We start from the raw sequence: 55521 nt of genomic DNA, 5'->3' as shown, positions 1-55521 counted from the left end.
CCGTGGGTTCGTCCAGGATCAGGATATCGGCCTGACGGTACAGGGCCTTCAGGATCTCCACCCGCTGCTGGTAGCCGACGGACAGATCCTCGATCCGGGCGTCGGGGTTCACCTCCAGCCCGTAATCGCGGGAAAGGCGCGCCAGCTCCTTGCGGGCCTTGGACAGCGAGGGGCGCAGAAGGCCCCCGTCCTCGGCCCCGAGGATGACGTTTTCCAGAACGGTGAAGTTCTGCACCAGCTTGAAGTGCTGGAACACCATGCCGATGCCCGCGCGGATCGCGGACTGGCTGTCGGGGATGGGCGTCTCGCGCCCGTCCACCAGAATTTCGCCCGAATCGGCACGGTAGAAGCCGTAGAGGATCGACATCAGCGTCGATTTCCCGGCCCCGTTTTCCCCGATGATCCCGTGGATCGACCCCTTGGCGACGCGGATGGAGATGTCCTTGTTCGCCTGGACCGGTCCGAAGGCCTTCGAGATGCCCCGAAGCTCGATCGCGGGGGCCGTGTTCGGGCTTTGAAGCATCAGAAGCCGGCGACCGGGCAGGTGTCGTCGGTCATGTAGTCATGAACCGCGATCTCACCGGCGATGATCTTCTGCGTCGCATCCTCGACCGCGGCCTTCATCTCGGGCGTGACCAGTGCGGCGTTGTTTTCGTCCATGGCGACGACGACGCCCTGTTGGGCAAGCCCCAGCGTGACGGTGCCGCCTTCCATGGCCTCGCCCTGCTTGAACGCGTCCTCCACGGCGACGTCCACGCTCTTGACCATGGAGGTGAGGACCTGCCCCGGATGCAGCATGTTCTGGTTGCTGTCGACGCCGATGGAGAGGATGCCTTCATCCGCGGCGGCCTGAAGAATGCCGATGCCGGTGCCGCCCGCCCCGTGATAGATCACGTCCGCCCCTTGGCCGATCTGGGCACGGGCCAGTTCGCCGCCGCGCACCGGATCGTTCCAAGCGGCCGGGGTCGATCCCGTCCAGCTCACCAGAACCTTGGCCTGCGGGTTCGCCGCCACCGCACCCTGCGCATAGCCGCAGCCGAATTTGCGGATCAGCGGGATGTCCATGCCGCCGATGAAGCCGACGGTGCCGGTCTTCGACGCCATGCCCGCCATGAGCCCTGCCAGATACGACCCTTCCTCCTCGGAGAAGACGACCGAACGGACGTTGGGCGCTTCCACGACCGAGTCGATGATGACGAACTTGGTGTCCGGGTAATCCGCTGCCACCTGCGTCAGCACGTCCGAGAACGAAAAGCCCGTCATGACGATCGGGTTCGACCCCGATTGCGCCAGCCGCCGCAACGCCTGTTCGCGCTGGGCTTCGGACTGCATCTCGATCTCGCGGTATTTGCCGCCCGTTTCCTCGGCCCAGCGTTGGGCGCCGGTATAGGCCGCCTCGTTGAAGGACTTGTCGAACTTGCCGCCAAGGTCAAAGATCAGGGCCGGATCGGCCATGGCTGTGGTGGCGGTCAGCGCAAGCGCGGTTGCGCCAAGAACGGCTTTCAAAGTCACGGGGCGGCCTCCATGTTGATTGTGCCCAGTATAAGCGACTGACTAGAGAGGGCAACGCATCACAAGCGCGTCCACCCCCCCATAATAGCGGGGGCGGCGGGCCACTTCGGCAAAGCCGTGGGCGGTGTAAAGGCGGATCGCGCCGGGATTGTCGGCGGCCACTTCCAGAAAGGCCGTGTCGGCGGTTTCGGCGGCGCGGACAAGGAAGCCCACGACCAGCCGCGCCCCGATTCCCCGGCGGCGGGCGTCGGGATGGGTGGCCAGCGTCAGCAGCTCCGCCTCTCCGGCGATGGCGCGGCCGATCAGGAAGCCCTGATCCTCGCGCAGCAGGAACACGCCAGGGCTTTCGGCCGCCGATTGCAGGTCGTGTGCCGACCAGGGCGCGGGGTGGGTGAAGGAGGCCGCGTGGATCGCGGACAGATCATTCCACATCCAGAATCACCGGCGGCGGGTCCGACGGCGGGGCTGCATCCGCGCCGCGCAGGTAGAAGGGCGCGGGTGGGCCATCCGGCGTTCGGGTGGCGGCCACGCGGGCGATCGCCTCGGCCAGCGGAAACAGCGGGGGATGCTGCGGGCCGTCAGGGACCGTTTCGGTCAGGCGGGCCGGGGTGTCGGGGCCGAAGGTCTGGACATAGAAGGCGCCGCGCCGGGCATCCTCGGCCACCACGAAGGGGCGGGGCAGGCCGTGGGCCCGCGCCTCAAGGGTGGTGACGCCAAGGGCGGGAATGTCCAGCCCCAGCGCCAGACCCCGAGCCGCCGCCACCGCAATGCGCACGCCCGTGAAGTTGCCGGGGCCGGTGCCCACGGCCAGCGCGTCCAGATCGGACCAGCGCTTGCCCGCGTCGGCCAGCACCTCTTCCAGCAGGGGGATCAGGCGTTCGGCCTGGCCCTTGGCCATCGGCTCCTCGGCCTGCGCCAGAACCGTGTCGCCTTGCAGCAAAGCGGCCGCGCAATGCGCGGCCGATGTGTCGAAGGCAAGGATCAGCGCGTCAGGCCGCAACCGGACGCACCTCCAGCACCTCGGGGATGTAGTGGCGCAGCAGGTTCTCGATCCCCATCTTCAGCGTCAGGGTCGAGGACGGGCAGCCCGCGCAGGCGCCCTGCATGTGCAGATAGACGATGCCGCGATCAAAGCCGTGGAAGGTGATGTCGCCGCCATCCTGCGCCACGGCCGGACGAACACGGGTGTCCAGCAGTTCCTTGATCTGCTCGACGATGTCGCCATCCTCGCCATTGTGTTCGGCATGGGCGGAGGCCGCGCGTTCACCGGCGATGACGGGTTCGCCCGACTGAAAATGCTCCATGATGGCGCCCAGCACGGCGGGCTTCACATGGTCCCATTCGCGGCCTTCGGCCTTGGTCACGGTGATGAAGTCGTGCCCGAAGAACACGCCCGCCACGCCGCCCACGGCGAAGATGCGCTTCGCCAGGGGGGAGGCGCCCGCCGCCGCTTCGGACGGGAAGTCCGCGGTGCCGAGGTCCAGCACCTGCCGGCCCGGCAGGAACTTCAAGGTGGTGGGGTTCGGGGTGGGTTCGGTCTGGATGAACATGGGCAGCCTCCAAGGTTGGCACCGATATGCGCCCGAAGGCCGCCCCTGTCAAGTTTTGGAACGATTCTAATCGGCGACGAACTTGTTGAAGCGCGAGGTGCCGCCGTCGGCCACCTTGTCCTGATACAGGAAGGTCAGGCCGCTGTTGTCGAAGATCTCGAAGAACTCCTCCCACTCGATCGGGGTCAGGTTCTCCTCGGGTTCGCCGAAGTCGATGCGCAGGATGCCGCCTTCGCCCTTCGTCTCGATCTTGGCAGGGTGGCCGTCGCGGGACTCGGCCCATTCGCGGATCGTGTCGTGGTCTTGGGTCTTGTGCGATTCGGACATGGTTTCCTCCGGGGGGTTCGGCAGGGGAAACCGCAGGTGCGGCGGGAAGTTCCCGTCAGGTGATCGCTTCCAGCCGCTCCTTGGACAGATCGCCCGGCACCACCGTCACGGGAATGGGCAGGGTGCCCGCGTTGCGGGTCATCTGCGTCACGAGGGGGCCCGGGCCGCCCTTTTCCACGCTGGCGCCCAGTACGAGGATGCCGATGGTGGGGTCCTCCTCCACCAGCTTCAGGATCTCCTGCCCCGTGTCTCCCTCGCGCACCTCCAGCGAGGGGTGGACGCCCTGCCGGTCGCGCATCCATTTCGCGAAGACCTCGTAATGCGCCTCGATCCGCTCGCGCGCCTCGGTCCGCATGACATCGGCCACGCCCATGAAATGCTGCATGTCCTCCTGCTCGATCACGGCCAGGATCACCACGCCGCCCCCCGTATGGGCGGCGCGATAGGCGGCATAGCGCATGGCGTTCAGGCATTCGCGGCTGTCATCCAGCACGACAAGGAATTTCCGCATGATCCGTCCTCCCCGACCGATGTTGGCCGCATGGTCCTGAAATGCAAGCGCCTCAGCGCGAATGGGCGAAGTCCATGTACAACTCGCGCACCCGCTTCGTGACGGGGCCGTGGGCGTATTCGGTGTGGTCGAACCGCGTCACCGCCTGCACCTTGGAGAAGTTGCCCGACAGGAACACCTCGTCCGCCGCATGGAAGTCGTCGAAGGTCAGCACGGTTTCCCGCACCTCCACCCCGTCGGCGCGCAGGTTGGCGATGTGGCGCGCGCGGGTGATGCCCGACAGGAAGGTGCCGTTGGCGATAGGGGTGAAGACGACGCCGTCGCGCACCAGGAACACGTTGGCGGTGGCGGTTTCGGCCACGTTGCCCATCGCGTCCGCCACCAGCGCGTTGCCGAAGCCCTTGCGCTTGGCCTCCACCAGCATGCGCGCGTTGTTGGGATAAAGCGCGCCCGCCTTGGCGTTGCAGACCGCATCCTCCAGCACCGGGCGGCGGAAGCGGGTGCGCGTCAGCGTGGTGGTGCGGTCGGCCGGGGGCAGGGGCACGGCTTCAAGGCTGATGGCGAAGCCCGTCGAATCCTCGGCCGGGGACACGCCCAGGTCCGACCCGTCCACGGCCCAGTACATCGGGCGGATGTAGACGGCCGTGTCATAGCCCTTCAGCCCCTCGCGCACGATCTCCACCATTTCGGCCGGATCGACGGTCGGCGTGATCATCAGCGCTTCGGCAGAGCGGTTGAGCCGGGCGCAGTGCAGGTCCAGATCCGGCGTCACGCCGTCGAACAGGCGCGCGCCGTCGAACACGTTGGAGCCTTGCCACAGCCCGTGATCGGCGGCCTTCATGACCGGGATGTCGCCCTCGTGCCAGCTGCCCTCGAACCAGGTGCGGATCTGCGTGCCGAATGCCATCATGCTCTCCTTTGTCGCGGAGGGTGGTTAGACCATCATGGCGCCGGGTGGGCAAGGGGCGCCTTCGGGGGAGTGTCTGGGGGACGGGAACCCGAAGGCGCGGGCTGGGTCGAAGAACAGGATGCAGCCAAGGACAACATGCGCCGAATCGGTGGCAGTTTCATGATAACGTCAGCGGGCCCAGTGCCGCAATCCGCGCAGGGCCAGCGTCTGACCCAGCTGCGCCATCATCCCGGCCAGTGCCAGCATCAGGCCGAAGAACCCTGCGGCCAGCCCCAGCGCGGCGTTGGACAGCCGGACCGTGGCGCGCAGGAACCGCGCCTTGCCCAGAACCTCCATCCGGCCCACGGTGCGGGCGCCCAGCGCTTCGGAGGCGTTGGCGATGCGCCGCGCCTCGGCCGCGTCGTCCACGTGGCGCAGAAGGTGAAGGGTTTCCAGCGGGGGCAGCGCCCCTTCCATCCGGTTCACGCTGCGGACCACGTCCAGCACCGGGTCCAGTGCGGCGGGGCGCAAAAGGCGGGCCACGTCGTCGGTGCCGCGCACGGCGGGCAGGGCGGCCCAGTCCACCCCCTCGCGCACGGCACGGGTCAGGCGCGTGGTCAGCGGCGGCGACAGAAGGCGCATCCGGCGCGCGGTCTTCACCACCGCCGCGCCCGCCCGCACCCCCACCGTCGTCCCGCCCGAGGCGAGGATCAGCGCCGTCGCCCCCAGCCCCACGGCCGACAGGCCCACATCCAGCACATCCACCGGTTCGTCCGACAGATAAGCCAGCCCGCCCCGCGTCAGGCCGGCAATGTCGCCCAGGCTGGTCAGCGCCACCGGCGCCTGGCACAGCAGCATCGCCGACAACTGGCAGTTCGCCGCGTCATAGGCGCAGGCCGCGCAATCAGACATCTGCGTCCAAAGGCCGCCATCCACCGCCCGCGCCGCCTCAATCGCCGCGGTGTCGACGGGGATGTTCCGCTCGGCGGCCACGGCGAGGACGGCGTCGATGGCGATCCAGTTGCGCGGGTCTTCGGCCAGAAGGGCGGCAAGGCGCTGGGCGATGCGCGCGGGGGTCGCCTCCTCCGCCATGGCGCGGTCCATCGCGGCAGTGATCTCGGCCCCCGCACGGTCGGTGAAGGGGCGCAGGTCGGGGTCCCGCGCGATGCGGATCCCCGACCAGAGAGTGAAGACCAGCGAGCACGCCAGCAGGGCCGTCAGCCCCGCCCGCGCCGCCAGCCGCATCCTCAGACCTGCCGCGAGCGGATCATGCCCACAATGTCGTAGACATCATTCAGGATGGGCGAGGAGATCGCCTCCGCCCGTTCCGCCCCGCGGCCCAGGATGGCGTCGATCTCGTCCGGCTCCTGCATCAGGCGGTTCATCTCGGCCGTAATGGGGCCCAGCTTTTCCACCGCCAGATCGGCCAGCGCCGGCTTGAAAGTGCCGAACTGCGCGCCCGCGAATTCCGTCAGCACGTCGGCCGTGGTCCGGTCCGACAGCGCCGCGTAGATGTTCACGAGGCTGCGGGCGTCGGGACGTCCCTCCAGACCCTCCACATTGTCGGGCAGGGGCTCGGCGTCGGTCTTCGCCTTGCGGATCTTCTTGGCGATGGTGTCGGCGTCGTCGGTCAGGTTGATGCGGCTTTGGTCCGACGGGTCGGATTTCGACATTTTCTTCGTGCCGTCGCGCAGGGACATGACCTTGGTCGCCGGCCCCTCGATCAGCGGTTCGGTGATGGGGAAAAAGTTCACCTTGTAGTCGTGGTTGAACTTCGCCGCGATGTCGCGCGTCAGCTCGATATGCTGCTTCTGATCCTCGCCCACCGGGACATGGGTCGCCTTGAACGCCAGGATGTCGGCCGCCATCAGCGACGGATAGGCCAGCAGCCCCAGAGAGGAGTTTTCAGAGTTCGCGCCCGCCTTGTCCTTGAACTGCGTCATCCGGTACATCCAGCCGATGCGCGCCACGCAGTTGAAGATCCACGCAAGCTCGGCATGCGCCCGCACTTGGGACTGGTTGTACAGGATCGACCGCTTCGGATCGATGCCCGAGGCGATGTAGGCGGCCGCCACCTCACGCGTCTGCTGGCGCAGCTTTTCGGGGTCCTGCCAGACGGTGATCGCGTGCAGGTCGACGACGCAATAGAGCGTCTCGATCCCCTCGTCCTGTTTTTGCGCAAAGCGCTTCAGCGCGCCGAGGTAGTTGCCCAGCGTGAGGCTTCCCGAGGGTTGGATGCCCGAGAAGATGCGCGTGGGGAAAGCCTGAGGCGTTTGGACCGGCTCGGCCATGATGTGAACTCCGTCTGGAATGTGTCAGGGTTTCCGCTTAACGCTGGGGGCCGTGGCAAGGCAAGGAAAAGCGATGCAGACCGAGGCTCCGATCAATCCGCTCCCCTGGGTCGTGTGGCTGCTGGCGCTGCCCATGATCGCGATGGAACTGGCCTTCGCGCTGGGCCAGTCGGGGCTGACCTCCAACCCCGGCGCGCTGGGCTGGCGGCTGGAGGCGGTGGAGCGGTTCGCGTTCTTTCCGCAGATCTTCAAGGCGATGTGGGCGGCGGGCGACTGGCCGCCCCAGCACGTGATGCGGATCGTCCTTTATCCCTTCGTGCAGGGGTCGGTCACGCAGGCGATCTTTGCCGTGGTGATCCTTCTGGCGCTGGGCAAGACCGTGGGCGAGGCGTTCCGCCCGGTGGCCGTTCTGGTCGTGTTCTTCGGCGCGGCCATCGCCGGGGCGCTGGTCTTCATGGCGCTGCCCGGAAACGTGATGCCGCTCTATGGCGCCTATCCCGCCGTCTACGGGCTGATCGGTGGCTTCACCTTCCTGTTGTGGGTGAACCTGGCCGGCACGGGCAGCAACCCCTACCGCGCATTCAGCCTGATCGGCCTTCTGATGGGGGTGCAGCTGATCTTCGCGGCGCTGTTCGGGGGCGGGCTGCAATGGGTGGCGGACCTTGCGGGCTTCGCCGCCGGGTTCCTGCTGTCCTTCCTCGTCAGCCCCGGCGGCTGGTCGCGCGTGATCGCCCGCGTCCGTCAGCGCTGACGGCGCATCGCGGCCTTCATGTCGGACGGGCGGAACGCCCCCAGCAGGAAGGCCGAGCCGAAATAGCTGACGATCCCCAACGCGACCAGCGCCGCAAGTGCCCCGTAACGCAGGGTGGGGGCGGCCAGCGGGCCCGCCAGCGCCTGCGTCGCCGCCCAAAGCACCCCGCCCATCACGACCGAGGCGAGGAGGATTCGCGGCAGCCGCGCCTTCAGCCGGGCGTCGGGACGCACCGCATCCCCCATCCGCCGTGCCCCCCACCACAGCTGCGCGAACATGACCCAGCCGGACACCGTGGTGGCCAGCGCGGCGGCAAGGAACCCCATCACCGGCATCAGCCCCACGGCGAAGACCACGTTCACCCCCATCGCGCACAGGGCGAAGCGGAACGGGCTGCGCGTGTCCTCCCGCGCGTAATACAGGGGCTGGAACAGCTTGTGCAGCACGAAGGCCGGCAGGCCAAGGCCGTAGGCCGCCAGCACCAGTGCCGTGTTGTGCGTGTCCAGCGCCGTGAACGCGCCGCGCTGATACAGGACCTGCACCAAAGGCAGCGCCAGCACCACCAGCGCCACGGCGGCGGGCAGGGTCAGCAGGGCCGCGAACTCCATCCCGCGGTTGAAGCTGGCGCGCCCGCCCTCATGGTCCCCGGCGCGCAGGCGGCGCGACAGTTCCGGCAGCAGCACCGTGCCGATGGCGATGCCCACCACGCCCAAGGGAAGCTGATACAGCCGGTCGGCATAGGACAGCCAGCCCACCGCCCCTTCGGTGAAGGACGCGACCTGCCGGCCCACCAGAAGGTTCACCTGCACCACGCCGCCCGCCAGCACGGCCGGCCCCGCGATGATCAGCAGGCGCTTCAGTTCGGGCGTCAGGCGCGGGCGGCCGGGCAGGAAGGTGTAGCCCGCCCGCCGCGCCGCCCACCAGGTGAAGGCGAACTGCGCGATCCCCGTCACCGGCACCGTCCAGGCCAGCGTCAGGCCCATGTCCCAGTTCATCCGGTCGGCCAGCAGCATCGCCAGGATGAACACGATGTTCATCAGCACGGGCACGACCGTCGCCTCGGTGAAGCGGCCATGGGTGTTCAGCACCCCCGACATCAACGCGACAAGGGAGATGAACAGGATGTAGACGAACCCGATCCGCCCGTATTCCACCGCCAGCCCGAACCGTTCGTCGCCCCCGAAGCCCGAGGCCATGGCCCAGACCAGCAGCGGCATCGCCAGCGTGCCGATCAGCGTGACCGCGACCAGCACCGTGCCCAGACCGTTGAACGCGTCGCGGGCGAAGCCCTTCGGATCCTCGTCTCCTTCGACCTTCTTGGCGAACATCGGCACGAAGGCCATGTTGAACGCCCCTTCGGCAAAGAAGCGGCGGAACATGTTCGGCAGGGAAAAGGCGACAAGGAACGCCTCGGCCGCGGGGCCCGCGCCCAGATAGGCGGCCATCATGATGTCGCGGGTGAACCCGGCCAGCCGCGACCCGAAGGTCCAGCCGCCGACGGTCAGGAAGCCGCGCACAAGGCTGCGACTCAACGCCCCGCCCTCGCCGCGCCTTCGGTGATGGCGCGGCGCAGCTTTGCCTCCAGGCTTTCGCGGCGGGACCTGTTGTGCAATTTCAGTCCGAACATGTCTTTCACATAGAAGGTGTCGACGACCTGTGCCCCATAGGTCGCGATCTGCGCCGACGCAATGTAGATGTTGTCGGTCGCCAGCGTGCGGGTCAGGTCATAAAGCAGGCCCGGACGATCCCGCGTGTCCACCTCGATGATCGTGTAGATCTCGGATCCTTCGTTGTCGAAGACGATGTGGGTGGGAAAGCGGAAGGCGCTTTCGCGCTTCTTCACCTTGTCGCGATCCGCCAGGGCCTCGCGGGTCACGACTTCTCCCTTCAGGATGCGTTCGATCATCTGGCGCAGGCGGGGCAGGCGGGCCACCTCGTAGGGGGCGCCGTCGGCGTCCTGCACCCAGAAGACGGTGGTCACGTAGCCGTCCTTGGTGGTGTAGGTGCGCGCGTCGACCACGTTCGCCCCCGCTAGCGCCAAGGCCCCGGCAAGGCGCGAGAAGATGCCCGGATGATCGGCCAGCGCAAAGCAGGCGCGGGTGGCGGCGCGGTCGGGTTCGGCGTCCAGCTCGATCCGGATCTCGTCATCGCCCAAGCCCCGCAGCATCCCCGCCAGCACGACATGGGCCGAGGTCGGAAGCCCCTGCCAGTAGGGGGGATAGTGGCGGTTCATCTCGGCCCGCAGCTGGCGCGGGTCCCAGTCGGCCAGCGCCTCGCGCAGCGCGCGGCGGGCCTCGCCTTCGCGGGCCTGCCGGTTCAGCGTTTCCATCCCGCCTTCCAGCACGGTTTCGGTGTCGCGGTGCAGCTGGCGCAGCAACTGCGCCTTCCAGTTGTTCCACGTGCCCGGTCCCACGCCGATGATGTCGCACACGGTCAGGATCGTCAGCAGGTCCAGACGGCGGCGCGACCGCACGGCCTTGGCGAAATCCCGCACCGTGCGCGGGTCGGAGATATCGCGCTTCTGCGCCACGTCCGACATCAGGAGGTGATGGCGCACCAGCCATTCCACCGTCTCCGACTCCTCGGCCGTCAGGCCAAGGCGGGGGGCGACGCGGCGGGCGATCTGTGCGCCGATGATGGCGTGATCCTCGGGCCGGCCCTTGCCGATGTCGTGCAGCAGAAGTGCTATGTAGATGACGCGGCGGTTAGCACCCTGCATCACCTCGGGCGTCATGGGCAGCTCGTCCGCCAGCTCCCCCTTCTCGATCCGGGCGAGGGTGGAGATGCACTGGATCGTGTGTTCGTCCACCGTGTAGTGGTGGTAGACGTTGAACTGCATCATCGCGACGATGCGTCCGAATTCGGGCATGAAGGCGCCCAGCACCCCCACCTCGTTCATGCGGCGCAGGGCGCGTTCGGGGTTGCCGTGCTTCAGCAGCAGATCAAGGAAGATCTGGTTCGCCTCGCGGTTCTGGATCATGTCCTCGTCGATCAGGTCCAGATTGGCCGCCACCAGACGCGCTGCGTCCGGGTGCATCATGTAGCCGGTGCGCAGCGTTTCTTCGAAGATGCGCAGAAGGTTCAGCTTGTCGGCCAGGAAGGTCTGGGGATCGCGGATCTCGATCCGGCCGTGGGACAGGCGGAACTGCGGGCGCAGCGCCTTGCGGCGGCGGATCAGGCCCAGAAGGTCCGGCTCGCGCTTGGCGTGGCGGGCTTCGAGTTCGGCCAGGAAGATGGAGGTCAGTTCGCCCACCGTCGTCGCCTGCCGGAAATAGGCCTGCATGAAGCGTTCCACGCCGCGGCGGCCGGGGCGATCCTCGTACCCCATGCGGGCCGCCACCTCCACCTGCATGTCGAAGGTCAGCTGGTCCACGCCGCGGTTGGCCGCGTAGTGCAGATGGCAGCGCACGGTCCAGAGGAAGTCCTCGGCGTCGCGGAAGGTCTCATACTCCTCGCGCGTGAACAGGTCGGCCGCGACCAAGCCTTCGGCGCGGGGCACGCGGTGCAGGTACTTCCCGATCCAGTACAGCGTCTGAAGGTCGCGCAGCCCGCCCTTGCCTTCCTTCACGTTGGGTTCCAGCACATAGCGCTGGCCCCCCTGACGGCGGTGGCGTTCGGCGCGTTCCGCCAGCTTGGCCTCGATGAACTCCGGCCCCGACTTGCGGAACAGGTCGGTCCACAGGCGTTCGGGCAGTTCGGCGGCCAGCGCCGAGTCGCCCGTCAGCACGCGGTGTTCCAGAAGGGCGGTGCGGATGGTGATGTCCTCGCGCGCCATGTGCAGGCAGTCGCGGATGGACCGGGTGGCGTGGCCCACCTTCAGCTTCAGGTCCCACAGGATGTAAAGCGTGGCCTCCACCGCCGCCTCGATCTGCGGGGTGCTGCGGGGCGGAGTCAGGAACAGCAGGTCCACGTCGGAAAACGGCGCCATCTCGGCCCGGCCGTAGCCGCCGACGGCGAGCACCGCCACGGGAGTCTGCCCGTCAAGGTGCAGGTCGCAGGCCAGATGAAAGGCCGCGCCCACCATGGCGTCCACAAGCCGCGCCTGATCGCGGATCAGCGCGCGCGAGGAGAGGGGGTTTTCGGCAAAGCTGGCCTTCAGCCGGGCTTCCGTCGCCACCCGCGCGGCGGTCAGGTGGCGGACGGCCACCTCGCGCGCCGCGCGGGGATCGAAGGGGCGGGCCAGATCGGCGCGGATCGCCGCCAGAAGGCCCGTTTCGGTCGGAAGGCCGGTCAGAAGGCCGTCGCGGGGCCCCGGCTCAGAAGCCGAAGCCACCACGGAAGCTACGGGGGGCAGGGTCAATCACGCTCACCTGGTTGTTGGAGATCTGCGAGACGGCGAGCGCGCGTTCGTTGGTGCCGTCGGGCAGCAGACGGAAGGCGCCGCCCGTTCCGGCAAAGCCCGCGCTTTGCGTCAGCGCCGGACGGCTGAGCGGTTTGCCCGCCTTCACCAGCGCGCCGATGGCCGCCACGCCGTCATAGGCAAGGCCCGACACCGGGTGCGGCGCGCGGCCGTATGCCTGAGTGTAGCGCTGGACGTAGCCGCCCCACAGCGCGGGATCGGGCTGGGCGAACCAGCCGCCCTGCAGGCTGGGCAGGCCCAGCGTTTCGGCCGGAATGTCCCAGCGGGTCAGGCCGATGAACTGCACCATTTCCGGCGCAAGGCCGTTGCTGCGCAGGGCGGCCGTGATGGCGGGCAGGGCGCCTGCCGTGTCGGCCGTCAGGAAGACGGAGTTGGCACCCGCCCCCTGCGCGCGCTGGGCGATGCCCGGCGCCGCCTGCTGGATCCCGTTCTGCGAGAAGCTGTAGCCTTCCTGCCCGACGATCGTGGCGCCCGCCTGCTGCGCGCCGGCGGTGATGGCGGCACGGCCCGCCTCGCCGGCGGCGGTGCTGTCATAGACGATCATCATCCGGCCGGAGTTCCGCCCTTGGGCGTAGCTGGCCAGCCGGCGCGCGGTGTTCTGGAAGGTCTGGCCCAGCACGAAGACGTTCCCGCCCGCGACCGAGGTGTTGTTGGAGAAGGCCAGCACGCTGATGTTCTGCGGCACGGCGGCGCCTACCGCATTCGCCTCGGCCGCGTAAAGCGGGCCGAGGATGATGTCGGCACCCGCACCGACGGCCTTTTGCGCCTGGGCCGCCGCGTTGCCGGCCTGACCGGCGGTCGGATAGACCTGCAGCAGGATCTGACTGGTGCCCAGATCGCGGATCGCCAGACGGGCCGCGTTTTCCAGCGCGCGGGCCAGATCCTCGTCGCTGGCCTTGCCCGATCCCGACGGAACCAGAAGGGCGACCTGCACGGCCCCGCCGCGGCTGGCCGCAGGCGCGGTCCCGGCCGTGTCGATCGGCTGGCACGCGGCAAGCGCAAGCGCCGACAGGGCGACGACGGCGCGGCCCATCTGCTTGCGGGCGCGGCTGAAAACGGACAACATTCGCGTATTCCTCATCCCTGTGGCACTTCGGGGCAGAGCCTAGGGCGGCAGGAGGGGGAAAGCAACTTTTGGAAGGACGGAACATGGCGCTGGCGGCTGGGCTTCACTTCGTGGCCACCCCGATCGGTGCGGCGCGCGACATCACGCTGCGCGCGCTGGACATCCTGCGCGACGCCGACGTTCTGGCGGCCGAGGACACGCGCACCCTGCGCCACCTGATGGAAATCCACGGCATCCCGCTGAACGGCCGCCCAATGGTCGCCTATCACGACCACAACGGCGACAGCGCGGGCCCCCGCCTGATCCGGGCGATGGAAGACGGCAAGACCGTCGCCTACGCGTCCGAGGCAGGAACCCCGCTGGTGTCCGATCCGGGGTTCGAACTGGGCCGCGCGGCCATCGCCGCCGGCCTGCCGGTGCTGACCGCGCCGGGGCCCTCGGCCGTTCTGGCGGCGCTGACGGTGTCGGGCCTGCCGTCGGACCGGTTCCTGTTCGCGGGGTTCCTCCCCTCCGCCTCCGGCGCGCGCAAGAAGGCGCTGGCCGAGGTGGCGGGCGTGCAGGCCACGCTGATCTTCTACGAATCCCCCAAGCGGCTGGCGGCGTCCCTGCGCGACATGGCGGAGGTGCTGGGCGACCGTTCGGCCGTGGTGTGCCGCGAACTGACCAAGAAGTTCGAGGAAACGGTGCGCGACACGCTGCCCGCGCTGGCCGAGGCCTATGCCGACGCTTCGGTGAAGGGGGAGATCGTGGTGCTGATCGACCGCGCGCTGCCGCAAGCCGCGACCGAGGCCGATGTGGAAACCGCCCTGCGCGCCGCCCTTGAACATGCCAGCGTCAAGGACGCCGCGGCCGAGGTCGCGGCCCGCCTGAACCTGCCGAAACGTGACGTCTACCAGCTGGCCCTGAAGCTGTGAGCGCCACGAACCACCATGCCGGGCTTGCGGCAGAGGACATCGTCATCCGCCATTACGACCTTCCCGTGGCCGCCCGCCGCTGGAAGGGCCCGGGAGGAGAGATCGACCTGATCCTGCGCGACGGCGCCCGGGTGATCTTCGTGGAGGTGAAGGCGGGCCGGAACGCCGCCCTCGCCCTGCAGCCACGCCAGATTGCCCGCATCCGCAACTCTGCCCTGGCGTGGCTGGGGGACGAGCCGTTGGGCCAGCGCACCGAGTGCCGTTTCGACGTGGCACTGGTGGTGGACGGGCGGGTGGAGGTCATTGCCAATGTCCAGTAGCTGCGCCAGAACAGGGCGCAAAGAAGGAGATACCGCATGAAGGTCGCATTCCAGATGGACCCGATCGGGTCCGTGAACATCGACGGCGACAGCACCTTCCGCATCGCGCTGGAAGCGCAGGCGCGCGGGCACGAGCTGTTCCACTACCAGCCCGAACACCTTGCGTTCGACGAGGGGCGGATCACGGCGCGCGGGCAGTTCATGACGCTGCGGCGCGAAAAGGGCAATCACGTCACGTTCGGCGACACGCAGGTCGTGGATCTGGCGGGGTTCGACGTGGTCTGGCTGCGGCAGGACCCGCCCTTCGACATGGGCTACATCACGACGACGCATCTCTTGGACATGCTTCCCGACCGCGTGCAGGTCGTGAACAACCCGTTCTGGGTGCGAAACTTCCCGGAAAAGCTGCTGGTCCTGACCTTCCCGGACCTGACGCCGCCCACGATGATCGCCCGCGACCTTGCCACCATCCGCGAGTTCAAGGCGCGTCATGGCGACATCATCCTGAAGCCGCTTTACGGCAACGGCGGCGCGGGCGTGTTCCGGCTGGACCCGAACGACCGCAACCTTGCCTCGCTGCACGAATTGTTCACCGGCATCAACCGCGAGCCGCTGATCGTTCAGAAGTTCCTGCCTGCCGTGTCCAAGGGCGACAAGCGCGTGATCCTGGTGAACGGCGAACCGATCGGCGCGATCAACCGTGTGCCCCAGGCGGGCGAGACGCGGTCGAACATGCATGTGGGCGGCCGCCCCGAAAAGGTGGAACTGACGGAGCGCGACCGCGATATCTGCCGCATCATCGGCCCGACCTTGCGCGAAAAGGGCCAGATCTTCGTCGGCATCGACGTGATCGGCGACTGGCTGACCGAGATCAACGTGACCTCGCCCACCGGCCTTCAGGAGCTGGAGCGGTTCGACGGCACCAACGGCGCGGCCCTGATCTGGGACGCGATCGAAGCGAAGGCCTGAACCAGCCTCCCAGCAGGAGAAGGCCCGCCATCCGGCGGGCCTTTTTCGTTCACTTCGTCAGGATCAGCTTGCCCGCCCGTGTGATCCGCAGGCTGTAGATCTGCCCGTTCAGCACGATCCGCGCCTGATTGCCGCCATCCGTCAGGCGGGTGGCGTCATGCACGGGCATGCTGGTGTCGATCAGGTGGGAAAGGTCGGTCATCGCGTTCATGATCTGCGCTCCAGTCGGTCGATGAGAAGGGAAAACCCGTGGGTCGGGGCAAGGCCGGACAACACCTGCCGCAAGACTTCGGTCAGGTCCGTGTCGGGCTTTTCCGGGGGGCGGTGTGTCATGGCATTCCTGCGGGACAAGTGGCTCTGTGACTCAAATCCTTAGTGATTATCTCGGGCTTGTAAAGCCTGATTTATTTACTCGGGAATAAGTTGGCGCTTGATGCACGTGTGCCGTGATGCCTTCGGCGGGAAGAGGCAACACGGTGGATCGCTCCGCCGCGCCGAAGCTGTGCCCGGGCCAAGCGTAGTAGACGTTCAGCGTGGTCTGGCCATCGCGGGGGGCGGCGGCTGCGGCCATGGTCAGGCCGCAAGGGTCGCGGCAAACGCTTTCACGGTGCTCTCGATGGGACATGTCGATACTTGCGAGTTTCACGCTGAGCTCCGCAGGCGTTCGATGTGTCCTTGTTCCAAGGCTTCAAACCTGCATGTCAGCCAACCCGATGTCGCAGTCGGTCCAGCAAGTTCCCTTCGATGTGATCGCTTCATTTGGAGGGCGGGCGCCCTGACGCTGCCTTCGAACGCGTCCAGAGGAAGAAGCTTGCGCTTGCGTTTGGTTGATCACCCCGTCACATCCTCTGTTGTGATCGGTGGTGTGGAAGCGTTACGACGTTGCAGATGGTCATCGTTGGTATACATCACGCCCCTGCTGCGTTGGCACGGGGCATGATGTAAACGGTCAAGCATGAAATGCATTGGTTGCACGCACGCCGACCGCTAAAGATGTAGGAAGCCGTGGGGCAAGCCCGTGGCTTGTGAGCTGTCCCGTCCTCCTGGACCCACCCTGTCTGTTTAGGTTCGATTGCATGTTGAGTGACCACGCCACGTTTCCGCAGCCGTCCCCCCGGGTCGCAAGGCGGGCGGTTCGCCGGAAGGGGCTGACGATCCCGTGGGCACCCGAAGTTGTTTTTTCGTTCCTGGCGATCCTGGGGCTGACGCTTGTCTCTCTCTTGGGGGCCAAGGGTGTTCTGTTGTTCTTGCTGTCGGGGATGGCGCTGATCGTGACAAATCCCGACGGGACGCTGCGGGGCATGCGTCGGGAATGGTTGCTGATCGTGATGGCGCTTTGGTGCCTCGTCTCGTTGGCCTGGTCGGATTATCCGGCGCTCAGCTTACGCTACGGGATCCAGCTCGGCCTGACCGTGATGATCGCCATCGCCATCTGCCAGAGGATCACGCCACAGGCGCTGATCAAGATCGTCTTGCTGAGCTATGGGATTGCAGGCCTTCTCAGTCTGGCATCGGGCCGGGCGCGCAGCGGGGGGATGGGTTTTCTGGGAATCTATGGCAGCAAGAACTCGCTGGCTTTTGCGATGGGCGTGCTGCTGCTGGTGTCCCTTGCCGTTCTTCTTGATCGCCGGATGCCGCGCCTCTGGCGCGGGCTGGCTCTGCCGGGGGCCGGGTTGGGGGCGATGCTCATGGTGATGGGAAATTCCACGGGGGCCTTGGTGGCCATAGCCGCTTCGATCGCAACCCTGATGCCCATCATGGTGCTGCACCGGATGAAGGCGAATGCGCGGGTGGTCGTGATCGTGCTGGCGGCGGTTCTGGCGGTGTCGATGGCTGTCATGCTCTCGACGATGGCCGATGATCTTGCGCTTGCATTCCTGAACACCACCGGAAAGGACGTGACCCTTACAGGCCGGACCGACCTGTGGCACGTGGCCTTTGGCGAGATCATGCAGCGGCCGTTTCTGGGAACGGGGTTTCAGGCCTTCTGGGTTCAGGGCAATCCTCGGGCCGAAGAGTTGTGGGCCGAGTTCGGCATCTCGACGCGGGGCGGCTTCAACTTCCATAACACCTTGATTTCCAACGCCGTCGAGATTGGGTTGGTCGGGGTGGCCCTGCAGGCCGTGGTGTTCTTTTCCGCGGTGTATTTCAGCCTGGTATGGGCAGTACGGAGTCCCTCGGCAGCCTCGTTGTTCCTAGCCCTGCTGATGGTGCGGGAGGTGATGTTGATGGGGGTCGAAGTCGTGTTCTTCTTCCAGTTCGGCGTAGACACGATCCTGATGGTCGCCGCGCTTTATTACGGGCGAAACTTCCGCCTGATGACCGGCTCCAGGACAATGGCCAGAATATAAGGTTGCGCCGGAAGCAGGGGCGGTTGGCCCGATCCGCAGCCGGGCGTGGGTCAGGCGATCCATCCCGAACCTGTCGGTACGAGGCGCACCTCGTCCTTGTGACGGGCAAAGCGACGAAGTTCCGCATCGATTGCGAGATCATAAGGCCAGCACGTGACTGGCCTTTGCTTGGCGGAAAGTCCATTCTCGGGGGCCGCAGCGTGGTTGAAGCCGCTCAACCGAACGTCTTCAACCGGTGCTGATGTTGGGGAGTCCAGATGGTCAAGCCCTCGAAACGGCGCTTGCTATCCCTCTCAGGCCCCGCTGGGCCACAGCGGAGGCGCCTTTCGGGGGGTGGCGATCCAGTTCTTCACCCTGACCGTCTGATCTTCTGTGAACCATGAGAAGACGATCGCGAATGCAACGGCCACCAGTGGGATGAGCATGACCAGCGCCCAAGGGTAAAGACCGGCCGGGATGCGCTGTTCGGGCGTGATGAAGTTGCAGATGAACACGATGATGGGCATGTGCGTGGCATAGAGGGAGTAGGAGGACCGGCTTCCCAGCCTTGCGAGCAGGCCCAGCCCCTTGGCCTCTCCGAAAGAAGACCTCATGCCGACGGCCATGAAAAGGGCGAAGATGGCGGCCAGCAGCAGATCGCTTGCGATCCAGTGCAGGGAAACGAACTTCAGCAGAACAATGGTTGCGCCGAATGCCGCAAGGCACGCCGCAGGAACGGCCCAATGAAAGCGGCGGTCTGCTCCAAGACGCTCGGCCACCAGATAAACGGCCCCTCCCATCATCCAGCAGAAAAACAGGGAGATGCTGGGGAGGAAGAAAAAGGCGACCACAGCCAGCGTGATCCCCAGGCAATTGCGCGACCTTATGGCAAGATAAGCGAGCGGAAAGTACACGTAATACCAGAATTCGCAGGCAATAGTCCAAAGCGGTCCATTGGAACCCAAAGCCTTCACCGCGATATCCTGAAGAAACAGCGCGTTGCCGAGGAAAGCCATCACCGACAGTCGGTCTTTGACGTCGAAGGAAAGCGTCAAAGATCCTTGTGTTCCTTCATACAGGGCGGAGGCGAACCTCCCGCTTCCCAAGGCGTCAATGCCCATTCCGATCAACAAGGCCGGGATCAGGACAAGCCACAGGCGCGTGCAGCGGGCCAGCATGTAGTCCTTGAACGAAAAGGCTGCTCCGGCTCGATCCACGGATCGGGTGATCCAGAACCCGGAGATCACGAAGAACACCACAACGGCCGTGTGACCCTGCGAGGTGAGCAGGCTGAGCATTTTATGAACCGCCCCGGAAGCGAGAGGGCGATCGATGATGAGTGCCTGTGTGTGGGACACCACAACGGCAAAGGCCGCCAAAGCCCGCGTTACGTCGATGAAATCATACTTCATTCTACTGATCAACCTTTGGCCTGCTGTTCCGCCGCCCGGTCCAGCGATGCTTGTCCCTTCTGCAAGAGCACTCACGCCTCTTTTCCGGCAACATTTTCCTGTAGTTATTTTTAATCAACATTTTTGATTGCGCTAATAGGTGGTCTTTCCGATAAAGCTGCCGGTCGTCCATTGGCGATTTGCATGATTGCTTAATCAGGAAAGCATCCGTGTCACCCCAATTGTCGCCTTTCGGTTGTGGAGCTGAAGTTTTCTGACCGAGCCCCCGGCAAGGTGGCCTTGGCCGGTCCAAAAGGTCAGGGTGTCGCCGTGGTCGAAGCGCATGGAAGCACTGGCAGGCGGACAAGGCCGCCACGAAAAGTGTCGATTCGGCCGCGCACCCTCGCTGGAACGGGTGGCCTCGCGCCGGATCCGGACCCTTGTGCGAGGGCTTCAGCTAGGCTTGGCCACATCGCGGACGATCTGGCCGCGCGTCTGGTGCGGGCGAGGGCCGACGGCCATGCGCCCCCGGATGAACGCCGGCAGATCGTGACGCAACTTCCCCAACCGAGCCTTGGTGCAGAGGCAAGTATGACCATCGAACTGGCAGCACCCTTGGATGTGGCCGCATCGCCACCCTGGCCTGCGCGCCCGAGGAAGGTGCGGAGGTCTCTCCCGCCTTGCTTCTAGTGGTGGATCCGGAAGGGGCGGAAAAGGGGTATCTCGCGATGCCGGCCGCCCGTTCGGGTTTGGAGCCGACCTCGTGAAGCACCTTCACGCCCGCTTGGCCGAACTGGGCTGACCGATTGCGCCCGCTGCGCATCCGTGCTTGGACAAGGGGCGGATGAACGGAGGGCGCAATGCGGATATTCCTCAACGGGTTCGGACGGATCGGGCGGTCCGTCCTGCGGGCGTGGTCGCAGGGCGGCTGGCCGGAGGCGGAGATCGCGGGCATCAACGACATCGCGGCGGCCGAGATGTGCGCCTACCTGTTCCAGTACGACAGCGTCTTCGGCCCGTTCCCCGGAACCGTCGCGCTGGAGGGTGGGGCGCTGGTCGTGAACGGCCGTGCGATCCCGCTGCACCGGACGCCCGACCTGTCGGTGCTGGACCTGTCGGACATCGACGTGGTGATGGAATGCACGGGCCGCGCCGACACGCGCGCAGTGGCCGAACGCGGCCTGACCGCCGGAGCCCGCCGGGTTCTGGTCTCCGGCCCCTCCCGCGCGGCCGACGTGACGCTGGTTCTGGACGCGAACGAGGGCGCGCTGACCGCCCAACACCGCATCATCTCCAACGCCAGCTGCACCACGAACGCGCTGGCCCCGCTGGTGAAGCTTCTGGACGCCGAATGGGGCGTGGTCACCGGCACCATGACCACGATCCACTGCTACACCGGCAGCCAGCCGACGATGGACGCGCCGGCCGCAGACTTCGCCCGGTCCCGCGCGGCGGCGCTGTCGATGGTGCCCACCACGACCTCGGCCCAGCGGCTCTTGGACCTCGTGCTGCCCGATCTGGCGGGGCGGGTGCAGGGGTCCGCGGTGCGGGTGCCCGTGGCCTCCGTCTCGGCGGTGGATCTGGCGGTGATGACGGAACGTCCCGCCGATGTGGACGCGGTGAACCTGGCCTTCCACACGGCGGGCGGCGTCCTCGGCGCGGTGGACGGACCGCTGGTCAGCACCGATCTGCGGGCGCGGTCCGAAAGCATCGTCATGGCCACGCCCGAAACGCGGCGGACCGATCAGGGTCTTCTGCGCGTCTTCGGCTGGTACGACAACGAATGGGGCTTTTCGAATCGCATGCTCGACATGGCGCTGCGGCTGGCCTAGCTGTCCAGCCGCAACCAGCCTTCGGGCGCGCGGCGGAAGGTGTGGGCGGCCGTTTCCTCGAACACCGCGTCCGCGCTGGCCGAGATGGCCCGCACCGACATCTCGGCCCGCGACACGTCCAGCACGTTGAAGCTGTTGTCCTGCAGGCGCAACCGCGTGGACAGGCCCGTGCCCGCCTGAACGAACAGCAGCCCCGGCGCGGTGGTGAAGGGCCCGATATGGGTGGTGTGGATGTGCCCGCACAGCACCACGTCGGCCCCGCATTCGGCCAGCGCCTTCAGCGCCTTGGCCGATCCGCGCATCAGGCGCTTGTCGCTGCCCTCCAGATGCTCCAGCGGGTGGTGCAGGACGACGATGCGGGCCTTGTCGCCGGCATCGGCAAAGGCCGTGCACACGCGTTTCAGCGCACGGGAGGACAGGCGCCCCGTCTGATGCACCCAGCGGTTGACGGTGTTCACGCCGACCACGCGCATGCGGTCGTTCTCGAAGGTTGGCTCCAGGTTCTTGTCGATGAACTCCCGGTACCGGTCCCACGGCCGGGTCAGCCGGATCCACAGGTTGTCCAGCGGCGTGTCGTGGTTGCCGGGCACGGCCAAGATGGGGGCGTTGATGCGGTCGATGAAGGACCGCGCCTCCTCGAACTGCCAGCGGCGGGCGCGCTGGGTGAAATCGCCCGAGATGACGCACAGATCCGGGGCCAGCGCGTTCACCTCGTCCAGCAGCGGTTCCAGCAGGGCGGGGGAGGTGCGGCCGAAGTGAAGATCCGACAGGTGGACGATCCGCCTCATGGGGTTTTCACCCGGTCGGCCTCGTCGGGCAGGATGATCGACAGCGCGTCGCGCAGGATCTCGAACTTCAGGGGCGTGTCCATGCGGGCCTTCTCGCCGTCATAGGCGACGAGGAGGCTGGATTTCTTCGTTTCCACCGTGAACTCGTTCACGTGCAGCAGGTCCACGTCGCGGCCCAGCTGCACCTTGCCCCGGCACAGGTGCAACGTCGTCTTCAGAAGCGAGGTACGGCCTTCGCCCTTGGCGATAAAGGCCACCAGATCGTCGTCGCTGATCTCGGCCGAGCCGGGAAGGCCGAACCGTTCCAGTTGATAGGCGGAGCGGGCCACGAAGATCAGGGGGGTGGACACCTGCCGGCGTTCGCCGTCCACCTCCAGCGTGACGCGCCACGGGCGGCGATAGCGCAGGAAGGTCTTCAGCACCGACCAATGCGCGGCCACCCGGCGGCGGCCGAAGCGTTCATAGACGGATTCGCGCTGCTTCAGGATGGCGGGATAGATCCCGAGGCTGGCGTTGTTCAGGAACACCACACCGTTGACGGCCCCGACCGAGATGCGGTGCGGGCGTCCGTTCAGGATGGCGCGCGCGGCCTCGTCAGGCTCCTGCGAAAGCTCCAGACCGCGGGCGAAGTAGTTGAAGGTGCCCAGGGGCAGCACGGCCAGGTTCACGTCGGTGTTCACCAAGGCGTTCGCCACGCCCATCACCGTGCCATCACCCCCGGCGGCGACGATCGTGGTGAAGCCGTCCTCCACCGCCTTGCGGACGGCGTCCTTCAGATCCTCGCCTTCCTTCCAGCGGCGCAGGGTGGCGCTGCCGAACACGGCCATGGCGGTGTCGATCGCCTGGGCGTCGTGACTGTTGCGCCCCGACTTGGGGTTGGCGATCACGCAGATGGTGGATGGATCGAGGGCCATGGATGTCTCCGGATGCGGGCGCAGGGGCAACGCGGCAGGCGGCCCCTTGGTTTCCGCGAAGGTTCCATGATCCGGTGGGGCGGGCCGTGGGGGCGGCCCGCCCAGACAGTCACTTCAGGCAGGCGGTCAGCGTGTCGGCCAGACCGTGCATCAACTGGCCATAAAGCTGCGGACCCGCCGTCAGCTGCGCGCCCTCCGGATCCAGCGGCTGGCCGAGTGTCACGCCCGCATCGTCGGCCATCTGCTGGGCCAGCTTCGGATCGTGCTGCACTTCAGGGAAGATGCAGGTGGCGGGGCCGGCCTGCTCACGAATCTCGGCCAGACGGCGGGCCGAGGGGGAGGACGCGTCACCCGGAGAGATCGCGCCCGCCGAGGTCAGGTCGTAATGGTCCGTGAAATAGCCATAGGCGTCGTGGAAGGTCACGAAGGGCTTGCCCTTTGCCGGGGCCAGCTGCTCGGTCAGGTCGGCGTCCAAGGCGCGAATGTCGTCCTCGGCGGCCTTGGCGTTGGCGGCGTAGGCTTCGGCGTTGGTGGGATCCATCTCCGAAAGTTTGCCCTCGATCGCGTCCAGCCAGACCAGCACGTTGTCGGGGTTCAGCCAGGCATGGGGGTCTAGGCCTTCGTGATGATGGTGCTCCTCGCCCTCGCCGTGGTCATGCTCATGCTCATGCTCGTGCTCATGGTCGTGGGCGTGATCATGGTCGTCGTGGTCATGCTCCTCATGCGCGCCCTCGGCGTATTGCCGTTGGGTCAGGCCGTCGACATGCAGAAGCTCCAGCTCCTCACCACCCCGCGCCTTCAGGGCGGCGGTCAGCCAGGGCGTCATCTCCGGCCCCAGCCAGATCACGAGGTCGGCGTCCTGGATCGCGCCCGCCTGGCTGGGCTTCAGCTGGAAGTGATGGGGATCGCTGCCCGGCGGCAGGATCAGGTCCGGCGTGCCCGTGTCCCCCATGACCTGCGCCACCAGAGAGTGGATCGGAGAGATGTCGGTCACGACCTGCACATCCGCAAGCGCGGGGGTGGCGGCGACACTCGCCAGCAGCAGCGGTATGGTATAACGCATCTTGATGCCCTTTCATTCCATGCCCATGTGGAATAAATGTGATAACGTAACACGTCAAGAGGTGCCCTCATGGACCCGCTGGCCTTTGCCCGCCACGATCATGCCCATTGCTCCGGCGATGTCCTGAAGCGTGCCGAGGACATAGCGGCCGAAAAGGGCCTGCGCCTGACCCCCGTGCGCCGCCGCGTGCTGGAGATCCTTTTGGAAGAGCATCGCGCGCTGGGCGCCTATGATGTTCTGCAGCGCCTGTCGACCGAGGGCTTCGGCAACCAGCCGCCCGTCGCCTATCGCGCGCTGGAGTTTCTGGTGGAGCAGGGGCTGGCCCATCGCATCCGTCGCCTGAACGCCTTCGCCGCCTGCATGCATCCAGGCGAGGCGCACGCCCCGGCCTTCCTGATCTGCCGCACCTGCAACATCGTGGCCGAGGCCCCGGCCGAGCCGGTGCGCGAGGCGCTGGACGCCGCGGCGGCGGATCTGGGCTTCGTGATCGAACGGTCCAACGTGGAGGCCGTCGGCCTGTGCCCCACCTGCCGCGAGGCCGCATGACCCTGATCGAAGCCGAAGGGGTGAGCGTCACACTGGGCGCGCAGTCCGTGTTGCAGGACGTGTCCCTGAAACTGCATCCGGGGGAGATCGTGACGATCGTCGGCCCCAACGGGTCCGGCAAGTCCACCCTGCTGCGCACGCTGCTGGGCATCGTGCCCGTCATTTCGGGCCGGGTGACGCGGAAGGCGGGGCTTCGGATCGGTTATGTGCCGCAGAAGCTGACCTTGGACCCCACCCTGCCGCTGCCCGTTGCACGCTTCCTGTCGCTGCCCCGCCGCCAGTCGCGCGCCAACATCGCGGCCGTGCTGGCGCGCGTCGGCCTGCCGGGGGTGGAGGCGCGGCCCATGTCCGGCCTGTCGGGCGGGCAGATGCAGCGCGTCCTTCTGGCCCGCGCCCTGCTGGTGAAGCCCGAGGCGATCCTGATGGACGAACCGACGCAAGGCTTGGACCAGCCGGGGGAGGCCGCCTTCTACCGCCTGCTGGAAGAGGTGCGCGCCGAAACCGGCGCTGCCGTCCTGATGGTCAGCCATGATCTGCACGTCGTGATGGCGGCCTCGGACCGGGTGGTGTGTCTGAACGGGCATGTCTGCTGCGAAGGCACGCCGCACGTGGTGTCAAACGCCCCCGAATACCGCGCGCTGTTCGGCGAAGGCACGCGGGGGGCGCTGGCGCTGTATCAGCACCGCCACGATCACGGGCACCACCACGACGGCTGCGAGGGGCACGACCATGCTTGACGATTTCCTGACGCGGGCCGCGTTGGCCGGGGTGGGGGTCGCCTGTTCGACCGGGCCGCTGGGCGTTTTCGTGGTGTGGCGGCGCATGGCCTATTTCGGCGACGCGACGGCGCATGCGGCCATTCTGGGCGTGGCCCTGGCGCTGGCCAGCGACCTGCCGGTGGCCGTGGGGGCCGCGGGCGTGGCCGCCGCCATGGGCCTGACCGTGGCGAACCTGACGGGGCGCGGCTGGGCGGCGGACACGGTGCTGGGCGTTCTGGCCCATGCCGCGCTGGCGCTGGGCCTTGTGGCGATCAGCTTCGTTCAAAACGTGCAGCTGAGCCTTGAGAGCTATCTCTTTGGCGACATCCTGGCCGTGTCGCGCGCCGATCTGGCCGTGATCTGGGGCGGGGCGGCGCTGGTGGTGGCCCTGATCGTCTGGCGCTGGGACCGGCTTCTGCTGACCACCGTGAACGAGGATCTGGCCCATGCGGACGGCCTGTCCCCCACGCGGGAAAGGCTGGTGCTGACCGTGGCGCTGGCGCTGGTGGTCGCGATCTCGCTGAAGATCGTGGGGGCGCTCCTGATCTCGGCCCTGCTGATCGTGCCGGCGGCGGCGGCGCGGGCGCTGGCCCGCGGCCCCGAGGCGATGGCCGTGGGCGCCACGGCGGTCGGGGCGGGGGCGGCGCTTCTGGGCCTTTGGGCCTCGTATCACTTCGACACGCCGGCCGGTCCGTCGATCGTCACCGCCGCTGCGGGGATCTTTGCCGTGGCGGTGGTGCTGGGGCGGTTGCGCCGCGCCTGATCAGCGCTGCGTGCGCTGCGCCAGCCAGACCGCCCATTCCGGCTCGCTGCCGCGGAAGGCGTTGATGTCCACGCGCCCGTCGATGCCCGGGATCAGGCCCGTGCCGGTGTATTGCCAGAAGGTCCAGTCGTGGCCGGGGTGCACCTCGGAGGGGTGACCCGCGACGGAGCGCAGCCAGAACTCCACCCCCGGCACGCGCCACATCTCGTTGTCGCGGAAGAAGTCCACGGTCAGGTACATGATGGGGCGCTGGCCGTAATACTGTGTCAGGATCGACGTGAAGATCGCCGCGTCCTGACGCACCTCCTCGGCCGGGGGGCGGCGGGTGCAGGTGCGCGAGGTGGGGGTCCATTCCATGTCCAGCACAGGGGGCAGATCGCCCGCGCGGCGCGGCACGTTGGCGATGTACCAAGCCGCCTGTTCCTGCGGCGTGCGGCAGAAGTAGTAGTAGTGATAGGCGCTGGACGGGATCCCGGCCGCCCGCGCGGCGGAGCGGTGGTTGTTCAGCATCGGGTCGGTGTAGTCGCCGCCCTCTGTCGCCTTTATGAACGCGAAGCGCACGCCATAGCTGCGCGCGGTGCCCCAGTCGACGTTGGTCTGATAGCGGGCCACGTCGATGCCGTGCACCGGATAGGCGGCCGGCACGTTGCGGCCGCGCCAGGCGTAGGGTGCGGCATCCCCGAACTGGCGGGGCAGGCCGGGAACGGACATGGGTTCCCGCGGCCCGCAGGCGGCCAGCACGGCAAGAATCAAAAGGGCAAGAAGGCGAACGGGGCGCATCGGATCTCCGGACAGAATCGCCCAACCCTTGTGCACCGGATCGCGTGCCCCGTCACGGGGGCGTGACGAGGCGCGGCGGAACACCGCGCCCCACCTCGGTCAGTTCCGGGGCATCAGTTCGGGATCTCGCCCGTGATGCCTTCGACATAGAAGTTCATGCCGGCCAGTTCCGCGTCGTCGGGCGTCTCGCCCTCGGCCAGCCAGTCCGAACCGTCCTGCTTCTTCAGGGGGCCGGTGAACGGGTGCAGGGTGCCGGCGGCGATGGCGTCGCGCACCTCCTGGGCCTTGGTCTTCACCTCGGCGGGAACGGCGTCCGTGATCTCGCCGATCTCGACCTCTCCGCCCGCGATGCCGGCCCAAGTCGCGCCCTGTTCGTAGGTGCCGTCCAGCAGCGCGCCCACGCGTTCGATGTAATAGGGCGCCCAGTTGTCGATGATCGACGCCACGCGCGGGCTCGGCTTGAACTCCGCCATGTCGGACGCCTGGCCGAAGCCGACCACGCCGGGGGTCTTGGCCGCCTCGGCCAGCGGGGCGGTCGAATCCGTGTGCTGCAGGATCACGTCCACGCCCTGTTCGATCAGCGCGCGGGCGGCGTCGGCCTCTTTCGCGGGGTCGAACCAGGTGTAGGCCCAGACGACCGACATCGTGGCGTCGGGGTTCACCTTCTTCGCCGCCAGATAGGCCGCGTTGATGCCCTGGATGTTTTCCGGGATCGGGAAGGAGCCGATGTAGCCGATCTTGTCCGACTTTGTCATCAGGCCGGCCATCGTGCCCGTGACGGCGCGGCCTTCGTAGAAGCGCGCGTCATAGGTGGACACGTTGGCATGGTCGCGGCGGTAGCCGGTGGCGTGTTCGAACTTCACGTTGGGGAACTTTGCCGCGACGTTGTTCACCGCGTCCATGTAGCCGAACGAGGTGGCGAAGATGATGTTGCAGCCCGACAGCGCCATCTGCGTCATCACGCGTTCGCTGTCGGCCCCTTCGGGCACCGATTCCTGATAGGTGGTGGCGTCGACGCGGTCGCCGTATTCCGCCGCCAGTGCCTGACGGCCCAGATCGTGCTGATAGGTCCAGCCGCCGTCGCCCACGGGGCCGACATAGATGAAGCAGGCCTTCACCTTGTCCATCCCTTGGGCGAAGGACGCGGCGGGCAGCGCCATCAGCGCGGCGGCGGTGGCCAGAAGCAGTCTGCGTTTCATGAAAGTCTCCCTGTGTTTCAGTGCGAAGCGTGGAACGTCTTGCCAAGGTCGGCCGGCGCGCCCATCGCGCGCCCGCGCCCTGAGGATATCAGAACAAGAACAAGGATCGTGATGATGTAGGGCGACATCGTCAGATACTCGACCGGGATGCGCGATCCGGCGGCCTGCAGGTTCAGCTGCAGCACGCTGATCCCGCCGAAGAGCCACGCGCCCATCAGGACGCGCCACGGCTTCCACGAGGCGAAGACCACGATGGCCAGCGCGATCCAGCCCGCGCCGGAGGTGATGCCGTCGGTCCATTGCGGCACGCGCACCAGGCTGACATAGGCCCCGCCCATGCCCGCCATGGCCCCGCCGAACAGGATCGCCCCCGTGCGGATACGGCGGACCTTGTAGCCCAGCGCGTGCGCGGCCTCGTGGCTTTCGCCCACGGCGCGCAGGATCAGGCCGGCGCGCGTGGCCCGCAGGAACCACCAGATCGCCACGACCAGTATCAGCGACAGATACACCATCCAGTCGTGGGAAAAGAGGATCGGCCCCAGCACGGGGATGTCGGCCAGCGGCCCCAGGGGCACGTCGCCTGTCAGGGGCGGGCGGATGCCGTTCCAGCCCTGACCCATAAGGCTGGACAATCCCAGCCCGAACAGCGTCAGCGCAAGGCCGGACGCGACCTGGTTGGCCAGAAGCACCTGCGTCAGCAGCGCGAACAGCCCCGCCATCGCGGCCCCGGCCGCCGCACCGCCCAGAAACCCCAGAACGGGGTTCCCGGTCGTCACCGCCACCACGAAGCCCGTGACCGCGCCCATGATCATCATGCCTTCCACCCCAAGGTTCAGGGTGCCGGACTTCTCGACCACCATCTCTCCCAGCGCCGCCATCAGGATGGGGACGGAGGCCACGATCAGCGTGGCGAGAAGCGTGACGAGGTTGATGCCGCCAATGTCCATCACGAAGCCTCCCGTGCCCAGCGGATGCGGTAGTTGGTCAGGATGTCCACCGCCAGAAGGAAGAACAGAAGCATCCCCTGGAACGCCTGAATCGCGGCGGCCGGAACCCCCAGCATGAACTGCGCCAGTTCCCCGCCGATATAGGTCAGCGCCATCAACAGGCCCGCCAGCAGGATGCCGATCGGGTTCAGACGGCCCAGAAACGCCACGATGATCGCGGTGAAGCCGTAGCCCTGCGCGAAATCGAGGCTGATCTGGCCGGCCGGTCCCGTCACCTCAAACAGCCCCGCCAGCCCGGCCAGCGCGCCCGAGATGCCGAAGCACAGGATCACCAGCCGGCGCGGCGACACGCCGGCAAAGCGCGCGGCGCGCGGGGCCTGACCCGTCAGCCGTATGGAAAAGCCCAGCATGTGCCGTTGCAGCAGGATGTAGGCGAAGATCACGGCGATGAAGGCCGCGACGACGCCCCAGTGCATCCCCGTGCCCGCGATCAGCTCGGGGTTGGCCGAGGAGGCCCATTGCGACAGGTTGCGCGATCCGGGAAAGCCGCCGCCCTGCGGGTTGCGCAGCGCGCCCAGCGCCATCGACGACAAGAGCGCCTGCGCCACGTAGACCAGCAGAAGCGAGACGAGGATCTCGTTCGTGCGGAAGACGGTGCGCAGGATGGCCGGGATCATGGCCCAGAGAAGACCGCCCAGCGCCCCCGCGATCACCATCAGCGGAAAGATCAGGCGGCTCTCCATGGGATAGAGCGCGAGGCCCGCCGCGGCCCCGGTCAGGGCGCCCACGACGTATTGCCCCTCGGCCCCGATGTTCCAGACGCCGGCGCGGAAGCCCAGCGACAGGCCGATCGCGATCAGGATCAGCGGGCCTGCCTTCACCAGAAGCTGCGGGCGGGAATAGGCCGCGAATTGCGGGTTGAACAGCGGATCCCAGAAGATCGTGCGGATCGCCGCCACCGGGTCCTTGCCCAGCATCGCGAACAGGATGCCGCCCGCGATCATCGTGAGGAGGACCGCCAGCACCGGCGTCGCCACCGACCACGCGCGCGACGGCGTGGCCCGTTTTTCAAGCCGCATCATGGGCCACCTCCATCCCATGCGCGCCACCCATCATCAGGCCGATCTCCTCCACGGTCAGCCCCGCCACGGGGCGCGGCGGGCTCAGCCGCCCTTCGTTCAGCGCGGCGAAGCTGTCCGCGATCTCCAAGAGCTCGTCCAGGTCCTGGCTGATCACGACCACGGCCGCGCCGCCCGCCGCCCGGTCCAGGATCGCCTGCCGGATGAAGGCCGAGGCGGCGGCGTCCACGCCCCAGGTGGGCTGGTTGATCACGATCACCTCGGACCCCTGCGACAGTTCGCGGCCCACCACGAACTTCTGAAGGTTGCCGCCCGACAGGGCCCGGGCCGCCACCTCGGTCCCCGGGGTGCGGACGTCGAAATCGCGGATGATGGTGTTGGCAAAGGCGCGGACCTTGGTCCAGTCGATGAAGCCGTGCCGCACCAGCTTCTGGCGGATCGCGCCCGACAGCAGCGCGTTTTCCGTCAGCGTCATGTCGGGGGCGGCGGCGTGGCCCAGCCGCTCCTCGGGGGCGGAGACGAGCCCGGCGAGACGTCGCGCCTCGGGCCCCTTGTCGCCCACGGGCTGGCCACCGATGCGCAGGGCGTCGGGCGCGCTGCGGAGTTCGCCGTTCAGCGCCAGCAAAAGCTCGTCCTGGCCGTTGCCCGCCACGCCCGCGATACCCAGCACCTCGCCCTTGCGGACCGACAGGCGGATGTCCTTCAGCGCCGTCCCGAACGGAATGGGGGAGGGGGCGGACAGGCCCGTCACCTCCAGCATCACCTCCCCCTTGGGGGTGGCGGCGCGGGCGGGCGGGGTCAGGACCGCGCCGACCATCAGTTCGGCCAGCTCGCGCGCCGTGCGGTCACGGGGAACGCAAGTTGCCACGACCTTGCCGCGCCGCAGGATAGTGGCGTGGTCGCACAGGGTGCGGATCTCTTCCAGCTTGTGGCTGATGTACAGGATCGCCGTGCCCTCGGCCGACAGCTTGCGCAGGGTCTTGAACAGGATGTCCACCTCCTGCGGGGTCAGGACGGAGGTGGGTTCGTCCATGATCAGGAGTTTCGGGTCCTGCAGCAGGCAGCGGATGATCTCCACCCGCTGGCGTTCGCCCGCGCTCAGGTCCCCTACGATGCGGGCGGGGTCCAGCGGCAGGCCGTAGGTGGCGGACGTTTCGCGGATGCGGCGGGCCAGGTCGCGCATGGGGGGCGGGGCTTCCATGCCCAGCGCCACGTTTTCCGCCACGGTCAGGGCGTCGAACAGGCTGAAATGCTGGAACACCATCGCCACGCCCGCACGGCGCGCGGTGGCGGGCCGGTCGGGGGCAAAGTCCTGCCCCGACAGCACCATGCGGCCGGAATCGGGGGTGACGAGGCCGTAGATCATCTTGACCAGCGTGGATTTCCCGGCGCCGTTCTCGCCCAGCAGGGCGTGCACCTCGCCGGGGCGGAGGGAGAATCCGACCTCGCTGTTGGCCACCACGCCGGGATAGGCCTTGGTCAGGCCTTCCACCCGCAGCAGCGTGTCGCTTCCCGTCATCCGCGATCTCCGTCCCCGATGGTCTGCAATCTTGATACCGGCGATGCCCTTGCGATCGCAATGACAGGATGGCCGAACGCGGCGAATAGCGGGGGATCGCGGCTGTGGGAATAGGCAACACCGCCGCAGCGCGGATTTTCCGGGCAACCGCGGGCGGTGGGCGGGGGCCGGGCCGTCACTGCCGCTTTAACAGGCGCGCCTGCCGCGTTAGGATGCGGCATGTCGAATCCCGTCCGTTTCATCCATCTGCGCGTCCACACCGAACATTCGCTTCTGGAAGGGGCCGTGCCCGTCAAGAAGCTGGTCAAGCTGTGCGAGGCGGCGGCCATGCCCGCCGTGGCCGTGACCGACACGAACAACATGTTCGCCGCGCTGGAGTTTTCCGTCACCGCCTCGGGCGCCGGGGTGCAGCCGATCGTGGGCTGCCAGGTGGCCGTCGATTACGACCCGGCCCAGCCCGGCGAAAAGACGCGCCCCGCCGCGCCCGTGGTCCTGCTGGCGCAGGACGAGGCCGGCTACATGAACCTGATGAAGCTGTCGTCCTGCCTGTACGTGGACAAGGGCGGGCAACTGCCGCAGGTGACGCTGGAGGAACTGGCGACCTATTCGGCGGGCCTCATCTGCCTGTCGGGCGGGCCGGACGGACCGGTGGGGCGCCTTCTGCGCACCGGCCAGCGCACGCGGGCCGAGGCGCTGCTGCGCCGGCTGGCCGACACCTATCCGGACCGCCTCTATGTCGAGTTGCAGCGCCATCCCGGCGAAGGGGGCAAGCTGCCCGAGGCCGAGGCCCTGTCCGAGCGCGGGCATGTGGAGATGGCCTACGACCTGAACCTGCCGCTGGTCGCCACCAACGACGTGTATTTCCCGAAGGCCGAGATGTACGAGGCGCATGACGCCCTCATCTGCATCGCCGAGGGCGCCTATGTCGACCAGCAGCAGCCCCGCCGCCGCCTGACGCCCCAGCACTACTTCAAATCCGAAGCCGAGATGTTCGCCCTGTTCGCCGACCTGCCCGAGGCGCTGGAGAACACGGTTGAGATCGCCCGCCGCTGCGCCTTCAAGGCCGCGAAACGCGCCCCGATCCTGCCCCGCTTTGCCGAGGACGAGGTGGAGGAGCTGCGCCGTCAGGCCCGCGCGGGCCTTGAACGGCGTCTGTCCGTGATCCCCCACGCCGTGACGGTGGAGGAATATCACGCAAGGCTTGATTTCGAGCTGGGGATCATCGAGAAGATGGGCTTCCCCGGCTATTTCCTGATCGTGGCCGACTTCATCAAGTGGGCCAAGGACAACGCGATTCCGGTGGGGCCGGGGCGGGGGTCGGGGGCGGGCAGCCTGGTCGCCTATGCGCTGACGATCACCGACCTTGACCCCCTGCGTTATGCGCTTCTGTTCGAACGGTTCCTGAACCCCGAACGCGTGTCCATGCCCGACTTCGACATCGACTTCTGCATGGACCGGCGGGAGGAGGTGATCCGCTACGTCCAGAAGAAATACGGGCGCGACAAGGTGGGGCAGATCATCACCTTCGGCGCGCTCTTGTCCAAGGCTGCCGTGCGCGACGTGGGGCGCGTGCTGCAGATGTCCTTCATGCAGGTGGACCGCCTGTCGAAGATGATCCCGCTGGAAGGGGTGAAGCCCGTCTCCATCGCGAAGGCGCTGGCGGACGAACCGCGCCTGCGCGAGGCCGCGAAGGAGGAGGTGGTGAAGCGCCTTCTGGATTACGGCCAGCAGGTGGAGGGGCTGTTGCGCAACGCCTCGACCCACGCCGCGGGGGTCGTGATCGGGGACCGGCCGCTGGACGCGCTGGTGCCGCTGTATCAGGATCCGCGGTCCGACATGCCCGCGACCCAGTTCAACATGAAGTGGGTGGAGGCCGCCGGCCTTGTGAAGTTCGACTTCCTGGGCCTGAAGACGCTGACCGTGATCCAGAACGCGATCGACCTGATCCGTGCCGGCGGGCGCGACCTGCACCAGGCGGCGGACGGGCGCACGCTCTACACCCCCGCGCCGGGCACGGAGAACGACATCGGGCACATCCCGCTGGACGACACGGCCACCTACGAGCTTTATTCCGCGGCCAAGACCGTGGCGGTGTTCCAGGTCGAAAGCTCCGGCATGATGGACGCGCTGCGGCGCATGAAGCCCACCTGCATCGAGGACATCGTGGCGCTGGTCGCCCTGTACCGTCCCGGCCCGATGGAGAACATCCCCACCTATTGCGAGGTGAAGAACGGCGTCCGGGATCTGGAATCCATCCACCCCACCATCGACTTCATCCTGGCCGAGACGCAGGGCATCATCGTCTATCAGGAACAGGTGATGCAGATCGCGCAGGTCATGGCGGGGTATTCGCTGGGCGGCGCCGACCTTCTGCGCCGCGCCATGGGCAAGAAGATCGCCGAGGAGATGGCCAAGGAACGCCCGAAGTTCATCGAGGGCGCCAAGGCCACCCACAACATCGACGCCAAGAAGGCGGGCGAGGTCTTCGACCTGCTGGAGAAGTTCGCCAACTACGGCTTCAACAAGTCGCACGCGGCGGCCTATGCCGTGGTCAGCTACCAGACGGGCTGGCTGAAGGCGAACCACCCGGTCGAATTCATGGCCGGCGTGATGAACTGCGACATCGACCTGACGGACAAGCTGGCCATCTACAAGCGCGAGGTGGACAAGCTGGGGATCGAGACGGTGCCCCCTTGCGTCAACCGCAGCCAGGCCACGTTCAGCGTGCGCGAGGGCAAGCTGGTCTATGGCCTTGGCGCGCTGAAGAACGTGGGCGTGGAGGCGATGAAGATGATCGTCGCCGGGCGGGGCGGCACGCCCTTTGTCAGCCTGTTCGACATCGCGCGGCGGGTGGACCTGAAGCGCGTGGGCAAGCGCCCGATGGAGATGCTGGTCCGCGCCGGCGCGTTCGACCTGCTGGACCCCAACCGCGCGCGCGTGTTCGACGCGCTGGACGCGCTGGTTGCCTATTCCGCGGCAGTGCACGAGGCGCGGGCGTCCTCGCAGGTGTCGCTGTTCGGCGAGGCGGGGGACGACCTGCCCGAACCGCGCCTTGTTAGCCGCGACGACTGGCTGCCGGTGGAGCGTCTGGCCGAGGAGATGAAGGCCATCGGCTTCTATTTGTCCGGCCACCCCTTGGACGATTACATGGGCCCCCTGCGCCGCAAGAACGTTATGACCCTGACCGAGCTGACGGAGGCCGCGCAGGGCGGGCCGAAGGTGGCGAAGCTGGCGGGATCGGTCAGCTCCCGTCAGGAACGCAAGTCCGCGCGCGGCAACCGCTTCGCCTTCGTGCAGCTGTCGGACCCGACGGGCCTGTACGAGGTCACGGTGTTTTCCGACACGCTGGACCAGGCCCGCGACCTGCTGGAGCCCGGCCAGAACGTGGTCCTGACCGTTGAGGCGCAGCTGGAAGGCGACACGCTGAAGCTGCTGGCCCGCGCCGCGCAGCCCATCGACAGCGTGGCGGCAGATGCGGGCGGCGCCGGCTTCCGCATCCATCTGGAGCGGGCGGAGGCCGCGACGTCGGTCGCCGCGCTGTTCGCGCGCCTGTCCGGCAACGGGCGCGGGGGCGGAGAGATCCGGTTCTGCGTGACCGACGAACAGGGGCAGGAGATCGACCTCGCGCTGCCCGACCGCTATCCCGTCACCCCGCAGGTGAAGGGCGCGATCAAGGCCGTGCAGGGCGTCGTCATGATCGAGGATCTGTAGGGATCACCAGTGCGGCGGGCGCTGGTCGGCCAGCGCCACCGTGCCGCCCTCCGCCTCGCGTTCGGCCTCCCGCTCCAGCAGCAGGCCGACGCGGCGGGACAGCCGCTCGATCTCGCGCGTCTGGCGGGTGACGATCTCGGACAGGTCGTCCACCATCCGCGTCAGGTGGGCGATCTGTTCTTCGCTGCGTTCGATCCGGTCCATGATCCTTTCGGCGGCTTGTCGCCCGCCGCCCCTTCCGATAATGCCTTGGCCCGACAGCATAGCGAAGGGTCCGACCATGGCCAAGGACAAGTCCCCCCGCCGCCCCCGCGCGGAAACGCCCAAGGGCTTCCGCGATTATTTCGGCGCGGACGTGACCGAACGGAAGGCGATGCTCGACGCCATTGCCGAGGTGTATCACCGCTATGGCTTCGACCCGCTGGAAACCAGCGCGGTGGAAACGGTGGAGGCGCTGGGCAAGTTCCTGCCCGACGTGGACCGCCCGAACGAAGGCGTCTTCGGCTGGCAGGACGAGGATGAGCAGTGGCTGGCTCTGCGCTATGACCTGACGGCGCCCCTGGCCCGCGTGGCCGCGCAGTTCCGCAACGACCTGCCCAGCCCGTACCGCCGCTATGCCATGGGCCCCGTCTGGCGCAACGAAAAGCCGGGTCCGGGCCGCTTCCGCCAGTTCTATCAATGCGACGCTGACACCGTGGGCGCGCCTTCGGTCGCGGCGGATGCCGAAATTTGCGCCATGCTGTCGGACGCGCTGGAAACCGTGGGCATCCCGCGCGGCGACTATCTGGTGCGGGTGAACAACCGCAAGGTCCTGAACGGCGTGATGGAGGTGGCGGGCGTTCTCGACCCGTCCGACCTGTCGCGGTTCGATTCGGAGCGTGGCATCGTGCTGCGCGCCATCGACAAGCTGGACCGTCTGGGCGACGCGGGCGTGCGCGCGCTGCTGGGCGCGGGCCGCAAGGACGAGTCGGGCGACTTCACCCAAGGCGCGGGTCTGTCGGACGAGCAGGCCGAGGTCGTGATGGGCTTCATGGCCGCCAAGCGCGCCACCGGTGGCGAGACGGCCGCGCGGCTGCGCGAACTAGTCGGCGGTTCGGCCATCGGCCTTGAAGGCGTCCAGGAGCTGGAAACCATCGCCGAGATGCTGGACCGTCAGGGCTACGCCTCGGATCGGATAGAGGTGGACCCGTCCGTCGTACGCGGCCTTGGCTATTACACCGGGCCGGTGTTCGAGGCGGAGCTGACCTTCGAGATCTTCGACGAAAAGGGCCACAAGCGCCAGTTCGGGTCGGTGTCGGGCGGCGGCCGCTACGACGATCTGGTGAAGCGCTTCACGGGGCAGGCGGTGCCGGCGACTGGTGTCTCCATCGGGGTGGACCGGCTGCTGGCGGCGCTGCGGGCCAAGGGCCGCATGGGCGCGCAGGCGCAGGGGCCAGTGATCGTGACCGTGATGGACCGCGACCGGATGGCCGACTACATGGCCATGGCCGCCGACCTGCGCAACGCGGGGATCCGGGCCGAGGTGTATCTGGGCAACCCCAAGAACTTCGGCAACCAGTTGAAATACGCCGACAAGCGCCAGTCCCCCATGGCCGTCATCCAGGGCGGGGACGAAGCCGGGAAGGGCAGCGTCATCCTGAAGGACCTGATCCTGGGCGCGAAGATCGCCGAAGGGGCCAGCCTCGAGGAGTGGAAGGCCCGCCCCGCGCAGGTCGAAGTGGCGCGCGGCGATCTGGTGGCCGAAGTGCGGAAGATGCTGGACGCGGACGCGTCGCGTTCGAAAGCCTCGTCATGATCAAGGCCGAGATCCGGGCCGAGGCGGAACGGCTCTTCGCCGCCTTCCAGGCCGCCGGGGCCCAGCCGGTGGAGGCGGACATCCTTCTGCCTGCCGACATGCTGCTGGATCTGTATGGCGAGGATATCCGCGCCCGCGCCTATGTCACGCAGGACCCCCTGCGCGGAGAGATGGTGCTGCGGCCCGACTTCACGGTGCCGGTGGTGCAGGCGCACATGGCCCACGGGGCCGATCCCGCGCGCTACACCTACATGGGCGAGGTGTTCCGCAAGCAGGACACGCTGCGCCCCCGCGCCGCCGAATACCTGCAGGTCGGGTTCGAGGTGTTCGACCGCACCGCCCCCGAGGAGGCGGACGCCGAGGTCTTCGCGCTGTTCGCGGACCTGCTGGCGCCCCTGCGCGTGCAGCCGCAGATCGGCGACATCGGCATCCTGATGGCCGCCGTGCGCGGGTTGGAGACGACCGAAACGCGGCGCGCGGCCCTTTTGCGCCACGTGTGGCGGCCGCGGCGGTTCCGCCACCTTCTGGACCGCTATGCCGGCCGCACCGGCCCGCACCCGGCGCGCGTGCGCCTTTTGAAGGCGCTGGAAGAGGGCACGCTGCCCAAGACCGGCCCCCATATCGGCCTGCGCTCCGCCTCCGAGATCGCGGCCCGCATCCACGCTCTGGCCGAGGACGCCGACACGCCCGCGATCCCCCCCAAATGCGCCAGCCTTCTGGAGGATCTGATGGCCCTGTCCGGCCCCGCGCCCCAGGCGGTGGAGCGGTTGCGCGATCTGGCGGTGGACATGCCCCACATCTCGGACGCGGTGGAACGGTTCGCGACGCGGCTGGCGGCGCTGAAGGCGCGCGGCGTGGCGGTGGACGCCCTGCCGTTCGAGACGACGCATGGCCGCACCACGCTGGAATATTACGATGGCTTCGTCTTCACCTTCCACGCAACGGATCCGGCGCTGCCCGTCATCGCCTCGGGCGGGCGCTATGACGCGCTGACAAGGGTTCTGGGGCAGGGGCAGTCCATCCCGGCCGTGGGCGGGATCATCCGCCCCCATCTGGTCGCGCAACTGAGGGCCGCAGGATGCTGAAGATCGGTGTGCCGTCCAAGGGGCGGCTGATGGAGAAGACCTTCGACTGGTTCGGGGCGCGCGGCGTCACCATGCGCCGCACCGGCAATGAGCGGGAGTATTCCGGCGAGGTCGAGGGGCTGGACGGCGTGCAGCTGGTCCTCCTGTCCGCCGGGGAGATCCCGCGCGAGCTGTCGGCGGGCCGCATCCATCTGGGCGTGACGGGATCGGACCTTGTGCGCGACAAGCTGGCCGACTGGTCCGCGCAGGTGGCCGAGGTGGCGCCCTTGGGCTTCGGCCATGCGGACCTGATCCTGGCGGTTCCGGTGTGCTGGGTCGATGTGGACACGCTGGACGATCTCGACGCCACGGCCTCGGCCTTCCGGCGGGTGCACGGGTTCCGTCTGCGGATCGCCACGAAGTATCACCGGCTGGTGCGGGACTTCCTGACGGAAAACGGCGTGGCCGACTATCAGCTGGTCGACAGCCAGGGCGCGACCGAAGGCACGATCCGCAACCTCACGGCCGAAGCGATCGCCGACATCACCTCCACCGGCGAGACGCTGCGCGCGAACCACCTGAAAGTGCTGGAAGACGCGGTGATCCACCGCAGCCAGGCCACGCTGTTCGCCGCCCGCGCCGCCGACTGGACCGAGGCGCGGCCCGCCCTGAAGGCGCTGATGGACCGGTTGGGCCTGCCGCTGCCGGATCTGGTGCGCGAAGGCTAGCGCAGGCCCATCTCGGCCAGCGCGCGGGCCAGATCGGGGGGCAGCGGTTCCTCGTGGTCGCGCCCTTCGGGCAGGTCGGCGGGCGCGTCCTTCAGGTCAAGGTAGCGCCAGCCTTGGAACGCCCGGCGCGGCTGCGCCTGCGTGCGCACGATGACGGGATCCAGAATCAGCGCGCAACGCTCGATCCCGTCTTCGCCGCGCGTGGCCTCCAGCCCCAGGATCCGCTGGCGGGCCAGAACAAGGCCCTTGAAGATCCAGTAGATGGAGCCGCCGTTCAGCAGCTCCGCCTCCCGCTTGGGCCACATGCGGGTGACGTGGCGCGGTTCCCCGTGCCAATGGGTGGCCTGGCGATGGGCCAGATCCTCGACGCGCTCGGCGCCGACGCAAAGCTTCAGCATGTGCAGGGTCATGGGGCCTAGATAGGTGCTGGACGGGCCCGCGTCCATGCGTGGCGGATGACGTGACGTCAAAGTCCGCGGCCGCAGCTTTCTTGCGTCGATCCCTTGCGAAGACGGCCTTCCCTCTATAATCGCGCTTGCACCCTGCGGATTTTGGGAAAATCATGCGGGGATCTAAAATGGCGACGGAACGAACCGTTGCCTGCAATGGGAGTTGCACATGAAATTTGCCCATCTCGCGATGGTTTCGGCGCTTGCGATCGCGGCCGCCGCCGGCGCTCAGGCCAAGACGCTGGTCTACTGCTCGGAAGGGTCGCCCGAAGGCTTCGACGCCGCGACCACCACGGCCGGCACCACCATGGACGCCAGCAGCGACGCGGTGTTCAACCGTCTGGTCGAATTCGCCCCCGGCACGACCAATGTCGAACCGGGTCTGGCCGAAAGCTGGGACGTGTCGGAAGACGGGCTGGAATACACCTTCCACCTGCGCCCCGGCATCAAGTTCCACACCACCGACTATTTCGAGCCCACGCGCGAGATGAACGCCGACGACGTCATCTTCTCGTTCCTGCGTCAGGGAGATCCGGAAAGCCCCTGGGCCGACTATATCCCCGGCACGACCTACGAATACTACAACGCGATGGAAATGCCCGCGCTGGTGAAGGAGATCCGGAAGGTCGACGACCTGACGGTGACGTTCGTCCTGAACCGCGCCGAGGCGCCGTTCCTTGCGAACATGGCGATGCCCTTCGCGTCGATCTATTCCAAGGAATACATGGACCAGCTGGAAGCGGACGGCAACATGGCCGCGCTGAACAGCCAGCCCGTCGGCACCGGCCCCTACCAGTTCGTGGCCTATCAGCCCGACGCCGTGATCCGCTACAAGGCGAACCCCGACTACTACAAGGGCGCGCAGAAGATCGACGACCTGGTCTTCGCCATCACGCCCGACCCGGCGGTCCGCCGCCAGCGTCTGGAAGCCGGCGAATGCCATGTCATGCCCTATCCCTCGCCCGCCGACATCGAGGCGATGAAGGCCAATGACGACCTGCAGGTCATGGAACAGCCGGGCCTGAACGTGGCCTACCTTGCCTACAACACCACGGTCGCGCCCTTCGACAAGCCCGAGGTGCGCGAAGCGCTGAACATGGCCATGAACAAGCAGGCCATCGTGGACGCGGTGTTCCAGGGCACGGGCGTCGTGGCCAAGAACCCGATCCCGCCGACCATGTGGTCCTACAACGACGCCGTGGAAGACAACGCCTACGATCCCGAAGCCGCCAAGAAGATGCTGACGGATGCGGGCGTGGAGAACCTGGAGATGGAAGTCTGGGCGATGCCGGTGCAGCGCCCCTACATGCCCAACGCCCGCCGCGTGGCCGAGCTGATCCAGTCGGACTTCGCCAAGGTTGGCGTGAACGTGTCGATCGTGTCCTATGAATGGGGCGAATACCTGAAGCGGTCCACCGACCCGACCCGCAAGGGCGCGGTGATCATGGGCTGGACGGGCGACAACGGCGATCCGGACAACTTCCTGGCCGTTCTGCTGGGCTGCGCCGCGACCGGCGACGGCGGCGCGAACCGCGCCCAGTGGTGCAACGAGGACTTCGACGCGCTGCTGCAGAAGGCCAAGGTCACGACCGACCAGGCCGAGCGCACGAAGCTGTACGAGGAAGCGCAGGTCATCTTCAAGGACCAGAACCCCTGGGCCACGCTGGCCCACAGCCAGGTCTTCATGCCGATGTCCAAGGACGTCACCGGCTATGTGATGAACCCGCTGGGCCGCCACAGCTTCGAAGGCGTCGACATCGCCGAGTGATCGGCCAACCTCTGGCAACGGCGCGTCGCAGGGGGATCCTTGCGGCGCGCCTCCAACTTTTCGGGACACCGATGATCAGATTTCTTATTGGCAAGCTTGCCTATCTGATCCCGACCTTCATCGGGATCACGGTCGTGGCGTTCGGCTTCGTGCGGCTTCTGCCGGGCGATCCGGTGCTGCTGATGGCGGGCGAACGCGGCATCTCGCCCGAACGTCACGCCGAGCTTTCGGCCCAGCTGGGCTTTGACCGCCCGATCGTGGTCCAGTATCTCGACTTCGTCATGGGCATCTTCCAGGGTGATTTCGGCACCTCGCTGGCGACGCGGCGCCCCGTTCTGGGCGAATTCCTGACCCTGTTCCCGGCCACGATGGAACTGGCGATCTGCGCCATCATCCTGGCCACGCTGATCGGCATCCCGCTGGGCGTGTTCGCCGCGATCAAGCGGGGCAGCGCGTTCGACCAGATCTCCATGGGGGCGGCGCTTGTGGGTTATTCCATGCCGATCTTCTGGTGGGGCCTTTTGCTGATCATCCTGTTCTCGGGCATCCTCGGATGGACGCCGGTGTCGGGGCGGATCGATTTCTTGTACTTCTTCCCCAACGGCACCGGCTTCATGCTGATCGATTCGCTGATGTCGGGGCAGAAGGGGGCCTTCGCCTCGGCGTTATCGCACCTGATCCTGCCCTCGATTGTGCTGGCCACGATCCCGATGGCCGTGATCGCGCGCCAGTCGCGGTCGGCCATGCTGGAGGTCCTGTCCGAGGATTACGTCCGCACCGCCCGCGCCAAGGGCATGTCGGCCTGGCGCGTCGTGGGCGTCCACGCCCTGCGCAACGCGATGATCCCCGTGATCACCACCATCGGCTTGCAGATCGGCGTGATGATGGCCGGCGCCATCCTGACCGAGACGATCTTTTCCTGGCCGGGCGTCGGCAAGTGGATGATCGACAGCATCTCGCGCCGCGACTATCCGTCGGTGCAGGGGGGCCTGCTGCTGATCGCGGGCATCGTGATGATCGTGAACCTAATCGTCGACCTGCTTTACGGCATCATCAATCCGCGCATCCGCCATTCGTGAGGGACACATGACCGCAACCGTCAAACCCCAGTCCGAACGCGCGCGCGTGCTGCGGGAGTTCTGGTTCTACTTCTCGGAAAACCGGGGGGCCGTGATCGGCCTTGCCGTGTTCCTTGCCCTGATCTTCGTCGCGATCTTCGCGCCGCTTCTGGCGCCGCACGATCCCATCCAGCAATACCGCGACTTCCTGCTGGCCCCGCCCTCGTGGCAGGAGGGCGGCGCGAGCCAGTTCCTGCTGGGCACCGACGCCGTAGGCCGGGACGTGCTGTCGCGCCTGATCTTCGGCGCGCGCCAGTCGCTGATCATCGGCTGCGTGGTCGTGTTCATCGCGCTGGTGGGCGGCATCATCCTTGGCCTTGTCGCCGGCTTCTTCGGCGGCTGGGTCGACACGGTGATCATGCGCGTGATGGACGTGATCCTGGCCTTTCCGTCGCTGCTGCTGGCGCTGGTCATGGTGGCGATCCTGGGGCCCGGCCTGATGAACGCGATGATCGCCATCGCCATCGTGCTGCAGCCGCATTTCGCGCGCCTGACGCGCGCGGCCGTGATGGCCGAAAAGAACAAGGAATACGTGATGGCCGCCCGCGTGGCGGGGGCCGGGCGCTTCCGCCTGATGGTCCGCACGATCCTGCCGAACTGCATGGGACCGCTGATCGTGCAGGGGACCCTGTCCTTTTCCAACGCGGTGCTGGACGCGGCGGCCTTGGGCTTTCTGGGCATGGGCGCGCAGCCGCCGATCCCCGAATGGGGCACCATGCTGGCCGAGGCGCGCGAATTCATCCTGAGCGCGTGGTGGGTCGTGACCTTCCCGGGCCTCGCCATCCTGATCACGGTCCTTGCGATCAACCTCGTGGGCGACGGCCTGCGGGACGCGCTTGACCCGAAACTGAAGCGGAGCTGACATGGCACTTCTGGAGATCCGCAACCTCAACGTCCACTTCGCCACCTCCACCGGCACGTTCCATGCCGTGAAGGGGCTGAACCTGACCGTGCACGAACGCGAGGTTCTGGCGATCGTGGGCGAATCCGGCTCGGGCAAGTCGGTGTCGATGCTGGCGGCGATGGGCCTTCTGCCCAAAAGCGCCACCGTCACGGCCGACGCCATGACCTTCAACGGCCGCGACCTGCAGGCGATGTCCGACAAGGACCGGCGGGCGATCATCGGGCGCGACATCTCGATGATCTTCCAGGAGCCGATCGCCTCCCTGAACCCCTGCTTCACCGTGGGCTACCAGATCGAGGAGGTGCTGCGCGCCCATCTGGGGCTGGGCCGCGCCCAGCGCCGCCAGCGCGCGATCGAACTGTTCACCGCCGTGGGCATCCCCGAGCCGGAAAAGCGCCTCGGGTCCTATCCGCACCAGATGTCGGGGGGGCAGTGCCAGCGCGTGATGATCGCCATCGCCATCGCGTGCAAACCCAAGCTGCTGATCGCGGACGAACCCACGACGGCGCTGGACGTGACGATCCAGAAGCAGATCCTGGATCTGCTGATGACGCTGCAGGAAGACACCGGCATGGGCATGATCATGATCACCCACGACATGGGCGTCGTGGCCGAAACCGCCGATCGGGTGATCGTGAAGTACAAGGGCCAGAAGATGGAGGAGGCCGACGTGCTGACCCTGTTCGAGGCGCCGTCCCACCCCTACACCAAGGCGCTCTTGTCGGCGCTGCCGGAACACGCGACGGGCGACCGGCTGTCCACCGTGTCCGACTTCCTCGATCCCGCCACGCTGGAGGCCGCGCGATGACCGTCGTTCTGGAAGCCCGCAACATCACCCGCGACTATGCCACCCCCGGCGGGATGTTCCGCAAGGGGGGCACGGTGCGTGCGCTCAAAGGCATCTCGTTCAAGGTGGAGCAGGGCAAGACGCTGGCCATCGTCGGGGAGTCCGGTTGCGGCAAGTCCACGCTGGCCCGCATCCTGACGCTGATCGACCCGCAAAGCGGGGGGGAGCTGCTGATCGACGGCGAACAGGTGGCCAGCTGGGCCCTGACGCCCGAACTGCGCCGCAAGGTGCAGATCGTGTTCCAGAACCCTTATGGCAGCCTGAACCCTCGCCAGAAGGTCGGGGACATGCTGATGGAGCCGCTGATCCTGAACACGAAGGACAGTGCGAGCGTCCGCCGTGACAAGGCGATGGCGATGCTGACCCGCGTGGGCCTGATGCCGGAGCACTTCAACCGCTATCCGCACATGTTCTCGGGCGGGCAGCGGCAGCGTCTGGCCATCGCGCGGGCGCTGATGGTGAACCCGCGCCTTCTGGTGCTGGACGAACCCGTCTCGGCGCTGGACCTGTCGGTGCAGGCGCAGGTGCTGAACCTGCTGGCCGACCTTCAGGACGAATTCAACCTGACCTACGTGTTCATCAGCCACGACCTGTCGGTCGTCCGCTACATCGCCGACGAGGTGATGGTGATGTTCAAGGGCGAGGTCGTGGAATACGGAACCCGCGACGCGGTGTTCGACGCGCCCAGCCACGAATACACCCGCAAGCTGTTCGCGGCGACGCCCGTCACGGATGTGGAGGCGATCCGCGCGCGCGTGGCGCGGCGCCGGGCGGCGGGCATCGGCGCCACCGTCTGACGGGTGGACAGCGGACCCTTCAGCGGATAGTTCTGTTCCTATCCAATCCTGAAGGGTCTGCCATGCGCCACGCCAGTCTGCGGGCAATGACGGTGTTCGGAACGCTGGCGGCGATCGTCTTCGCCCTTGGCGCCGCAATCCCGACGCCGCTTTACGCACTTTACCAGCAGAAGTTCGGCCTGGTGCCGTTCCAGATCACCCTGATCTTCGCCATCTACGTGGTGACGCTGCTGGTGGCGCTGCTGACGGGCGGGCGCCTGTCGAACCACCTTGGCCGCAAGCCGGTGATCGCGGGCGCGCTGATCCTGAACATCGTGGCGCTCGTGCTGTTCCTGCAGGCCGGAAGCTACGAGGGGCTGCTGCTGGCCCGCGCCATGCAGGGGCTGGCCATGGGCATCGCGGTGCCGACCTGCGGGGCGGCCATCGTCGACGCCGATCCGGATCGCGGGCCAGTCCTCAACTCCATCGTGCCGTTCCTTGGCATGTCCTCGGGGGCCTTGGCCACGGGGCTGCTGGTGGCCTTCGCGCCCCTACCGACCGTTCTGCCCTTCGCCATCGTGGCCGGCCTGTCGCTGATGCTGCTGGTGGCGCTGATCCGGATGCCGGAAACCAGCCCGCCCAGTCCGGGGGCCTTCACCTCCATGATCCCCAGCCTGGGCGTTCCGGCCGCGGCGCGCCCCGCCTTTGCCCGGCTGGTGCCGCCGGTCCTGACCGGCTGGGCGCTGGGCGGCCTTTACATGTCGCTGATGCCCAACATCCTGCACGAGGCGCTGCACACGAAGACCCAGCTGATCACCGGCGCGCTGGTCTGCGCGCAGATGGGGGCTGCGGCGGCAGCCGTGCTGTGGGGCCGCACGCGTCCGGCATCCCGCATGATGATGGCGGGCACCCTGTCGCAGGCGGCGGGCGTCCCCATGACCCTCATGGGCATCGGGACGGAACAGGCGGCCATGATCTTTGCTGGAACGCTCGTGTCCGGGGCGGGGCAGGGGTTGTGCTTCTCCTCCATCCTGCGGCTGCTGCTGCCCTTGGCGCATGGGCATGAGCGCGCGGCGATGCTGTCCACGTTCTTCGCCCTCAGCTACACCGCGTTCGCCTTGCCGGCGGTGCTGGCGGGGGTGGTCGTGCCGCATTTCGGGCTGATCCCGGTGGCGCATGGCTATGGCCTGATCGTGCTGGCCCTTCTGACACTCGCCGCGATGGGACTTTGGCGGGGCGTGCCGGCGAAGCGCTGTTGACACCGGGGCCCGCGCCTGTATAAGCGCGCGATCCGCTCGCAAGGCGGTCCTGTTGGTGTTGGTGGCCCCCGCAAGGGGATGACCTGTCGCCCCGCGGTTCTTCGGGACGGGGGAAAGGACAACGCCCTTCACGCATATCGAAGGAGATCAGCGATGACCAAACGCACCGCTGCCAAATACAAGCTCGACCGCCGCATGGGCGAAAACATCTGGGGCCGTCCGAAGTCCCCGGTGAACAAGCGCGAATACGGCCCCGGCCAACACGGCCAGCGCCGCAAGAACAAGCTGTCGGACTTCGGCACGCAGCTGCGCGCGAAGCAGAAGCTGAAAGGCTACTACGGCGACCTGACCGAAAAGCAGTTCCGCCGCATCTACGCCGAAGCCGAGCGTCTGAAGGGCGACACCGGCGAGATGCTCGTGGGTCTGCTGGAGCGTCGTCTGGACGCTGTTGTCTACCGCGCGAAGTTCGTCCCGACCATCTGGGCCGCCCGCCAGTTCGTGAACCACGGCCACGTGACCGTGAACGGCAAGCGCGTAAACATCGCGTCCTACCGCGTCCGCGAAGGCGACATCGTGGAGGTCAAGCAGTCCTCCAAGCAGCTGGCCATCGTGCTGGAAGCCGTGTCGCTGGCCGAGCGTGACGTTCCCGACTACATCGAAGTCGACAACTCCAAGCTGACCGCAACCTTCGTGCGCACGCCGGGCCTGTCCGACGTTCCGTACCCGGTCGTGATGGAGCCGAACCTGGTCGTCGAATTCTACGCGCAGAACTGATCCTTTCATTCAGATCTGCCGGAAAGGCCGCCGCGGAACCCCCGCGGCGGCCTTTTCGCTGTCCGGGGTGGCCGTAAGGCCGCACTTTCGGGGGCGGGGCGGCCTTCACCATGTTTCCGCTGGTCAGGGCAGCGGGCCATCGCTAGAACCCGAGGGCCAGAGGGGACACGACCATGACCAACGCCATCCGTCCGCAGCCCGGAATCCTCGACATCGCCCTGTATGAAGGCGGGAAAAGCCATGTGTCGGGCGTGGCGAACGCGTTGAAGCTGTCCTCCAACGAAAACCCGGCCGGCCCGTCTGAGCGTGCGCGCGAGGCGTTCCTGCGCACCGTGCACACGCTCCACCGCTACCCCGGCACCGACCACGCGTCGCTGCGCCAGGCCATCGCCGAGGTGCACGGTCTGGACGCCGACCGCGTGATCTGCGGCGTCGGCTCGGACGAGATCATCACCTTCCTGTGCCAGGCCTATGCCGGTCCGGGGGACGAGGTGGTGTTCACTGAGCACGGCTTCCTGATGTATCGCATCTCGGCCCTCGCCGTGGGTGCGACGCCGGTGGAGGTTCCGGAGCGGGAGCGCACTACGGATGTGGACGCGCTTCTGGCGGCCTGCACGCCCAACACGAAGCTGGTCTTCATCGCCAATCCGAACAACCCGACCGGCACGATGGTGTCGTCGGCCGAGGTGTCGCGGCTGGCGGCCGGGCTGCCCCCGCAGGCGATCCTGGTGCTGGACGGGGCTTATGCCGAATACGTGCAGGGCTACGACGCCGGCCTGAACCTGATCGAGGCGCGGTCGAACGTCGTGATGACGCGGACGTTTTCGAAGATCTACGGTCTGGGCGGGCTGCGGGTGGGCTGGGGCTATGGCCCGAAGCCCATCATCGACGTGCTGAACCGCATTCGTGGCCCCTTCAACCTGTCCACCACCCAGCAGGAGGTGGCCGAGGCCGCCGTGCGCGATCAGGACTGGGTGACCCGCTGCCGTCAGGAAAACGCCCGCTGGCGCGTCTGGCTAGCCGAGGCGCTGGCCGAACTCGGTGTGCCCTCGGACACGTCCATGGCGAACTTCATTCTGGCCCGCTTTGCCGACGCCGCCGAGGCGGAGGCCTGCGACCAGTTCATGCAAAGCCAGGGGCTGATCGTGCGGCGCGTGGCGGGCTACAAGCTGCCGCATTGCCTGCGCATCACCATCGGGGACGAGGCGTCGTGCCGCCGCGTTGCCCATGCGATCGCGCAGTTCAAGGGTCTTCGCTGATGATCTACGAGCGTGTGGCGCTGCTGGGACTGGGGCTGATCGCCTCCTCCATGGGGCATGCCATGAAGGCGGCGGGACTGGCCGGAGAGATCACGGGCTATGCCCGCAGCGCCGCCACCCGCGACGCCGCGCGCGAGGTCGGGTTCTGCGACCACGTCTTCGACACGGCGGCCGAGGCGGTGGCCGGGGCCGATCTGGTCGTGCTGGCCGTGCCGGTGGGCGCCATGGGCGAGTTGGCGGCGGCCATCGCCCCGCATCTGAAGCCGGGCGCGACCGTGACGGACGTGGGTTCGGTCAAGGCCGCGGTGATCGAGGCGGTGGGCCCGCACATTCCCGAAGGTGTGCACTTCATCCCCGGCCATCCGCTGGCGGGGACCGAACATTCCGGCCCGCGTTCGGGCTTTGCGACGCTCTTCACCAACCGCTGGTGCCTGCTGATCGACGATCACGCGGACCCCGAGCCCATGGCCCACCTGCGCGCGCTGTGGGAAGGGATGGGCGCGAATGTGGACGTCATGGACGCCGCCCATCACGACGTGGTTCTGGCCGTGGTGTCCCACACCCCGCACCTGATCGCCTACACCATGGTGGGCGTGGCCGAACATGTGCGCCGCGTGTCCGACAGCGAGATCATCAAGTATTCCGCCTCGGGCTTTCGCGACTTCACGCGGATCGCGGCCTCCGACCCGACCATGTGGCGCGACATCTTCCTGACCAACAAGGAGGCGGTTCTGGACATCCTCGGCCGCTTCTCCGAGGAGTTGTTCGCCCTGCAACGCGCCATCCGGACCGAGGATGGGGAGCATCTGCACGAGTATTTCACCCGCACCCGCGCCATCCGCCGGTCGATCATCGACGCGGGGCAGGACACCTCCGCCCCCGATTTCGGCCGCGCGGTGGCCAAGTAGCGTGCGGCGCCTTGCGCTGGCCGCGCTGCTGACGGCCGCCTCCCCCCTTTGGGCCGCGCCCGAGGTGTCGCCCCGTCCGCACACCCGGTCCCTCGCGCCGGCGGTGGCGCTGGACTACTCCCTGCGGCCCATGCCGCGCCCGACCATCGTCCCGAAGCTGGTCCTGCCGCCCTCGGTCGCGCCGGCGCCGAAGGCGGCCACGGGGGCCCTGTGCGGGGTGGCGGGGCTGGGGGGCAAGCCGCTGCCCGCCCGCCGGTCCACGACCACCGGCTGCGGGATCGAGGATCCGGTGGAGGTCACATCGGTGCAGGGCGTTCCCTTGTCCCTGCCGCTGGAACTGGACTGCTCGGTTGCCAAGGCGATGAACGACTGGGTCCGCACCGTGCTTCAGCCCACCTTCGAACAGCGCGTCCGGCGGATCGACGTGGCGGGGGGCTATGTCTGCCGCGGGCGCAACAACGTGCCCGGCGCCAAGGTCAGCGAACACGGGCGGGGGCGGGCGATCGACGTCAGCGGCCTGACCTTCACCGACGGGCGCAGCGTCACCGTCGCGCGGGACTGGAACAAGGGGCGCGACGGGCAATTGATGGCCCGCAGCTACAAGGCCGGCTGCGGGATCTTCGGCACCACGCTCGGCCCGGGCTCCGACGGCTATCACGAGGATCACATGCATTTCGACATGCCCTCGAACCGCCGAAGCCCCTACTGCCGTTAACGCTCCGTCAGCTTCAGCTCGATCCGGCGGTTCTGGGCGCGGGCGTCGGCCGTGTCGCCTTCGGCCACCGGCTGGTATTGCCCGAAGCCCGTGGCCGCCAGATGTTCCGGCGGGAAGCCGAGGCTGTCCTGCAGGAAGCGCACCACGGACAGGGCCCGCGCTTGGCTCAGCTCCCAGTTGTCGCGGAACTGGCCGGTGCCGGACAAGGGCAGGTTGTCGGTGAACCCGTCGACGCGCAGGATCCAGTCCAGACCGTCGGGAATCTGGGCCGCGATGTCGCGCAGGCCGACCGCCACATCGGCGATCTGGGCGCGCCCTTCGTCCGACAGATCGGCCGAACCCACGTTGAACAGCACCTCCGAGGAGAAGACGAAGCGGTCGCCCACGATGCGCACGCCTTCGCGCCCCTGCAGGATCTGGCTCAGCTGGCCGAAGAACTCCGAACGGTAGCGGGCCAGCTGTTCGGCCTCGGACGCCAGACGCTTGCGTTCGGCCTCCTCCAGTTCCGCGCGGCGGCGCTGTTCCTCGGCGGCCCGGGCCAGAGCGACGTTCAGCTTGCCGCCCAGATCGTCGATCTGCGCCTGCTGGGCGTCGCCTGTCGCGTCCTGCACGTTCAGCGTTTGTTGCAGCGCCGAAAGCTGCGCGCGCAATTCGGCCACCTGCGCGTTCAGGGCGGCGGTCTGTTTTTCAGCCTCCGTCGCCTTCACACGCTCGGAGGCCAGAACCGCCTCGGCGGTGGCCAGGGCCGTCGCGCGTTCGTCGGCCGTCTGGGTGGCGCTGGCCTGGGCGGCAGCCAGAAGGGTCAACGTCTCCTCGGCCTTGCGGCGCTGTTCCTCAAGGTTCAGGCTCATCGCCGTCAGCTCGGCCTGACCGTCCTGAAGGCGGGCGCGCAGGGCTTCGGCGGCGGCGCTGTCCACGATCTGCTGCTGTTCGGCCTCGGTCAGGGCAGCCTGTGCGGCGGTGGCGGCCTGTTCGCTGGCCACGGCGCGCGCTTGCAGATCGGCCACCATCGCCTCGATCGCCTCGCGCCGCGCGGCGGCCAGACGGGCCTGTTCGGCCTGCGCGTCCACCTCGGACCGTGCGGTGGCAAGGGCGAGGGTCAGCTGCTCCTCCCGGCTCAGCGCTTCGTCACGCGCCTTTGAAAGATCCGCGTTCTGCGCCTGAAGATCCGTGCGCGCGGCGATCAGCGAGGCGACCTGATCCTCGAACGTGGCGATGCGGGAGGTGGCGTCGTCCAGCTGCCCCGTCAGGGTGGCGGCCAGTTGCGCCTGCCGCTGCGCCTCACTTTGCGCGTCCGACAGCTGGCCCGTCAGCTCCGCCCCGCGCCGCTGTTCCAGCCCCAGCCGTTCGGACAGGACCGTCATCTCGTCGCTCAGCCGGTCAAGCTCCGACCCTTGGCTGGTGATGGTGTCGCGCAGCACGGACTGCACCACCAGAAAGATGGTCAGCACGAACATCAGCACCAGCAGCAGCGCCGTCATGGCGTCCACGAAGCCGGGCCAGATCTGGGATTCGCGCGGGCGTCCGCCCCGGCGGGACAGGGCCATCAGATCTCACCCTTGGCGGCCTGACGCAGGGTGTGCGTCAGCTGGGCCAGATCGGCGCGCAGTTCAGCCGTGGTTTCCTGACGCCCCACCGCCAGTTCCTCCAGCAGCCGCAGAAGCTGGTTGTCGATGGACCGCAGGCGCGACCGGTATTCGGCGTCGGCATGGGGCGCGTCCTTGGCGGCCGACACCTCCATCGCGTCGGCCATGCGGCCTTGGCCATCGGCGATGCGCGACAGGGCGGCGGTCTGCGCCTCGGCCAGACGGGCATGGGCCTGGTCCTGCTGTTCGCCGCGGGCCAGAAGGCGGCCGATCTGGTCCGAAAGATGGGCCGCGCGGTCGTCGCTGGTCCGGCGGCCGGCTTCGGATTCCGCGAAGATGTCGCGCAATTCGTCCATCTGCTGGCTGATCAGGTCCAGAACGCCGGTGACGCCCCCTTCGTCCCCGTCCGCCACGCCCAGCCGGGTGATGGAGGACAGCCACTCCTCCAGCTCCTGATGGAAGCGGGTCTGGGAATGGGAGGCGAAAAGCGCCAGAAGCCCCACGACCAGCGAGCCGGCAAGGCCCAGAAGCGAGGAGGAGAAGGCCGTACCCATGCCGCCCAGCTGCGCCTGAAGCCCGCTCATCAGGCCGGACATCACGTCTGTGCCCGACAGGGCGGTGCCTTCCTGCGGCGCAAGGCTGCGGATCGTCTCCACCAGCGCCGGCACCGTGGTGGCAAGGCCGTAGAACGTGCCCAGAAGGCCCAGGAAGATCAGCAGGCTGGACAGGTAATGGCTCACCTCGCGCGATTCATCCAGACGCGCCCCGACAGAATCGAGGATGGAGCGGGAGGAGGTGGCCGAGATGCGGCTGTTGGCCGAGCGCGAGCGCAGCATGTTGGCCAAGGGCAGCAGCATGCCGGGCGGTTCGGACTGCACGCCGCGCCGCTGCACGAACGCCTCGATCCAGGTGATGGACTGCATCAGGCGGATCACGCTGGCAAAGCAGGTGGCGACGCCCACCAGGAAGGCCAGCGTGATGAAGCCGTTCAGCCACTTCTTCGCCATGAACAGGGGCCACAGGTGTGGCCAGGCCAGCGCGCTGCCCGCCACCACCAGCAGGATGACCAGCGCCATGACCACAAGCTGTCGCAAAGGCTGGGTAAACACGTTCTCGGGGCGGGTGACCGGTCCGGGACGAAGGGCGGTAAGGGGTTGTTCCACGGCGCGCCTGTTGTTGTCGTTTTCGCGCCCACGATAGGGCGGCGGGCCGCCCCTGCCAACCGTCAAGGCGAAAGGGCGCGCACCCGTTCGGCCAGATCGTGCAATTCGGCATCAGGAATGCCCAGCGCGTCCAGATGCAGGACTGTGTTCATCAGGTAGTCGCGGTTCGGTCCCCGCCGCCCGGCGGCCCCCGCGATGATCCGCGCCTGCGCCGCCACGTCGTGCAGGCAATACTGGACGTGGCCCGGATCGATCACGTAGGTCAGCGCCGTCACGGCGGGTTCTGTCAGCGGCAGGCTCATCTCGGTATAGGCGTCGGACACCAGCTCACGCTCCCGCAGGGCGGCCAGCGCGGCCCCTTCCGCCCCCTGTTCCACCAGAAAGGCCACGCCATGGCAGAAGGCGCCCGGGGCGCGGTCCAGCGCCAGTACAAGGCCCGGTGCCTCGGGCGTGCCGCGATAGTGCAGGGAGGTCATGCAGAAGCTGCGCCGCCACCCGTCCAGCCGCGCCGTCTCGCGCCGCTCCACCGGGAAACACGGGTCCCAGATCAGCGATCCGTAGCCGAAGACCCACAACCGTTCCGTCATCGTCTGGCCCTTTCGGAAGCCTGTCGTTAAGGCTTGGGCTAAACCTCCGAAGGAACAAGTGCAATGCGGGCTCTCGTGACACTCCTGATCGTGCTGGCAGCGGCGTTCAGCGGCTATTGGTTTCTTGGGGCGCACTATTTCCGGCAAGGGGTGGAGAACTGGTTCGCCGCGCAGGGCGAGGCCGGTCGCAGCGCCGAGGTGCAGGGGCTGGAGATCGGGGGCTTCCCCACAGCCTTCCGCGCGACCTCGGACACGATCGTGATCGCGGATCCGTCGGGCTGGGGCTGGCAGACGCCGTCGGCAGACGTGTCGATGCCCAGCTGGTGGCCGTTTCGAATTACGGCGCGCCTGCCGGAGCATCAGGTGGTGGACACCCCGCGCGGGCAGTGGGACGTGACGGTGCAGGATCTGGTGGGCCGGTTCGGCCTGTCGCCCTCGCTGGCCCCCGACACGCTGCATGTGGACAGCGGCGCCCTGCAGGCGACGGGTGCGGACGGCACGCTGCGGCTGGGCAACCTGCGTTTTGACAGCGCGCGGGGGGAAGGGTTCACCCATCACGTTACCCTGACGGCCGAAGGGCTGGGGCTGGAGGGTGGGCCTGTGAACCTGAGCGGCGGGTCGCTGGCGGTGGAGGGGGACATCACCTTTGCCGAACGGATCGACGATCTGCCGGACGCGGTTGCCGTGCCGATCGACCGCCTGTCACTGGCCAAGGCCGAACTGCGGCTGGCCGACGCGGCCGTGACCGCCACCGGCGATCTGGTGTCCGACGGCCGCGGCTTTGCCGCCGGAGAGCTGACCCTGCGGCTGGAGAACTGGCAGGCGGCGCTGGACGCGGCCGTGGCGGCCGGGCTGATCCCCGCCAACCGGGTAGACATGCTGGAGGGCGGGTTCCGCATGATGGCCGAGGATGGTGTGCTGGAACTGCCGCTGACCCTGTCGGGGGGCGACATCCGCTTCGGGCCGCTGCCCCTTGGGCCGGCCCCACGCTTCCGTTGACGCACAAGGTCTGTGCCGTGGTGCCGATATATGGCGCGGCACTTCCATGCTATCGGCAGGACGTCAACGCGGCGCCGCCCGCTTCAAGAGAGTGAACATGGAAAACCTGTCCCGCTATCAACCAGCCATGCTGTCGGTTCTTCGCATCGCCGCCGGCCTTCTGATCCTCAGCTACGGCACGATGAAGATCCTGCACTTCCCCGTCGGCATGCAGCCGCCCGTGGGATCCATGGCGTGGTTCGCCGGCTGCATCGAACTGATCTGCGGCGCGCTGGTGCTGGTGGGGCTGTTCACCCGCTCCGCTGCCTTCCTGCTTTCGGGCCTGATGGCCTTCGCCTTCTTCATCGCCCACTTCCCCAAGGGGCTTTTCCCGGCGTTGAACGGCGGGTCGCTGGCGATGATCCTTTGCTTCGTGTTCCTCTACCTCGCCGTGGCGGGCGCGGGACCCTTCTCGGTCGACGCAAAACGCCGCAAGGCCTGAGCCCATGAAAAAGGCCCGCCGTGATGGCGGGCCTTTGTTTTTATTCGGCGGTCAACAGGGGCGGGCGCTGGTTCGTCAGGCGGCCCTTCGGCTCCTCGATCTCCAGCTCGATCTTGTCGTCCTTCACGACGACTTTCACGACCCCGCCCTTGGTCAGGCGACCGAACAGCAGCTCCTCGGCCAGGGGCTTCTTGATGCTTTCCTGGATCACGCGGCCCAGCGGGCGCGCCCCCATGCGGTCGTCATAGCCCTTGTCGCCCAGCCATTTCGCAGCCTCGGCCGTCAGCTCGATATGGACGTTACGGTCCATCAGCTGGGCTTCCAGCTGCAGCACGAACTTCTCGACCACCTGCAGGATCACCTCTTTCGGCAGCGGCGCGAAGGAGATGATGGCGTCCAGACGGTTGCGGAACTCGGGCGTGAAGATCCGCTCGATCGCGGCGGTGTCCTCGCCCTCGCGCCGGTCGCGGCCGAAGCCGATTGCGGCCTTCTGCATGTCCGATGCCCCGGCGTTGGAGGTCATGATCAGGATCACGTTGCGGAAGTCGACCTGACGGCCGTTGTGGTCCGTCAGCTTCCCGTGATCCATGACCTGCAGCAGGATGTTGTAGACATCCGGGTGCGCCTTCTCCATCTCGTCCAGCAGCAGCACGCAATGCGGGTGCTGGTCCACGCCGTCCGTCAGCATGCCGCCCTGGTCGAACCCGACATAGCCCGGAGGGGCGCCGATCAGGCGGCTGACCGCGTGCTTCTCCATGTATTCCGACATGTCGAAGCGCAGCAGTTCCACCCCGAGGGTGGAGGCCAGTTGCTTGGCCACCTCCGTCTTGCCGACGCCCGTCGGCCCCGCGAACAGGTAGTTGCCGATGGGCTTTTCGGGCTCGCGCAGGCCCGCGCGGGCCAGCTTGATGGCCGAGGCGAGGGCCGTGATCGCGTTGTCCTGACCGAACACCACCCGTTTCAGCGAGGGTTCGAGATCGCGCAGAACCTCCGCATCGTCCTTCGACACGTTCTTCGGGGGGATGCGGGCGATCTTGGCGACCACCGTCTCGATCTCCTTCACGCCGATGGTCTTGCGGCGCTTGCTGTCGGCCAGCAGGTGCTGGGCCGCGCCCGCCTCGTCGATGACGTCGATGGCGCTGTCCGGCAGCTTGCGGTCGTTGATGTAGCGCGAGGCCAGTTCCACCGCCGTCTTGATGGCGTCGTTGGTGTAGCGGATGTCGTGGTGATCCTCGAAATGCGGCTTCAGACCCATCAGGAT

55 protein-coding genes (2 of these 55 only partly in view) are annotated in these 55521 nt (G+C 67.5%); 25 read left to right on the top strand and 30 right to left on the bottom strand.

Annotation, left to right across the window (positions count from 1 at the left end):
• The 10 genes from PIJ50_RS09400 to trpS all read right to left on the bottom strand — a co-directional run.
• A protein-coding gene (locus PIJ50_RS09400; RefSeq protein WP_271974691.1) for an ABC transporter ATP-binding protein crosses the window boundary here: on the bottom strand, positions 1–523 show its beginning. Its footprint begins 1013 nt before the window's first position; 523 of the gene's 1536 nt are visible here — the first part of the coding sequence; the start codon lies at positions 521–523; its stop codon lies off the left edge, out of view.
• Complete coding sequence (locus PIJ50_RS09395) at positions 523–1512, bottom strand: BMP family lipoprotein (protein ID WP_442900723.1); 990 nt, start codon at positions 1510–1512, stop codon at positions 523–525. Before PIJ50_RS09395 ends, PIJ50_RS09400 begins: the two co-directional genes overlap by 1 nt.
• Positions 1513–1554: 42 nt before the next feature.
• Complete coding sequence (locus PIJ50_RS09390; protein WP_271974689.1) at positions 1555–1944, bottom strand: GNAT family N-acetyltransferase; 390 nt, start codon at positions 1942–1944, stop codon at positions 1555–1557.
• Complete coding sequence (gene tsaB / locus PIJ50_RS09385) at positions 1934–2512, bottom strand: tRNA (adenosine(37)-N6)-threonylcarbamoyltransferase complex dimerization subunit type 1 TsaB (RefSeq protein ID WP_271974687.1); 579 nt, start codon at positions 2510–2512, stop codon at positions 1934–1936. Before tsaB ends, PIJ50_RS09390 begins: the two co-directional genes overlap by 11 nt.
• Complete coding sequence (locus tag PIJ50_RS09380; protein WP_271974686.1) at positions 2502–3062, bottom strand: NifU family protein; 561 nt, start codon at positions 3060–3062, stop codon at positions 2502–2504. The genes tsaB and PIJ50_RS09380 overlap by 11 nt, the downstream gene beginning before the upstream one ends.
• 66 nt (positions 3063–3128) lie before the next feature.
• Complete coding sequence (locus PIJ50_RS09375) at positions 3129–3389, bottom strand: hypothetical protein (RefSeq protein WP_271974685.1); 261 nt, start codon at positions 3387–3389, stop codon at positions 3129–3131.
• A 55-nt stretch (positions 3390–3444) separates the two neighbouring features.
• Positions 3445–3900, bottom strand: coding sequence for a universal stress protein (locus PIJ50_RS09370; protein ID WP_271974683.1), 456 nt, complete (start codon positions 3898–3900; stop codon positions 3445–3447).
• Positions 3901–3952: 52 nt separating this feature from the next.
• On the bottom strand, positions 3953–4807 hold the full coding sequence (locus PIJ50_RS09365) for a branched-chain amino acid aminotransferase (RefSeq protein WP_271974681.1): 855 nt from the start codon (positions 4805–4807) through the stop codon (positions 3953–3955).
• A gap of 171 nt (positions 4808–4978) precedes the next feature.
• Positions 4979–6034, bottom strand: a complete 1056-nt coding sequence (locus PIJ50_RS09360) for a hypothetical protein (protein ID WP_271974679.1) — start codon at positions 6032–6034, stop codon at positions 4979–4981.
• A gap of 2 nt (positions 6035–6036) precedes the next feature.
• Positions 6037–7080, bottom strand: coding sequence for a tryptophan--tRNA ligase (gene trpS / locus PIJ50_RS09355; RefSeq protein ID WP_271974678.1), 1044 nt, complete (start codon positions 7078–7080; stop codon positions 6037–6039).
• Positions 7081–7153: 73 nt separating this feature from the next.
• Here trpS and PIJ50_RS09350 point away from each other — a divergent pair, with 73 nt between their 5' ends.
• Positions 7154–7831, top strand: coding sequence for a rhomboid family intramembrane serine protease (locus tag PIJ50_RS09350; protein ID WP_271974677.1), 678 nt, complete (start codon positions 7154–7156; stop codon positions 7829–7831).
• Here the strand turns inward: PIJ50_RS09350 and murJ are convergent.
• The 3 genes from murJ to PIJ50_RS09335 are packed head-to-tail and all read right to left on the bottom strand — an operon-like array spanning position 7822 to position 13257.
• Positions 7822–9363, bottom strand: a complete 1542-nt coding sequence (gene murJ / locus PIJ50_RS09345; RefSeq protein ID WP_271974676.1) for a murein biosynthesis integral membrane protein MurJ — start codon at positions 9361–9363, stop codon at positions 7822–7824. The genes PIJ50_RS09350 and murJ overlap by 10 nt on opposite strands.
• A complete protein-coding gene (locus PIJ50_RS09340; RefSeq protein WP_271974769.1) occupies positions 9360–12104 on the bottom strand; it encodes a [protein-PII] uridylyltransferase in 2745 nt (914 codons plus the stop codon). Before PIJ50_RS09340 ends, murJ begins: the two co-directional genes overlap by 4 nt.
• Entirely contained in the window at positions 12088–13257 is a 1170-nt protein-coding gene (locus PIJ50_RS09335) for a penicillin-binding protein activator (protein WP_271974675.1), read from the bottom strand. The genes PIJ50_RS09340 and PIJ50_RS09335 overlap by 17 nt, the downstream gene beginning before the upstream one ends.
• 83 nt (positions 13258–13340) lie before the next feature.
• Between PIJ50_RS09335 and rsmI the strand changes: the two genes are divergently transcribed.
• From rsmI to gshB, 3 genes are read left to right on the top strand one after another with little or no spacing between them, the layout of a single operon-like run.
• Positions 13341–14171 carry a 16S rRNA (cytidine(1402)-2'-O)-methyltransferase gene (gene rsmI / locus PIJ50_RS09330; protein ID WP_271974673.1) on the top strand — a complete coding sequence of 277 codons (831 nt, stop codon included), beginning with the start codon at positions 13341–13343 and terminating at the stop codon, positions 14169–14171.
• Positions 14168–14491 (top strand): YraN family protein, encoded by a 324-nt coding sequence (locus tag PIJ50_RS09325; protein ID WP_271974671.1) that lies wholly within the window; start codon positions 14168–14170, stop codon positions 14489–14491. Before rsmI ends, PIJ50_RS09325 begins: the two co-directional genes overlap by 4 nt.
• 36 nt (positions 14492–14527) lie before the next feature.
• Positions 14528–15460, top strand: coding sequence for a glutathione synthase (gene gshB / locus PIJ50_RS09320; RefSeq protein ID WP_271974669.1), 933 nt, complete (start codon positions 14528–14530; stop codon positions 15458–15460).
• A 49-nt stretch (positions 15461–15509) separates the two neighbouring features.
• On the opposite strand, the gene hemP is transcribed toward gshB, so the two are convergent.
• Both hemP and PIJ50_RS09310 read right to left on the bottom strand, forming a co-directional pair.
• The gene (gene hemP / locus PIJ50_RS09315) at positions 15510–15662 is read right to left on the bottom strand and encodes a hemin uptake protein HemP (protein ID WP_442900727.1); all 153 of its coding nucleotides are present in this window, start codon (positions 15660–15662) and stop codon (positions 15510–15512) included.
• A 5-nt stretch (positions 15663–15667) separates the two neighbouring features.
• Positions 15668–15793: a hypothetical protein gene (locus PIJ50_RS09310; RefSeq protein ID WP_271974667.1), complete on the bottom strand. Its 126-nt coding sequence runs from the start codon at positions 15791–15793 to the stop codon at positions 15668–15670.
• Positions 15794–16536: 743 nt separating this feature from the next.
• Here PIJ50_RS09310 and PIJ50_RS09305 point away from each other — a divergent pair.
• On the top strand, positions 16537–17811 hold the full coding sequence (locus tag PIJ50_RS09305; RefSeq protein WP_271974665.1) for an O-antigen ligase family protein: 1275 nt from the start codon (positions 16537–16539) through the stop codon (positions 17809–17811).
• 293 nt (positions 17812–18104) lie between these two features.
• Here the strand turns inward: PIJ50_RS09305 and PIJ50_RS09300 are convergent, their stop codons facing one another.
• Positions 18105–19202, bottom strand: a complete 1098-nt coding sequence (locus PIJ50_RS09300; RefSeq protein WP_271974663.1) for an acyltransferase family protein — start codon at positions 19200–19202, stop codon at positions 18105–18107.
• An 839-nt stretch (positions 19203–20041) separates the two neighbouring features.
• Here PIJ50_RS09300 and PIJ50_RS09295 point away from each other — a divergent pair.
• On the top strand, positions 20042–21013 hold the full coding sequence (locus PIJ50_RS09295; protein ID WP_271974662.1) for a type I glyceraldehyde-3-phosphate dehydrogenase: 972 nt from the start codon (positions 20042–20044) through the stop codon (positions 21011–21013).
• Here the strand turns inward: PIJ50_RS09295 and PIJ50_RS09290 are convergent.
• The 3 genes from PIJ50_RS09290 to PIJ50_RS09280 all read right to left on the bottom strand — a co-directional run bounded on the left by PIJ50_RS09290 (position 21010) and on the right by PIJ50_RS09280 (position 23778).
• On the bottom strand, positions 21010–21801 hold the full coding sequence (locus PIJ50_RS09290) for a metallophosphoesterase family protein (RefSeq protein WP_271974660.1): 792 nt from the start codon (positions 21799–21801) through the stop codon (positions 21010–21012). The genes PIJ50_RS09295 and PIJ50_RS09290 overlap by 4 nt on opposite strands.
• Entirely contained in the window at positions 21798–22715 is a 918-nt protein-coding gene (locus PIJ50_RS09285; RefSeq protein ID WP_271974658.1) for a diacylglycerol/lipid kinase family protein, read from the bottom strand. The genes PIJ50_RS09290 and PIJ50_RS09285 overlap by 4 nt, the downstream gene beginning before the upstream one ends.
• A gap of 109 nt (positions 22716–22824) precedes the next feature.
• Positions 22825–23778: a zinc ABC transporter substrate-binding protein gene (locus tag PIJ50_RS09280; RefSeq protein ID WP_271974656.1), complete on the bottom strand. Its 954-nt coding sequence runs from the start codon at positions 23776–23778 to the stop codon at positions 22825–22827.
• Between the two features lie 69 nt (positions 23779–23847).
• Here PIJ50_RS09280 and PIJ50_RS09275 point away from each other — a divergent pair, with 69 nt between their 5' ends.
• From PIJ50_RS09275 to PIJ50_RS09265, 3 genes are read left to right on the top strand one after another with little or no spacing between them, the layout of a single operon-like run.
• A complete protein-coding gene (locus PIJ50_RS09275) occupies positions 23848–24324 on the top strand; it encodes a Fur family transcriptional regulator (protein ID WP_271974654.1) in 477 nt (158 codons plus the stop codon).
• Positions 24321–25061: a metal ABC transporter ATP-binding protein gene (locus PIJ50_RS09270; protein WP_271974652.1), complete on the top strand. Its 741-nt coding sequence runs from the start codon at positions 24321–24323 to the stop codon at positions 25059–25061. Before PIJ50_RS09275 ends, PIJ50_RS09270 begins: the two co-directional genes overlap by 4 nt.
• Positions 25054–25845, top strand: a complete 792-nt coding sequence (locus PIJ50_RS09265; RefSeq protein ID WP_271974651.1) for a metal ABC transporter permease — start codon at positions 25054–25056, stop codon at positions 25843–25845. The genes PIJ50_RS09270 and PIJ50_RS09265 overlap by 8 nt, the downstream gene beginning before the upstream one ends.
• On the opposite strand, the gene PIJ50_RS09260 is transcribed toward PIJ50_RS09265, so the two are convergent.
• The 5 genes from PIJ50_RS09260 to PIJ50_RS09240 form a co-directional block, all read right to left on the bottom strand.
• Positions 25846–26625 (bottom strand): GH25 family lysozyme, encoded by a 780-nt coding sequence (locus PIJ50_RS09260; RefSeq protein WP_271974650.1) that lies wholly within the window; start codon positions 26623–26625, stop codon positions 25846–25848.
• Positions 26626–26738: 113 nt separating this feature from the next.
• Positions 26739–27824 carry a BMP family ABC transporter substrate-binding protein gene (locus tag PIJ50_RS09255; protein ID WP_271974647.1) on the bottom strand — a complete coding sequence of 362 codons (1086 nt, stop codon included), beginning with the start codon at positions 27822–27824 and terminating at the stop codon, positions 26739–26741.
• 17 nt (positions 27825–27841) lie between these two features.
• Complete coding sequence (locus PIJ50_RS09250) at positions 27842–28771, bottom strand: ABC transporter permease (protein WP_271974766.1); 930 nt, start codon at positions 28769–28771, stop codon at positions 27842–27844.
• Entirely contained in the window at positions 28771–29853 is a 1083-nt protein-coding gene (locus PIJ50_RS09245; protein WP_271974645.1) for an ABC transporter permease, read from the bottom strand. The genes PIJ50_RS09250 and PIJ50_RS09245 overlap by 1 nt, the downstream gene beginning before the upstream one ends.
• A complete protein-coding gene (locus PIJ50_RS09240) occupies positions 29840–31369 on the bottom strand; it encodes an ABC transporter ATP-binding protein (RefSeq protein ID WP_271974643.1) in 1530 nt (509 codons plus the stop codon). Before PIJ50_RS09240 ends, PIJ50_RS09245 begins: the two co-directional genes overlap by 14 nt.
• 219 nt (positions 31370–31588) lie before the next feature.
• On the opposite strand from PIJ50_RS09240, the gene dnaE reads away from it, so the two are divergent.
• Complete coding sequence (gene dnaE, locus PIJ50_RS09235; protein ID WP_271974641.1) at positions 31589–35080, top strand: DNA polymerase III subunit alpha; 3492 nt, start codon at positions 31589–31591, stop codon at positions 35078–35080.
• 3 nt (positions 35081–35083) lie between these two features.
• On the opposite strand, the gene PIJ50_RS09230 is transcribed toward dnaE, so the two are convergent.
• On the bottom strand, positions 35084–35284 hold the full coding sequence (locus tag PIJ50_RS09230) for a SlyX family protein (protein WP_271974639.1): 201 nt from the start codon (positions 35282–35284) through the stop codon (positions 35084–35086).
• 76 nt (positions 35285–35360) lie between these two features.
• On the opposite strand from PIJ50_RS09230, the gene hisS reads away from it, so the two are divergent.
• From hisS to hisG, 3 genes are read left to right on the top strand one after another with little or no spacing between them, the layout of a single operon-like run.
• A complete protein-coding gene (gene hisS / locus PIJ50_RS09225) occupies positions 35361–36875 on the top strand; it encodes a histidine--tRNA ligase (RefSeq protein ID WP_271974637.1) in 1515 nt (504 codons plus the stop codon).
• A complete protein-coding gene (locus PIJ50_RS09220) occupies positions 36872–37960 on the top strand; it encodes an ATP phosphoribosyltransferase regulatory subunit (protein WP_271974635.1) in 1089 nt (362 codons plus the stop codon). The genes hisS and PIJ50_RS09220 overlap by 4 nt, the downstream gene beginning before the upstream one ends.
• Positions 37954–38667, top strand: coding sequence for an ATP phosphoribosyltransferase (gene hisG, locus PIJ50_RS09215; RefSeq protein ID WP_271974633.1), 714 nt, complete (start codon positions 37954–37956; stop codon positions 38665–38667). Before PIJ50_RS09220 ends, hisG begins: the two co-directional genes overlap by 7 nt.
• On the opposite strand, the gene PIJ50_RS09210 is transcribed toward hisG, so the two are convergent.
• Positions 38664–39065 (bottom strand): DUF1489 family protein, encoded by a 402-nt coding sequence (locus PIJ50_RS09210; protein WP_442900722.1) that lies wholly within the window; start codon positions 39063–39065, stop codon positions 38664–38666. The genes hisG and PIJ50_RS09210 overlap by 4 nt on opposite strands.
• Before the next feature lie 220 nt (positions 39066–39285).
• Here PIJ50_RS09210 and PIJ50_RS09205 point away from each other — a divergent pair, with 220 nt between their 5' ends.
• From PIJ50_RS09205 to PIJ50_RS09160, 10 genes are all read left to right on the top strand, one after another.
• Positions 39286–40884, top strand: a complete 1599-nt coding sequence (locus tag PIJ50_RS09205) for an ABC transporter substrate-binding protein (RefSeq protein ID WP_271974630.1) — start codon at positions 39286–39288, stop codon at positions 40882–40884.
• A gap of 71 nt (positions 40885–40955) precedes the next feature.
• Positions 40956–41963 (top strand): ABC transporter permease subunit, encoded by a 1008-nt coding sequence (locus tag PIJ50_RS09200; RefSeq protein ID WP_271974628.1) that lies wholly within the window; start codon positions 40956–40958, stop codon positions 41961–41963.
• 7 nt (positions 41964–41970) lie between these two features.
• Positions 41971–42864, top strand: a complete 894-nt coding sequence (locus tag PIJ50_RS09195; RefSeq protein WP_271974627.1) for an ABC transporter permease subunit — start codon at positions 41971–41973, stop codon at positions 42862–42864.
• Between the two features lies 1 nt (position 42865).
• Positions 42866–43714 (top strand): ABC transporter ATP-binding protein, encoded by an 849-nt coding sequence (locus PIJ50_RS09190; protein WP_271974625.1) that lies wholly within the window; start codon positions 42866–42868, stop codon positions 43712–43714.
• On the top strand, positions 43711–44550 hold the full coding sequence (locus PIJ50_RS09185) for an ATP-binding cassette domain-containing protein (RefSeq protein WP_271974623.1): 840 nt from the start codon (positions 43711–43713) through the stop codon (positions 44548–44550). The genes PIJ50_RS09190 and PIJ50_RS09185 overlap by 4 nt, the downstream gene beginning before the upstream one ends.
• A 62-nt stretch (positions 44551–44612) precedes the next feature.
• Positions 44613–45788 carry an MFS transporter gene (locus PIJ50_RS09180; RefSeq protein WP_271974621.1) on the top strand — a complete coding sequence of 392 codons (1176 nt, stop codon included), beginning with the start codon at positions 44613–44615 and terminating at the stop codon, positions 45786–45788.
• A 153-nt stretch (positions 45789–45941) separates the two neighbouring features.
• Complete coding sequence (gene rpsD / locus PIJ50_RS09175) at positions 45942–46562, top strand: 30S ribosomal protein S4 (RefSeq protein WP_271974619.1); 621 nt, start codon at positions 45942–45944, stop codon at positions 46560–46562.
• 173 nt (positions 46563–46735) lie between these two features.
• Positions 46736–47821, top strand: a complete 1086-nt coding sequence (gene hisC / locus PIJ50_RS09170; RefSeq protein ID WP_271974617.1) for a histidinol-phosphate transaminase — start codon at positions 46736–46738, stop codon at positions 47819–47821.
• Positions 47818–48729 carry a prephenate/arogenate dehydrogenase family protein gene (locus PIJ50_RS09165; RefSeq protein WP_271974764.1) on the top strand — a complete coding sequence of 304 codons (912 nt, stop codon included), beginning with the start codon at positions 47818–47820 and terminating at the stop codon, positions 48727–48729. Before hisC ends, PIJ50_RS09165 begins: the two co-directional genes overlap by 4 nt.
• A 1-nt stretch (position 48730) precedes the next feature.
• On the top strand, positions 48731–49444 hold the full coding sequence (locus PIJ50_RS09160; protein WP_271974615.1) for an extensin-like domain-containing protein: 714 nt from the start codon (positions 48731–48733) through the stop codon (positions 49442–49444).
• Here the strand turns inward: PIJ50_RS09160 and PIJ50_RS09155 are convergent.
• The 3 genes from PIJ50_RS09155 to PIJ50_RS09145 all read right to left on the bottom strand — a co-directional run bounded on the left by PIJ50_RS09155 (position 49441) and on the right by PIJ50_RS09145 (position 52780).
• Entirely contained in the window at positions 49441–50991 is a 1551-nt protein-coding gene (locus tag PIJ50_RS09155) for a peptidoglycan -binding protein (protein ID WP_271974613.1), read from the bottom strand. The two genes, PIJ50_RS09160 and PIJ50_RS09155, sit on opposite strands and share 4 nt — an antisense overlap.
• The gene (locus PIJ50_RS09150; protein ID WP_271974612.1) at positions 50991–52193 is read right to left on the bottom strand and encodes a biopolymer transporter ExbB; all 1203 of its coding nucleotides are present in this window, start codon (positions 52191–52193) and stop codon (positions 50991–50993) included. The genes PIJ50_RS09155 and PIJ50_RS09150 overlap by 1 nt, the downstream gene beginning before the upstream one ends.
• Positions 52194–52255: 62 nt before the next feature.
• Entirely contained in the window at positions 52256–52780 is a 525-nt protein-coding gene (locus PIJ50_RS09145) for a gamma-glutamylcyclotransferase (RefSeq protein WP_271974610.1), read from the bottom strand.
• 63 nt (positions 52781–52843) lie between these two features.
• Between PIJ50_RS09145 and PIJ50_RS09140 the strand changes: the two genes are divergently transcribed.
• Both PIJ50_RS09140 and PIJ50_RS09135 read left to right on the top strand, forming a co-directional pair.
• Positions 52844–53779, top strand: coding sequence for a DUF2125 domain-containing protein (locus PIJ50_RS09140; protein WP_271974608.1), 936 nt, complete (start codon positions 52844–52846; stop codon positions 53777–53779).
• Positions 53780–53876: 97 nt separating this feature from the next.
• Positions 53877–54260 (top strand): DoxX family protein, encoded by a 384-nt coding sequence (locus PIJ50_RS09135; RefSeq protein ID WP_271974606.1) that lies wholly within the window; start codon positions 53877–53879, stop codon positions 54258–54260.
• 40 nt (positions 54261–54300) lie between these two features.
• On the opposite strand, the gene clpA is transcribed toward PIJ50_RS09135, so the two are convergent.
• On the bottom strand, positions 54301–55521 hold the 3' portion of the coding sequence (gene clpA / locus PIJ50_RS09130; RefSeq protein ID WP_271974604.1) for an ATP-dependent Clp protease ATP-binding subunit ClpA. It continues 1098 nt past the right edge of the window; 1221 of the gene's 2319 nt are visible here — the last part of the coding sequence; its start codon lies beyond the right edge, outside the window; it ends in the stop codon at positions 54301–54303.

Source organism: Falsirhodobacter sp. 20TX0035 (assembly GCF_028307215.1).
GTDB lineage: Bacteria > Pseudomonadota > Alphaproteobacteria > Rhodobacterales > Rhodobacteraceae > Falsirhodobacter.
This window is presented reverse-complemented; position numbering and strand designations above follow the sequence as displayed.

Bases quoted from the DNA above. Each gene is read 5' to 3' on its own strand.
- PIJ50_RS09390 (WP_271974689.1), bottom strand. From the start codon at position 1,944: ATGTGGAATGATCTGTCCGCGATCCACGCGGCCTCCTTCACCCACCCC.
- PIJ50_RS09380 (WP_271974686.1), bottom strand. From the start codon at position 3,062: ATGTTCATCCAGACCGAACCCACCCCGAACCCCACCACCTTGAAGTTC.
- PIJ50_RS09375 (WP_271974685.1), bottom strand. From the start codon at position 3,389: ATGTCCGAATCGCACAAGACCCAAGACCACGACACGATCCGCGAATGG.
- PIJ50_RS09370 (WP_271974683.1), bottom strand. From the start codon at position 3,900: ATGCGGAAATTCCTTGTCGTGCTGGATGACAGCCGCGAATGCCTGAAC.
- PIJ50_RS09365 (WP_271974681.1), bottom strand. From the start codon at position 4,807: ATGGCATTCGGCACGCAGATCCGCACCTGGTTCGAGGGCAGCTGGCAC.
- PIJ50_RS09360 (WP_271974679.1), bottom strand. From the start codon at position 6,034: ATGCGGCTGGCGGCGCGGGCGGGGCTGACGGCCCTGCTGGCGTGCTCG.
- trpS (WP_271974678.1), bottom strand. From the start codon at position 7,080: ATGGCCGAGCCGGTCCAAACGCCTCAGGCTTTCCCCACGCGCATCTTC.
- PIJ50_RS09350 (WP_271974677.1), top strand. From the start codon at position 7,154: ATGCAGACCGAGGCTCCGATCAATCCGCTCCCCTGGGTCGTGTGGCTG.
- PIJ50_RS09335 (WP_271974675.1), bottom strand. From the start codon at position 13,257: ATGTTGTCCGTTTTCAGCCGCGCCCGCAAGCAGATGGGCCGCGCCGTC.
- rsmI (WP_271974673.1), top strand. From the start codon at position 13,341: ATGGCGCTGGCGGCTGGGCTTCACTTCGTGGCCACCCCGATCGGTGCG.
- gshB (WP_271974669.1), top strand. From the start codon at position 14,528: ATGAAGGTCGCATTCCAGATGGACCCGATCGGGTCCGTGAACATCGAC.
- hemP (WP_442900727.1), bottom strand. From the start codon at position 15,662: ATGACCGACCTTTCCCACCTGATCGACACCAGCATGCCCGTGCATGAC.
- PIJ50_RS09310 (WP_271974667.1), bottom strand. From the start codon at position 15,793: ATGACACACCGCCCCCCGGAAAAGCCCGACACGGACCTGACCGAAGTC.
- PIJ50_RS09305 (WP_271974665.1), top strand. From the start codon at position 16,537: ATGTTGAGTGACCACGCCACGTTTCCGCAGCCGTCCCCCCGGGTCGCA.
- PIJ50_RS09300 (WP_271974663.1), bottom strand. From the start codon at position 19,202: ATGAAGTATGATTTCATCGACGTAACGCGGGCTTTGGCGGCCTTTGCC.
- PIJ50_RS09295 (WP_271974662.1), top strand. From the start codon at position 20,042: ATGCGGATATTCCTCAACGGGTTCGGACGGATCGGGCGGTCCGTCCTG.
- PIJ50_RS09290 (WP_271974660.1), bottom strand. From the start codon at position 21,801: ATGAGGCGGATCGTCCACCTGTCGGATCTTCACTTCGGCCGCACCTCC.
- PIJ50_RS09285 (WP_271974658.1), bottom strand. From the start codon at position 22,715: ATGGCCCTCGATCCATCCACCATCTGCGTGATCGCCAACCCCAAGTCG.
- PIJ50_RS09280 (WP_271974656.1), bottom strand. From the start codon at position 23,778: ATGCGTTATACCATACCGCTGCTGCTGGCGAGTGTCGCCGCCACCCCC.
- PIJ50_RS09275 (WP_271974654.1), top strand. From the start codon at position 23,848: ATGGACCCGCTGGCCTTTGCCCGCCACGATCATGCCCATTGCTCCGGC.
- PIJ50_RS09270 (WP_271974652.1), top strand. From the start codon at position 24,321: ATGACCCTGATCGAAGCCGAAGGGGTGAGCGTCACACTGGGCGCGCAG.
- PIJ50_RS09265 (WP_271974651.1), top strand. From the start codon at position 25,054: ATGCTTGACGATTTCCTGACGCGGGCCGCGTTGGCCGGGGTGGGGGTC.
- PIJ50_RS09260 (WP_271974650.1), bottom strand. From the start codon at position 26,625: ATGCGCCCCGTTCGCCTTCTTGCCCTTTTGATTCTTGCCGTGCTGGCC.
- PIJ50_RS09255 (WP_271974647.1), bottom strand. From the start codon at position 27,824: ATGAAACGCAGACTGCTTCTGGCCACCGCCGCCGCGCTGATGGCGCTG.
- PIJ50_RS09250 (WP_271974766.1), bottom strand. From the start codon at position 28,771: ATGGACATTGGCGGCATCAACCTCGTCACGCTTCTCGCCACGCTGATC.
- PIJ50_RS09245 (WP_271974645.1), bottom strand. From the start codon at position 29,853: ATGATGCGGCTTGAAAAACGGGCCACGCCGTCGCGCGCGTGGTCGGTG.
- PIJ50_RS09240 (WP_271974643.1), bottom strand. From the start codon at position 31,369: ATGACGGGAAGCGACACGCTGCTGCGGGTGGAAGGCCTGACCAAGGCC.
- dnaE (WP_271974641.1), top strand. From the start codon at position 31,589: ATGTCGAATCCCGTCCGTTTCATCCATCTGCGCGTCCACACCGAACAT.
- PIJ50_RS09230 (WP_271974639.1), bottom strand. From the start codon at position 35,284: ATGGACCGGATCGAACGCAGCGAAGAACAGATCGCCCACCTGACGCGG.
- hisS (WP_271974637.1), top strand. From the start codon at position 35,361: ATGGCCAAGGACAAGTCCCCCCGCCGCCCCCGCGCGGAAACGCCCAAG.
- PIJ50_RS09220 (WP_271974635.1), top strand. From the start codon at position 36,872: ATGATCAAGGCCGAGATCCGGGCCGAGGCGGAACGGCTCTTCGCCGCC.
- hisG (WP_271974633.1), top strand. From the start codon at position 37,954: ATGCTGAAGATCGGTGTGCCGTCCAAGGGGCGGCTGATGGAGAAGACC.
- PIJ50_RS09210 (WP_442900722.1), bottom strand. From the start codon at position 39,065: ATGCTGAAGCTTTGCGTCGGCGCCGAGCGCGTCGAGGATCTGGCCCAT.
- PIJ50_RS09205 (WP_271974630.1), top strand. From the start codon at position 39,286: ATGAAATTTGCCCATCTCGCGATGGTTTCGGCGCTTGCGATCGCGGCC.
- PIJ50_RS09200 (WP_271974628.1), top strand. From the start codon at position 40,956: ATGATCAGATTTCTTATTGGCAAGCTTGCCTATCTGATCCCGACCTTC.
- PIJ50_RS09195 (WP_271974627.1), top strand. From the start codon at position 41,971: ATGACCGCAACCGTCAAACCCCAGTCCGAACGCGCGCGCGTGCTGCGG.
- PIJ50_RS09190 (WP_271974625.1), top strand. From the start codon at position 42,866: ATGGCACTTCTGGAGATCCGCAACCTCAACGTCCACTTCGCCACCTCC.
- PIJ50_RS09185 (WP_271974623.1), top strand. From the start codon at position 43,711: ATGACCGTCGTTCTGGAAGCCCGCAACATCACCCGCGACTATGCCACC.
- PIJ50_RS09180 (WP_271974621.1), top strand. From the start codon at position 44,613: ATGCGCCACGCCAGTCTGCGGGCAATGACGGTGTTCGGAACGCTGGCG.
- rpsD (WP_271974619.1), top strand. From the start codon at position 45,942: ATGACCAAACGCACCGCTGCCAAATACAAGCTCGACCGCCGCATGGGC.
- hisC (WP_271974617.1), top strand. From the start codon at position 46,736: ATGACCAACGCCATCCGTCCGCAGCCCGGAATCCTCGACATCGCCCTG.
- PIJ50_RS09155 (WP_271974613.1), bottom strand. From the start codon at position 50,991: ATGGCCCTGTCCCGCCGGGGCGGACGCCCGCGCGAATCCCAGATCTGG.
- PIJ50_RS09145 (WP_271974610.1), bottom strand. From the start codon at position 52,780: ATGACGGAACGGTTGTGGGTCTTCGGCTACGGATCGCTGATCTGGGAC.
- PIJ50_RS09140 (WP_271974608.1), top strand. From the start codon at position 52,844: ATGCGGGCTCTCGTGACACTCCTGATCGTGCTGGCAGCGGCGTTCAGC.
- PIJ50_RS09135 (WP_271974606.1), top strand. From the start codon at position 53,877: ATGGAAAACCTGTCCCGCTATCAACCAGCCATGCTGTCGGTTCTTCGC.